The organism is Sphingomonas sp. 7/4-4 (genome assembly GCF_027941955.1).
Lineage (GTDB): Bacteria > Pseudomonadota > Alphaproteobacteria > Sphingomonadales > Sphingomonadaceae > Sphingomonas.
Window position 1 is genome coordinate 3,832,415 of record NZ_CP115960.1, and the last position, 56,270, is coordinate 3,888,684.

Annotated in this window: 51 protein-coding genes, 1 tRNA gene and 10 pseudogenes (2 of these 62 running past the window's edge); 38 read left to right on the forward strand and 24 right to left on the reverse strand. The window is 66.1% G+C overall.

Annotated elements, in window-relative coordinates; genetic code table 11:
- Positions 1-615: the 5' portion of a winged helix-turn-helix transcriptional regulator gene (locus PIB19_RS19655; protein WP_271241037.1), read on the reverse strand. 108 nt of this gene lie to the left of the window's left edge; 615 of the gene's 723 nt are visible here — the first part of the coding sequence; its start codon is at positions 613-615; the stop codon falls past the left edge of the window.
- Between PIB19_RS19655 and PIB19_RS19660 the strand changes: the two genes are divergently transcribed.
- Genes PIB19_RS19660 through PIB19_RS19705 form a run of 10 tightly spaced genes read left to right on the forward strand, consistent with a single transcriptional unit; the run spans position 578 to position 6,219 of the window.
- Entirely contained in the window at positions 578-1,375 is a 798-nt protein-coding gene (locus PIB19_RS19660; RefSeq protein ID WP_271238694.1) for a DUF899 family protein, read from the forward strand. The two genes, PIB19_RS19655 and PIB19_RS19660, sit on opposite strands and share 38 nt — an antisense overlap.
- A 14-nt stretch (positions 1,376-1,389) precedes the next feature.
- Complete coding sequence (locus tag PIB19_RS19665; RefSeq protein WP_271238695.1) at positions 1,390-1,830, forward strand: VOC family protein; 441 nt, start codon at positions 1,390-1,392, stop codon at positions 1,828-1,830.
- Positions 1,831-1,844: 14 nt separating this feature from the next.
- Positions 1,845-2,075: a DUF4287 domain-containing protein gene (locus PIB19_RS19670; protein WP_271238696.1), complete on the forward strand. Its 231-nt coding sequence runs from the start codon at positions 1,845-1,847 to the stop codon at positions 2,073-2,075.
- Between the two features lie 28 nt (positions 2,076-2,103).
- Positions 2,104-2,511 (forward strand): DoxX family protein, encoded by a 408-nt coding sequence (locus PIB19_RS19675; RefSeq protein ID WP_271238697.1) that lies wholly within the window; start codon positions 2,104-2,106, stop codon positions 2,509-2,511.
- A gap of 23 nt (positions 2,512-2,534) precedes the next feature.
- Positions 2,535-3,017: a VOC family protein gene (locus PIB19_RS19680; protein ID WP_056611055.1), complete on the forward strand. Its 483-nt coding sequence runs from the start codon at positions 2,535-2,537 to the stop codon at positions 3,015-3,017.
- Between the two features lie 10 nt (positions 3,018-3,027).
- Positions 3,028-3,690, forward strand: coding sequence for a glutathione S-transferase family protein (locus tag PIB19_RS19685; protein ID WP_271238699.1), 663 nt, complete (start codon positions 3,028-3,030; stop codon positions 3,688-3,690).
- Between the two features lie 26 nt (positions 3,691-3,716).
- Positions 3,717-4,073: a DUF1428 domain-containing protein gene (locus PIB19_RS19690; RefSeq protein WP_271238700.1), complete on the forward strand. Its 357-nt coding sequence runs from the start codon at positions 3,717-3,719 to the stop codon at positions 4,071-4,073.
- Positions 4,074-4,127: 54 nt separating this feature from the next.
- Entirely contained in the window at positions 4,128-4,901 is a 774-nt protein-coding gene (locus PIB19_RS19695) for a VOC family protein (RefSeq protein WP_271238701.1), read from the forward strand.
- A complete protein-coding gene (locus tag PIB19_RS19700; protein WP_271238702.1) occupies positions 4,901-5,548 on the forward strand; it encodes a glutathione S-transferase family protein in 648 nt (215 codons plus the stop codon). Before PIB19_RS19695 ends, PIB19_RS19700 begins: the two co-directional genes overlap by 1 nt.
- 11 nt (positions 5,549-5,559) lie before the next feature.
- Positions 5,560-6,219: a dihydrofolate reductase family protein gene (locus PIB19_RS19705; protein WP_271238703.1), complete on the forward strand. Its 660-nt coding sequence runs from the start codon at positions 5,560-5,562 to the stop codon at positions 6,217-6,219.
- Here PIB19_RS19705 and PIB19_RS19710 read toward each other — a convergent pair.
- On the reverse strand, positions 6,216-6,779 hold the full coding sequence (locus tag PIB19_RS19710; RefSeq protein ID WP_271241038.1) for a J domain-containing protein: 564 nt from the start codon (positions 6,777-6,779) through the stop codon (positions 6,216-6,218). The two genes, PIB19_RS19705 and PIB19_RS19710, sit on opposite strands and share 4 nt — an antisense overlap.
- A gap of 90 nt (positions 6,780-6,869) precedes the next feature.
- Between PIB19_RS19710 and PIB19_RS19715 the strand changes: the two genes are divergently transcribed.
- The 5 genes from PIB19_RS19715 (at position 6,870) to PIB19_RS19735 (ending at position 9,992) form a co-directional block, all read left to right on the forward strand.
- Complete coding sequence (locus PIB19_RS19715; protein ID WP_271238704.1) at positions 6,870-7,154, forward strand: BolA family protein; 285 nt, start codon at positions 6,870-6,872, stop codon at positions 7,152-7,154.
- A 2-nt stretch (positions 7,155-7,156) separates the two neighbouring features.
- On the forward strand, positions 7,157-7,858 hold the full coding sequence (locus PIB19_RS19720; RefSeq protein WP_271238705.1) for a glutathione S-transferase: 702 nt from the start codon (positions 7,157-7,159) through the stop codon (positions 7,856-7,858).
- Positions 7,859-7,935: 77 nt separating this feature from the next.
- Complete coding sequence (locus PIB19_RS19725) at positions 7,936-8,835, forward strand: pirin family protein (RefSeq protein ID WP_271238706.1); 900 nt, start codon at positions 7,936-7,938, stop codon at positions 8,833-8,835.
- Between the two features lie 13 nt (positions 8,836-8,848).
- Positions 8,849-8,995 carry a hypothetical protein gene (locus PIB19_RS19730; RefSeq protein WP_271238707.1) on the forward strand — a complete coding sequence of 49 codons (147 nt, stop codon included), beginning with the start codon at positions 8,849-8,851 and terminating at the stop codon, positions 8,993-8,995.
- A 112-nt stretch (positions 8,996-9,107) separates the two neighbouring features.
- Complete coding sequence (locus PIB19_RS19735) at positions 9,108-9,992, forward strand: alpha/beta fold hydrolase (RefSeq protein WP_271238708.1); 885 nt, start codon at positions 9,108-9,110, stop codon at positions 9,990-9,992.
- Between the two features lie 36 nt (positions 9,993-10,028).
- On the opposite strand, the gene PIB19_RS19740 is transcribed toward PIB19_RS19735, so the two are convergent.
- On the reverse strand, positions 10,029-10,406 hold the full coding sequence (locus PIB19_RS19740) for a DUF6157 family protein (protein ID WP_271238709.1): 378 nt from the start codon (positions 10,404-10,406) through the stop codon (positions 10,029-10,031).
- A 1-nt stretch (position 10,407) separates the two neighbouring features.
- Positions 10,408-11,618 (reverse strand): annotated as a pseudogene (locus PIB19_RS23825) (DUF2332 domain-containing protein).
- On the opposite strand from PIB19_RS23825, the gene hisG reads away from it, so the two are divergent.
- The 6 genes and pseudogenes from hisG (at position 11,539) to PIB19_RS19775 (ending at position 18,998) form a co-directional block, all read left to right on the forward strand.
- A complete protein-coding gene (gene hisG, locus PIB19_RS19750) occupies positions 11,539-12,189 on the forward strand; it encodes an ATP phosphoribosyltransferase (protein ID WP_271238710.1) in 651 nt (216 codons plus the stop codon). The pseudogene PIB19_RS23825 and the gene hisG overlap by 80 nt on opposite strands.
- A 128-nt stretch (positions 12,190-12,317) precedes the next feature.
- A pseudogene (gene hisD, locus PIB19_RS19755) lies at positions 12,318-13,604 on the forward strand (histidinol dehydrogenase).
- A gap of 108 nt (positions 13,605-13,712) precedes the next feature.
- Entirely contained in the window at positions 13,713-14,174 is a 462-nt protein-coding gene (nusB, locus tag PIB19_RS19760; protein WP_271238711.1) for a transcription antitermination factor NusB, read from the forward strand.
- A 31-nt stretch (positions 14,175-14,205) separates the two neighbouring features.
- Positions 14,206-15,054 (forward strand): thiamine-phosphate kinase, encoded by an 849-nt coding sequence (gene thiL, locus PIB19_RS19765; RefSeq protein ID WP_271238712.1) that lies wholly within the window; start codon positions 14,206-14,208, stop codon positions 15,052-15,054.
- Between the two features lie 102 nt (positions 15,055-15,156).
- Positions 15,157-17,361, forward strand: a complete 2,205-nt coding sequence (locus PIB19_RS19770) for a sodium-translocating pyrophosphatase (protein WP_271238713.1) — start codon at positions 15,157-15,159, stop codon at positions 17,359-17,361.
- Positions 17,362-17,642: 281 nt separating this feature from the next.
- A complete protein-coding gene (locus tag PIB19_RS19775; protein ID WP_271238714.1) occupies positions 17,643-18,998 on the forward strand; it encodes a hypothetical protein in 1,356 nt (451 codons plus the stop codon).
- A 9-nt stretch (positions 18,999-19,007) separates the two neighbouring features.
- Here PIB19_RS19775 and PIB19_RS19780 read toward each other — a convergent pair whose 3' ends face one another.
- The 4 genes from PIB19_RS19780 to PIB19_RS19795 all read right to left on the reverse strand — a co-directional run bounded on the left by PIB19_RS19780 (position 19,008) and on the right by PIB19_RS19795 (position 23,320).
- Positions 19,008-20,150 (reverse strand): acyl-CoA dehydrogenase family protein, encoded by a 1,143-nt coding sequence (locus PIB19_RS19780; protein WP_271238715.1) that lies wholly within the window; start codon positions 20,148-20,150, stop codon positions 19,008-19,010.
- A complete protein-coding gene (locus PIB19_RS19785) occupies positions 20,147-20,926 on the reverse strand; it encodes an SDR family NAD(P)-dependent oxidoreductase (RefSeq protein WP_271238716.1) in 780 nt (259 codons plus the stop codon). The genes PIB19_RS19780 and PIB19_RS19785 overlap by 4 nt, the downstream gene beginning before the upstream one ends.
- Before the next feature lie 33 nt (positions 20,927-20,959).
- A complete protein-coding gene (locus tag PIB19_RS19790) occupies positions 20,960-22,030 on the reverse strand; it encodes a CaiB/BaiF CoA transferase family protein (protein WP_336297199.1) in 1,071 nt (356 codons plus the stop codon).
- A gap of 138 nt (positions 22,031-22,168) precedes the next feature.
- A complete protein-coding gene (locus PIB19_RS19795; protein WP_271238717.1) occupies positions 22,169-23,320 on the reverse strand; it encodes an acetyl-CoA C-acetyltransferase in 1,152 nt (383 codons plus the stop codon).
- Positions 23,321-23,534: 214 nt separating this feature from the next.
- On the opposite strand from PIB19_RS19795, the gene infA reads away from it, so the two are divergent.
- The 5 genes and pseudogenes from infA to PIB19_RS19820 all read left to right on the forward strand — a co-directional run bounded on the left by infA (position 23,535) and on the right by PIB19_RS19820 (position 25,600).
- A complete protein-coding gene (infA, locus tag PIB19_RS19800) occupies positions 23,535-23,753 on the forward strand; it encodes a translation initiation factor IF-1 (protein ID WP_003049127.1) in 219 nt (72 codons plus the stop codon).
- Positions 23,754-23,764: 11 nt separating this feature from the next.
- Positions 23,765-24,367, forward strand: a complete 603-nt coding sequence (locus PIB19_RS19805; protein WP_271238718.1) for a Maf family protein — start codon at positions 23,765-23,767, stop codon at positions 24,365-24,367.
- Positions 24,360-25,306 (forward strand): annotated as a pseudogene (locus tag PIB19_RS23830) (ribonuclease E/G). The gene PIB19_RS19805 and the pseudogene PIB19_RS23830 overlap by 8 nt, the downstream one beginning before the upstream one ends.
- A gap of 3 nt (positions 25,307-25,309) precedes the next feature.
- Positions 25,310-25,495 (forward strand): DNA gyrase inhibitor YacG, encoded by a 186-nt coding sequence (locus PIB19_RS19815; RefSeq protein ID WP_056611123.1) that lies wholly within the window; start codon positions 25,310-25,312, stop codon positions 25,493-25,495.
- Positions 25,496-25,524: 29 nt separating this feature from the next.
- Positions 25,525-25,600: transfer RNA gene (locus PIB19_RS19820), tRNA-Phe, on the forward strand.
- A gap of 143 nt (positions 25,601-25,743) precedes the next feature.
- On the opposite strand, the pseudogene PIB19_RS23835 reads toward PIB19_RS19820, so the two are convergent.
- From PIB19_RS23835 to PIB19_RS19845, 6 genes and pseudogenes are all read right to left on the reverse strand, one after another.
- Positions 25,744-26,559 (reverse strand): annotated as a pseudogene (locus PIB19_RS23835) (DMT family transporter); the annotation flags it as partial.
- Positions 26,560-26,869: 310 nt separating this feature from the next.
- Positions 26,870-27,664, reverse strand: a complete 795-nt coding sequence (locus PIB19_RS19830; RefSeq protein ID WP_271238720.1) for a rhamnogalacturonan acetylesterase — start codon at positions 27,662-27,664, stop codon at positions 26,870-26,872.
- Entirely contained in the window at positions 27,664-29,253 is a 1,590-nt protein-coding gene (locus tag PIB19_RS19835) for a family 43 glycosylhydrolase (RefSeq protein ID WP_271238721.1), read from the reverse strand. The genes PIB19_RS19830 and PIB19_RS19835 overlap by 1 nt, the downstream gene beginning before the upstream one ends.
- Positions 29,254-29,349: 96 nt before the next feature.
- The gene (locus PIB19_RS19840; protein ID WP_271238722.1) at positions 29,350-32,646 is read right to left on the reverse strand and encodes a TonB-dependent receptor domain-containing protein; all 3,297 of its coding nucleotides are present in this window, start codon (positions 32,644-32,646) and stop codon (positions 29,350-29,352) included.
- Positions 32,647-32,995: 349 nt separating this feature from the next.
- Complete coding sequence (locus PIB19_RS23840; RefSeq protein ID WP_443018758.1) at positions 32,996-33,268, reverse strand: helix-turn-helix transcriptional regulator; 273 nt, start codon at positions 33,266-33,268, stop codon at positions 32,996-32,998.
- Positions 33,175-33,687, reverse strand: a complete 513-nt coding sequence (locus tag PIB19_RS19845) for a helix-turn-helix transcriptional regulator (protein WP_271238723.1) — start codon at positions 33,685-33,687, stop codon at positions 33,175-33,177. Before PIB19_RS19845 ends, PIB19_RS23840 begins: the two co-directional genes overlap by 94 nt.
- 88 nt (positions 33,688-33,775) lie before the next feature.
- On the opposite strand from PIB19_RS19845, the gene PIB19_RS19850 reads away from it, so the two are divergent.
- Positions 33,776-34,180: a GFA family protein gene (locus PIB19_RS19850; RefSeq protein ID WP_271238724.1), complete on the forward strand. Its 405-nt coding sequence runs from the start codon at positions 33,776-33,778 to the stop codon at positions 34,178-34,180.
- On the opposite strand, the gene PIB19_RS19855 is transcribed toward PIB19_RS19850, so the two are convergent.
- Together PIB19_RS19855 and PIB19_RS23845 are read right to left on the reverse strand one after the other, a co-directional pair.
- Positions 34,177-35,055, reverse strand: a complete 879-nt coding sequence (locus tag PIB19_RS19855) for an NAD(P)H-hydrate dehydratase (RefSeq protein ID WP_271238725.1) — start codon at positions 35,053-35,055, stop codon at positions 34,177-34,179. The genes PIB19_RS19850 and PIB19_RS19855 overlap by 4 nt on opposite strands.
- A pseudogene (locus PIB19_RS23845) lies at positions 35,052-35,820 on the reverse strand (histidine phosphatase family protein). The gene PIB19_RS19855 and the pseudogene PIB19_RS23845 overlap by 4 nt, the downstream one beginning before the upstream one ends.
- A gap of 208 nt (positions 35,821-36,028) precedes the next feature.
- Between PIB19_RS23845 and PIB19_RS19865 the strand changes: the two are divergent.
- Positions 36,029-36,415, forward strand: coding sequence for a YciI family protein (locus PIB19_RS19865; RefSeq protein WP_271238726.1), 387 nt, complete (start codon positions 36,029-36,031; stop codon positions 36,413-36,415).
- Between the two features lie 58 nt (positions 36,416-36,473).
- Here the strand turns inward: PIB19_RS19865 and PIB19_RS19870 are convergent, their stop codons facing one another.
- The 4 genes from PIB19_RS19870 to PIB19_RS19885 all read right to left on the reverse strand — a co-directional run bounded on the left by PIB19_RS19870 (position 36,474) and on the right by PIB19_RS19885 (position 40,465).
- A complete protein-coding gene (locus tag PIB19_RS19870) occupies positions 36,474-38,321 on the reverse strand; it encodes a TonB-dependent receptor (protein WP_271238727.1) in 1,848 nt (615 codons plus the stop codon).
- Entirely contained in the window at positions 38,261-38,698 is a 438-nt protein-coding gene (locus tag PIB19_RS19875; RefSeq protein ID WP_271238728.1) for a hypothetical protein, read from the reverse strand. The genes PIB19_RS19870 and PIB19_RS19875 overlap by 61 nt, the downstream gene beginning before the upstream one ends.
- Positions 38,650-39,285 carry a TonB-dependent receptor plug domain-containing protein gene (locus tag PIB19_RS19880; protein ID WP_271238729.1) on the reverse strand — a complete coding sequence of 212 codons (636 nt, stop codon included), beginning with the start codon at positions 39,283-39,285 and terminating at the stop codon, positions 38,650-38,652. The genes PIB19_RS19875 and PIB19_RS19880 overlap by 49 nt, the downstream gene beginning before the upstream one ends.
- 241 nt (positions 39,286-39,526) lie before the next feature.
- Positions 39,527-40,465 carry a Gfo/Idh/MocA family protein gene (locus PIB19_RS19885; protein WP_271238730.1) on the reverse strand — a complete coding sequence of 313 codons (939 nt, stop codon included), beginning with the start codon at positions 40,463-40,465 and terminating at the stop codon, positions 39,527-39,529.
- 135 nt (positions 40,466-40,600) lie between these two features.
- Between PIB19_RS19885 and PIB19_RS19890 the strand changes: the two are divergent.
- The 5 genes and pseudogenes from PIB19_RS19890 (at position 40,601) to PIB19_RS19905 (ending at position 45,668) form a co-directional block, all read left to right on the forward strand.
- Positions 40,601-42,405: pseudogene (locus PIB19_RS19890) on the forward strand (IlvD/Edd family dehydratase).
- A gap of 35 nt (positions 42,406-42,440) precedes the next feature.
- Positions 42,441-43,592, forward strand: coding sequence for an aldose epimerase family protein (locus PIB19_RS19895; protein ID WP_271238731.1), 1,152 nt, complete (start codon positions 42,441-42,443; stop codon positions 43,590-43,592).
- 19 nt (positions 43,593-43,611) lie between these two features.
- Positions 43,612-44,628: an endo-1,4-beta-xylanase gene (locus PIB19_RS19900; protein ID WP_336297200.1), complete on the forward strand. Its 1,017-nt coding sequence runs from the start codon at positions 43,612-43,614 to the stop codon at positions 44,626-44,628.
- Positions 44,549-44,755, forward strand: a complete 207-nt coding sequence (locus PIB19_RS23270; protein ID WP_336297201.1) for a hypothetical protein — start codon at positions 44,549-44,551, stop codon at positions 44,753-44,755. Before PIB19_RS19900 ends, PIB19_RS23270 begins: the two co-directional genes overlap by 80 nt.
- A pseudogene (locus PIB19_RS19905) lies at positions 44,755-45,668 on the forward strand (family 43 glycosylhydrolase). Before PIB19_RS23270 ends, PIB19_RS19905 begins: the two are co-directional and overlap by 1 nt.
- A 187-nt stretch (positions 45,669-45,855) precedes the next feature.
- Here PIB19_RS19905 and PIB19_RS19910 read toward each other — a convergent pair.
- The 4 genes and pseudogenes from PIB19_RS19910 to PIB19_RS19925 form a co-directional block, all read right to left on the reverse strand.
- Positions 45,856-47,715 (reverse strand): methyl-accepting chemotaxis protein, encoded by a 1,860-nt coding sequence (locus PIB19_RS19910; RefSeq protein ID WP_271238732.1) that lies wholly within the window; start codon positions 47,713-47,715, stop codon positions 45,856-45,858.
- 416 nt (positions 47,716-48,131) lie between these two features.
- Positions 48,132-48,299 (reverse strand): glycoside hydrolase family 95-like protein, encoded by a 168-nt coding sequence (locus tag PIB19_RS23850; protein ID WP_443018759.1) that lies wholly within the window; start codon positions 48,297-48,299, stop codon positions 48,132-48,134.
- A pseudogene (locus PIB19_RS19915) lies at positions 48,288-50,416 on the reverse strand (glycoside hydrolase family 95 protein); the annotation flags it as partial. The gene PIB19_RS23850 and the pseudogene PIB19_RS19915, both read right to left, overlap by 12 nt.
- 380 nt (positions 50,417-50,796) lie before the next feature.
- Positions 50,797-51,540, reverse strand: a complete 744-nt coding sequence (locus PIB19_RS19925) for a FadR/GntR family transcriptional regulator (protein ID WP_271238734.1) — start codon at positions 51,538-51,540, stop codon at positions 50,797-50,799.
- 198 nt (positions 51,541-51,738) lie between these two features.
- Between PIB19_RS19925 and PIB19_RS19930 the strand changes: the two genes are divergently transcribed.
- The 5 genes and pseudogenes from PIB19_RS19930 to PIB19_RS23280 all read left to right on the forward strand — a co-directional run.
- The gene (locus tag PIB19_RS19930) at positions 51,739-53,373 is read left to right on the forward strand and encodes a sodium:solute symporter family transporter (RefSeq protein ID WP_271238735.1); all 1,635 of its coding nucleotides are present in this window, start codon (positions 51,739-51,741) and stop codon (positions 53,371-53,373) included.
- Positions 53,374-53,542: 169 nt separating this feature from the next.
- Positions 53,543-54,235, forward strand: a complete 693-nt coding sequence (locus PIB19_RS19935) for a 2-dehydro-3-deoxygalactonokinase (protein ID WP_336297203.1) — start codon at positions 53,543-53,545, stop codon at positions 54,233-54,235.
- Positions 54,232-54,860, forward strand: a pseudogene (locus tag PIB19_RS19940) (2-dehydro-3-deoxy-6-phosphogalactonate aldolase). The gene PIB19_RS19935 and the pseudogene PIB19_RS19940 overlap by 4 nt, the downstream one beginning before the upstream one ends.
- A 117-nt stretch (positions 54,861-54,977) precedes the next feature.
- Positions 54,978-55,412, forward strand: a pseudogene (locus PIB19_RS23275) (tryptophan 7-halogenase); the annotation flags it as partial.
- A 77-nt stretch (positions 55,413-55,489) separates the two neighbouring features.
- On the forward strand, positions 55,490-56,270 hold the 5' portion of the coding sequence (locus PIB19_RS23280; protein ID WP_336297204.1) for a tryptophan halogenase family protein. It continues 128 nt past the right edge of the window; the window shows 781 of its 909 coding nt (coding positions 1-781); the start codon lies at positions 55,490-55,492; its stop codon lies beyond the right edge, outside the window.

The window sequence follows — 56,270 nt, forward strand, 5'->3', positions numbered from 1 at the left end:
GTCGCGGCCGTAGAATGTCGCCGCCAGATTCGTCGGTTCGCCGGCGAAGATCACTTGGGCTCCTTCGGGATCGCGCCGCTCGATTTCGAGCATGCCGTTCACGATCTGCGCGCGGAAGGGTTCGCCGCCGATGCGGAAGCCGAGATCGGGCGTGAAATCGGGATCGGCCTCCCCGTCCATCATCGTTCGCAGCGAGAGCATGAAGGCGCCGTTGCTGAGCGGCAAAGTCACGTCGTGCGCGGGCGATCCCGCCGCCCAGCGGCTGAGCGCGAAGATCGGCTCCTCCAGCGCGCGGCCCCATTTGGTGAGCTCATAGACCTGGGCGTTGGTGGGCGAGGGCAGGGTGCGGCGGCGCAGGATCCCGGCCTTCTCCATGCCTTCCAGTCGCTGGGTCAGGATGTTGGCGCTCAATCCCTCCAGCGCGCCGCGTATCTCGCCGAAGCGCCTTGGGCCCAACAGCAGTTCGCGGGCAATCAGCAGGGTCCAACGCTCGCCCACCAGATCCATCGCCAAAGCGGTTCCACAGGCGTCGAGATACCAGCGGCGCGCCTTGCCGAGATCGGTAGTAGTTATTTTTGTGACTCCATGGTTGCTTTTTATAACTGAGTCGCGCATCAAGATCAAGGAAGTGATTCGCGACACCCTAGAAGCGGAGGTTTGCATGACGGTCGAAACGATCCTGCCCCCGGCCGAGGTACTGGCGGCGCGCTGCGAGGCGCGCTGGCCTGGCGAAAGCGCCGAATATCGCGCCGCGCGCACGGCGCTGCTGGCCGAGGAAATCGAACTGCGCCGCCAGATCGAGCGCGTCGCCGAACAGCGCCGCGCGCTTCCCGCCGGCCCGGAAGTCACGCGGGAATACAGTTTCGAAGGCGCCGAGGGCCCGGTGACGCTGGAAGCGCTGTTCGGCGACAAGGATACGCTGGTCGTCTACGCGTGGATGTTCGGGCCGCAGCGCGAACGGCCTTGCCCGATGTGCACGTCGTTGCTCTCGGCCTGGGAAGGCGAAGCGCTCGACATCCAGCAGCGCGTCGCCTTCGCGGTGACGGCGCGCTCGCCGCTCGACAAGCTTCGCGCCTTTGCCGAGGAGCGCGGCTGGCGGCATTTGCCGCTCTATTCGGACGCCGAACAGACGTTCAGCCGCGATTTTTACGCGCTCGCCCCCGACGGCGGCGACATTCCGCAGCTCCTCGTCTTCTCTCGCCGCGACGGCGCGATCCGGTTGTTCTGGGCAGGAGAGATGGACGACAGCACCGCAGACCCGGGGCAGGACCCGCGCGGTGCGCCCGATTTGATGCCGCTTTGGACGATTCTCGACTCCACCCCCGAAGGACGCGGTGCAGACTGGTACCCGTCGCTCACTTACCCGACGAAATGAAAAGGAGAAGAACGATGCCCCAGATGATCTTCGTGAATTTGCCCGTGAAGGACGTGGCCAAGTCGACCGCCTTTTACGAGGCGATCGGTTGCACCAAGGATCTTCGCTTCAGCAACGAAGCGGCGAGCGCGATGCAGCTTTCCGACGAGATCGTGTTCATGATCCTGTCGCAAGATTTCTTCAAAACCTTCACGCCGAAGCAGATCGCCGACGCGCATGCCACGACCGAAGTGCTGATCGCGCTGTCGCGCGACAGCCGCGAGGCAGTGGACACGATCGTCGAGGCGGCGGCGGCGGCCGGCGGCAAGGCCGATATCCGGGAGAAGCAGGACATGGGCTTCATGTACGGGCGCAGCTTCGAGGATCCCGACGGCCACATCTTCGAGCCGATGTTCATGGACATGGAGGCCGCAATGGCCGCCTTCCCCGAAGGCCCGGCTCACGAACCCGCCTGACAGGGAGAAGTCCGATGTCGTTCCAGGCCTATCTGACCAATATCGAAGCGAAGACCGGCAAGGGCCCCGCCGACTTCCGTGCCTATGCGGCGGCGAAGGACTGGCTGGACGGCGGGACGCTGCGGCCCGACGTGAAGGCCGGAACGATCGTGGCGGACCTCAAGCAGCAGTTCGCGCTCGGCCATGGCCACGCGATGGCGATCGTCGCCCTGCTCAAGGGCAAGAAGAAGGAAGGCGACGCCTGAGCGCGTCGTCGAGATTGGAGCAACCGCCATGTCGACCGAATTTTCCCCGTCCGGCCGCCGCCAGCATATCGCTGGCTGGGTGCTGAGCGGCCTCGTCATCTTGTTTCTCGCGATGGATGCCGGCGGCAAACTGTTCGCACCGGCGGTGATGATCGCCAACAGCCCGCCGCTCGGGATATCACCGGACGTGACCGTCTATCGCGAGCTGGGCGTGATTCTTGCGATCTGCACCCTGCTCTATGCGATCCCGCGCACCGCCCTGCTCGGCGCGATCCTGCTCACCGGCTATCTGGGCGGCGCGATCGCGATGCAGTTCCGCGTCGCCAGCCCATTGCTCAGCCATACGCTGTTCGGCGTCTATCTCGGGCTCTTCGCCTGGGGCGGCCTGTGGCTGCGCGATGCCCGACTTCGGACGCTGATTCCGCTGATGCACTGACAAACAAATCTGGGAGAGAGATGATGGACAAGCTGACCACCTGCATCTGGTACAATTATACCGCCGAGGAAGCGGCGAACTTCTACGCGTCGCTGCTTCCCGACAGCCGTGTCACCCGCGTCCAGCGCACGCCCGCCGACACGCCCTCGCAAAAGGCGGGTGAAGTGATCGTCGTCGAGTTCGAAGTGCTGGGCCAGAAATTCGTCGGCCTCAACGGCGGCCCGATGTTCCCACAGACCGAGGCGGTGAGCTTCATGATCCTCACCGACAGCCAGGAGGAGACCGACCGGCTGTGGAACGCGATCGTGGGCAATGAGGGCGCGGAAAGCGCGTGCGGCTGGTGCAAGGACAAATGGGGCGTCAATTGGCAGATCACGCCCAAGCGGATGATGGAGCTGATCTGGGACAATCCCGATCCTGCCTCCGCGAAACGCGCGATGGATGCGATGATGCAGATGCGCAAGATCGACATTGCGACGATCGAGCGCGCCGCGGCTGCGGCCTGAGGAGAGCGACATGACCGGCCAACCGACCATCAGCGCCTTTTGCTGGGTACCCGATTTCGCTCGCGGCGTCGTCCGCGACCTCCGCGTTCGCTGGGCGCTGGAGGAAGCGGGGAAGGGCTATTCGGTGCGCAAACTCGATCCCCGCGGCGAGCGCCCGGCGGACTATTTCATCGAGCAGCCCTTCGGCCAGGTGCCGAGCTACCGGGACGAGCAGGTCAGTCTGTTCGAGTCCGGTGCGATCGTGCTCCATATCGGCCAGTCGAGCGAGGCGTTGCTGCCGGCCGATCCGGGCGAGCGCGCCCGCGCCACGGCATGGGTGATCGCGGCGCTCAACAGCATCGAGCCCTATCTCCAGCAGCTGGCCACGATCGACCTGTTCAGCGCCGGCGAGGATTGGGCGAAGGCGCGGCGGCCCGACGTGGTCAAGATGATCCAGGGCCGGTTCCAGCGGCTCGCCGATCATCTGGGGAATCGCGAGTGGCTCGAGGAGCGCTTCACTGCGGGCGACCTGATGATGGTCACCGTGCTGCGCATCGTGCGCGGCACCGGACTGGTCGAGCAATTCCCGACGCTCGCTGCCTATCAGGCGCGGGGCGAAGCGCGTCCCGCGTTCCAGCGCGCATTGGCGGCGCAGTTCGCCGATTTCGAAGAACCGGAACCCGTGGCCGCCTGAGCGGCGCGGATAAAAGAGGAGAGAAGATGTCCTATCTAGACGGATTTGTCCTGCCCGTACCCGAGGGCAAGAAGGAAGCTTATCGCGAGATGGCGGCAAAGGCCTCGAAGGTCTTCCAGGAGCATGGCGCCACCCGCGTGATGGAAGCCTGGGGCAACGACCTGCCGCGTGGGACGACCACCGATTTCTTCATGGCGGTGAAGGCCGAGGAGGGCGAAAATGTCGTCTTCTCGTGGATCATCTGGCCTTCGAAAGAGGCCCGCGACGCCGGCTGGGAAAAGGTGATGGCCGACGAGCGGATGAAGCCGGACATGGAGAACATGCCCTTCGACGGCAAGCGCATGTTCTGGGGCGGCTTCGAGCCGATCGTCGACGAAGGCTGAACCCCGATCCTCCCCGAGGCGAGCTCGGGGAGGATCTGACAACGGAGATTCATCATGACCAATCCGCATGGAACGCCGATCTGGTACGAGCTGATCACCGGCGATCCCGATGCTGCCGGCGCTTTCTACCGGAAGGTGATCGGCTGGCAGGACGGCGGCTGCCCCGGTGGCACTGCCGACGGAACCGGCGACTATCACGTGTATCTCGCACCGGACGGGCAGGGCGTGGCGGGCATGATGAAGACTCCTGGGGGTGCGCCGCCGGAGCCGCGTTGGTTCAGCTATATCGGTGTGAACGATGTCGACGCCGCCGCCGAGAAGATCGTCGCGGCGGGCGGCAGCATCCACATGCCGCCGACCACGCTGGAAGGCGTCGGCCGGATGGCGATGGTCGCCGATCCGCAGGGCGTGGTCTTCTACGTCATGAAGGGCTCCAGCCCTGAAGGCAGCACCGCGTTCAAGCGCATGGCGCCAGGTCACGGCGAATGGAACGAGCTCCAGACCAGCGACGATCAGGCCGCGCTCGCATTTTACGGCGACCAGTTCGGCTGGACGAAGGACGGCGCGATGCCGATGGGCGAGATGGGCGATTACAGCTTCCTCGGCCATGACGGCGGCATGATCGGCGCAGTGATGAAGGCGCCTCCCGGCGAGACGCCGGGCTGGAACTATTTCTTCCGCGTCGGCGACATCGACGAGGCGAAGCAGCGCATCGAGGAAGCCGGCGGCAGCATCGTCCAGGAGCCGATGGAAGTGCCGGGCGGCGACTTCGTGATCTATGCGAAGGACCCGCAGGGCGCGAAGTTCGGCGTAGTGGGATCGCGCTGATGCTCGAGCTCTACGCACATCCCTTCTCGTCTTATTGCTGGAAGGTACTGATCCCGCTCTACGAGAACGGCACGCCATTCGAGTATCGGATGATCGAAGATCCGGCGAACGCGGCCGAACTTGCCCGGCTGTGGCCGCCGGGCAAGTTTCCGCTGCTCGTCGACGATGGCCGTCCGGTGATGGAATCGAGCGTCATCATCGAGCACCTCCAGCGTTTCCATCCCGGCGCGGTCGCCTTCCTTCCCGAGGGCGACGCGGCGCTCGAAGTGCGAATGCTCGATCGCATCTTCGACAATCACTTGATGAACCAGATGAATCGGGTGGTTGCGGACGCATTGCGCGGCCCGGAGCGGCACGACCCGATCGAGGTCGTGCAGGCGAAGGCGGCGTTGCAGAAGAGCTACGCCTGGCTGGAGACCTGGCTCGAGGGGCGCGAATGGGCGGCTGCAGGCGCCTTCTCGCTCGCCGACTGCGCCGCCGCACCGGCGCTGTTCTACGCCGACTGGGTCGATCCGATTCCCGAGAAGCTGGTCAATCTGCGGGCCTATCGCGCCCGTCTGCTCGCCCGGCCCTCGGTCGTACGTGCGGTTGACGAGGCCCGCCCCTATCGCGCCTATTTCCCGCTGGGTGCCCCCGACAGAGACTAGGAGAGATGTCGATGCGTAGAATCATCGGTGGTGTGTTCCAGTCGCTCGACGGCGTGATGCAGGCGCCGGGTGGGCCGAGCGAAGACTGGACCGGCGGGTTCGCGCTCGGCGGCTGGTCTGCGACTTATTGGGACGAGGCGATGGGCAATGCGATGGGCGCAATGTTCGGAGGGCCCTTCGACCTGCTGCTCGGGCGCAAGACCTGGGAGATCTTCGCGGCGCATTGGCCCTATGTCGGTCCCGACGACCCGATCGGGCCGGCGTTCGACAAGGCCAACAAATATGTCCTGACTCGCGGCACCGAACCGCTCGAATGGCAGAACAGCCACCGCGTCGGCAGCATCGATGCCGTCGCGGAGATCAAGGCGGGCGAGGGGCCGGACATTCTGATCCAGGGCAGCAGCACGCTCTATCCGGGCCTGTTCGCCGCCGGCCTCGTCGACCGGCTGTTCGTGATGACCTTTCCGGTAGTGCTGGGCGGCGGCAAGCGGCTGTTCGGCGATGGCACGCCGCCCTTTGCGCTCAAGCTGATCGAGCATCAGACGAGCACGACCGGCGTGACGATGGCGACGTACGAGCCGGCTGGGGAAGTGCCGATCGGCAGTTTCCAGCTGTCCGAACCGAGCGCGCGCGAACAGGCGCGGCAGGAACGGATGAAGCGCGAGGGCTAGGCGAAAGCCGGCGCGCTCCTGAGGTGCTGGTACGCGGCGATGACTTCCTGCAGTTGCGCTTCATGGCCGCGGTCGCCGCCGTTGCGATCGGGGTGGAAGCGCCGCACCAGCTCCGAATAGCGCTTCCTGAGCGCCATCCGGTCAGCGTCGATCTCGAGCGCGAGCGTGCGCATCGCCTCGCGGTCCTTGCCCGACAGCGGCTTGCCGTCCTTGCGTTCGGCGCGGTCCTTCATCCGCTCGCGGAAGCGCGCGCTGATCGCGTCGAGCGGATCGGAGAAATCGGCCCAGCGCGGCGGGCGGTCGGCACCGCCGGTGGCATTGAACGCGCGAGTCTCGCGCTCCCAGCCCGCGAACGGGCGCTGCGCGTCGTGGATCTCGTCGGGGCTCATCCCCTTGAAGAAATTATAGCCCGAATTGAATGCGCGGACATGCTCGAGGCACAGCCAGCGGAACGGCGGCGGGCCGTCGCCCACACGGCCGGTGCCTTCGAGCGGCGGCGCGCGGAACTCGCCCGGCTCGGGGCAGCCCGGCTCGGCGCACAGCCGTCCCTGCGCCTCCACGCGACCGTGGAAACGGGCATTGGGTCGATCCTTTCGCGGCTGGCCGTCAGGCACGCTACCTCCCTTGAACAAACGGACTATATAGGCGCGATGACCGACCCTGCCAGCGGCCGACTCGCCGACATCATCGCATCTCGCCTCACTGCCGCGCTCGCCCCGACGCAGCTCGAGGTGATCAACGACAGCCACCATCATGCCGGCCATCTCGGCGACGACGGCACCGGCGAATCGCACTGGACCGTGGTGGTCGAGAGCGGAGCCTTTGTGGGCCAGTCGCGCGTTCAGCGGCAGCGACTGGTCAACAACGCGCTCGCCGATCTGCTCGCCGGCCGCATCCACGCGCTGGCGATAAAGGCTCGCGCTCCGGGAGAATAAGCATGACGACGTACAAGCTCTGGTACTGGGCGGAGATCCAGGGGCGGGGCGAGTTCGTCCGGTTGGCGATGGAGGCGGGCGACATCGCTTATGTCGATGTGGCCCGCGAGCGCGGCAGCGACGCGCTGATCGAGGACATGAAGGCCCGGGAACACCGCCCACCCTTCGCGCCGCCCTATCTCGATACCGGCACGCAGGTGATCGCACAGGTCGCCAACATCCTGCTCTATCTGGGCGACAAGCACGGCATCGCGCCTTCGGATGAAGCCGGGCGGCGCTGGCTCCACGAGGTCCAGCTCACCATCACCGATTTCATCGCCGAAGTGCACCAGGTCCATCATCCCGTGGGCACCGGGCTCTATTACGAGGACCAGCGGGCCGAGGCCGCGCGCTTCGCCGAGGAGTTCCGCGAGAAGCGGATGCCCAAGTTCCTCGGCTGGTTCGAACGCTCGGTCGAGGGCGAATGGCTGACCGGCGATCGCTGGAGCTACGGCGACACGTCGATCTTCCAGCTGATCGAGGGACTGCATTACATGTTCCCGAAGCGGATGAAGGCGATCGAGGGCGATTATCCGAAGCTGATCGCGATCCGCGACCGGGTCGCCCAGCTCCCCGGCATTCACGACTATTGCGCCAGCGACCGGCGGATCGGCTTCAACACGCAGGGCATCTTCCGGCATTATCCCGAGCTGGATGCCGCCTGATCGGAAAATCTGCCTTTCCAAACTGTGGCTGTCCCGCCCCCGCCGACTGGCTATTCCGATGATCGAACGGAGGCAGCATGACCGAAGACCTGATCATCCAGACGATCGAGCCCGTCACCCATGATCTGGGCGGCTTCAAGGTGCACCGCACCTTGCCGTCGCGGCCGCGGACGATGGTGGGCCCCTTCATCTTCTTCGACCAGATGGGGCCCGCGCGGCTCGACATCGGCACCGGCATCGACGTGCGGCCGCACCCGCACATCAATCTCGCGACGGTGACCTATCTCTATGCCGGCGCGATCGACCATCGCGACTCGATCGGCACCTTCGCGACGATCGAGCCCGGTGCGGTCAATCTGATGACCGCGGGCAGCGGCATCGTCCATTCGGAGCGCTCGCCCTCAGCGGAACGCGCGATCGGGCCGGAGCTTTCCGGCATCCAGACGTGGCTCGCGCTGCCCGAAGCCGATGAGGAAATGGACGCCGCGTTCGAGCATGTCGCCGCCGCCGACCTGCCGATCGTCCAGTCCGGCGGGGCCACCGCCCGCATCATCATGGGCGAACTCTGGGGCGCCGCGGCACCGACCACCACCTATGCGGGGACGATCTACGCCGACATCGCGCTCGCCCCGGGCGCGAGCATTCCCGTCGATCCCGGTGCCGACGAGCGTGCGGTCTATGTGTCGATGGGCGAAGCGAGCCTCGACGGGCTCCGGCTCGAGCCGATGACGCTCTACGTCCTGCGCCCCGGCATTGCGGCGACCCTGCGCTCGGAGCAGGGCGGCCGGGTGATACTCTGCGGCGGCGAAGCCTTCGCGACACCGCGCCACGTCTGGTGGAACTTCGTCTCGTCGAGCCGCGACCGGATCAACCAGGCCAAGCAGGACTGGACGGCGGGCAATTTCCCCAAGGTCCCCGGCGACGACAAGGAATGGATCCCGATCCCCGAAGTGCCCAAGACGGTGAGCTATCCCTAGAACCCGGCTCAGCGTGTGCCGGCGCAAGGCGGGTTACGCTTCCGAGGCCGACGCGCTGGCGGCGATCCAGCGTTCGGGGCTCGAACTCCGCCTGTATCGCTGCGATCGGTGCGACCGGTTCCACTTGACCAGCCGCACCAAGGGCAAGCGGCTGCCCTAATCGCTCCCCTTCCGCTTGCGGGAGGGGTCGGGGAGGGCATGAAATGGAACGGGAGGCCAGCCCCTCCCTAACCCCTCCCGCAAGCGGAAGGGGAACAGAGCAGGAGGGGAATATGGAGGAACTCCAGCGGATCGCACTTCCCACCGGCGTGGAGCTCGACGTCGCCATCGCCGGCGATCCGGCCAATCCGCCGATCTTCCTGCTCCACGGCTTTCCGGAATCGCACCGGACCTGGCGGCACCAGATTCCGGAACTCGCGAAGGACCATTATGTCGTCGCGCCCGATCAGCGCGGCTTCGCGCGCTCGTCCAAGCCCGAAGGCGTGGAGAATTATACCCCGGACAAGCCGGTCGGCGACCTGCTCGCGCTGGCGGACCATCTCGGAGTCGATCGGTTCACGCTCGCCGGGCATGACTGGGGCGGGGCGATCGCGTGGATGGCGGCGCTGCAGAACCCGCAGCGCATCGCGCGGCTGATCATCGTCAACGCGCCGCATCCCAAGGTCTTCCAGAAGTCGCTGTTCGACGATCCCGCACAGCGAAAGGGAAGCCAGTATATCACGCGCTTCCGCGACACGCGGATCGATCAGGGATTGATCGGTGCCGGGCTCGAACGCTTCTTCGCTTCGACTTTCGCGCAGCACATCGTCGGCGGGATCGCGGGCGAGGACAAGGCGGCGTACATGGACGAATGGGGCCAGCCCGGCGCGATGACCGCGATGCTCAACTGGTACCGCGCGAGCAGCATCGTAGTGCCGAAGCCCGATGAGGATGCGGAACGCCCGGCCTGGCTCGGCGCGCCCTTCCCGCCGATCACCCAGCCGACTTTGGTGATCTGGGGCATGCAGGACAAGGCGTTGCTGCCGGTGCAGCTCGAGCTGGACGAATTCGTGCCGGACCTGACCATTGCCCGCATCGAGGATGGTGGGCATTTCGTGCCTTGGGAAAAGCCCGAGGCAGTGACCGCGGCGATTCGGGAGTGGCTTGCCGGGCACTGACTCATTCGTCATCCCGGCTTTCGCCGGGATGACGAATCAGCGCTTGCTGCGCATGCCCGGAGTCTTCTTGACCGAAGGGTCGACGAGGAGGCGGGCATAGGCGTCGCTCTGCGGATCAACCAGCGCGATCCGGCCCTCGGTGTCGTGGTGGATACCCCAGCCGAACTGCTTGACCAAAGGCGAGGCGCGCAGACATGCCTGAGGCCTGGCGAAGAACTCCTCGCGGCTTTTGTCGCCGTCGCGCGCGCGGTGCGTCTCGTAGAGCAGGTCGTCGCTGGTCATCGCATAGGGCGTGGCGAGCAGGGCGTGCTGGATCGTGGCGATGGTGCCGGGTTTTTCGGGGATCGTGCCGTTGGGCACCGGACAATCCGTCGACACGGTGATCAGCGTGTCGCGATAATTGGTGCTGTGCATCCTAATAGGCTCGCATGACATAGGGACGCGTCTCATACGGCGGTTCGAGCGCCTCGACCCAGGCGCCGTGGGCATGGGTCAGCGCGACCAGCTGCATCGGCGTGTCGCCGGGCCAGCCGCGGACGCGGACTTCGTGGCGGTGGAGATCGCGATTGGGCTCCATCATCACCCAGCCGAGCGGCCGCTCGGGCGTGGCGCGCGCCCCCGCGGCGAGCATCGCGGCGGCGATGCGCTGCTGAGTGCTATCGGGGAGATATTGCCAGACGACCGAGTGCATCAGCACGCGCGTCACGCCTTCCGCCTGCGGCTCGGCCAGGCGGGCTTCGACCCAGTCGGCGGCGTCGCCCTGCACCAGATCGACGCCTTCGGCACGGACCATCGCGATGGTCTTTTCCAGCCGTGCCTGCCGCTCGGTGTTCTCGACCCAGCAATAGGCCTGCAGCCGCTCGGCATTGCGATCATCCGACAGATCGAGCGGCTGGATATCGACGCCGCGGGCGGAGAGGATCTCGACCGGCGCATCCGGCGGCGGCGGGCCGCGCCACTCGGGCCTGATCTCGACCGGGAGTCTGCCGGGCCGGCGCGGACCCCGTCCAGATCGAAGCGGTAGCGGCCGATCAGCAGGTTGAGGCCGGCGCTCGATCCGATCTCGAGCACTTCGAATTTCGGACCGTAGCGCGCCGCGAGATGGAGGATGCCGGTCATCAGCCCGGCGGATCGGCCGGCTTCGTTGGTCTGGGGCGGGCCGTCGAGCCACGGGAGGAGTTCGGCGTCGTGGGCGACGAACACCGCGTTGAGGATGGTGCCGATCTGCGTCTCGTCGGTGATCGCGCCGGTGAAGACGGGCGCGATTTCGGGCACGCCGCGGCGGTATAGCGCATGCAACCCGCCGATCAGCCGCAGCACCAGCGCGTCGGCGACGGGCTCGCCCGGCCAGTCGAGCACGCGGCGGCCGGTTTCGCTGTCGCGAGTGAGGCTCTGCCCGAGGACGGTCGATACGCGCGCAGTGATTGGCGCGGCCATCGCGGTGCAATAGCCGGCCTGGATGGCGAAACTGTCGCGGTTGGTCTGTTCGTCGGCCATGCGGCGCGTGTTGCGCCCGGGGCACCCCCAAGTAAAGCCCCGGCCACTCATGCAAGAACCGCTCATCCTTGCCGTCCCCAAAGGGCGCATCCTCGACGAGGCGCTGCCGCTGCTCGCGGCAGTCGGCATCGTGCCGGAACCCGCCTTTGCCGATCCGGACAGCCGGGCGCTGCGCTTCAAGACCAACAGCCCTGCGATCGACCTGATCCGCGTCCGCGCGTTCGATGTCGCCACCTTCGTCGCGCATGGCGCGGCACAGCTCGGCATCGTCGGGTCGGACGTGCTCGCCGAGTTCGACTATTCGGAGCTCTACGCGCCGGTCGATCTCGGCATCGGCCATTGCCGCATCTCGGTCGCCGAGCCCGCCGACATGGCGAAGAAGGACGATCCGCGCGGCTGGAGCCATGTGCGCATCGCGACGAAGTATCCGCACATCACCCGCGCGCATTTCGAGGCACGCGGCGTGCAGGCGGAGTGCGTCAAGCTGAACGGCGCGATGGAACTGGCGCCGGTGCTCGGGCTGGCGCCGCGGATCGTGGACCTCGTCTCTTCGGGCAAGACGCTCAAGGAGAACGGCCTCGTCGAAGTCGAAGTGATCGCGCAAGTCACCAGCCGGCTGATCGTCAACCGTGCGGCGTTCAAGATGCGCGCGGGGGAAGTGGTGCCGCTGGTCGATGCGTTCCGGAGGGCGGTCGGATGAGACAAGCGAACCTTAGAGCCCCTCCCCTTCAGGGGAGGGGTTGGGGTGGGGCAGTGCCCCAAGCGAAAGTCTCGATGAGACGGCGAGGCCCCACCCCAGCCCCTCCCCTGAAGGGAGGGGAGCAAAAGATGATCCGGCTCGACGCTTCTTCCCCGGACTTCGCCGCGAAGTTCACTACCCTCGTCAATGCCCGCCGCGAGGCGGACGAGGATGTCGCGCGCAACGTCACGCACATCATCAAGCGGGTGCGCGACGAGGGCGACGCGGCCCTCAAGGACCTGACCCGGCTGTTCGACAAGCACGATCTCGACCAGACCGGCTGGAAGATCGACCGCGCCGATTGCCTTGCGGCATGGGAGGGGCTGACTCCCGAACTGCGCGACGCGCTCGAGCTCGCGGCGGAACGGATCGCCGTCTATCATGCGAAGCAGAAGCCGCAGGACAGCGACGGGATCGACGAACTCGGCATCCGGCTCGGCGCGCGCTGGCGGGCAGTGGATTCGGCGGGGGTGTACGTCCCCGGCGGGCGGGCGGCCTATCCCAGCTCGGTGCTGATGAATGCGATCCCCGCCAAGGCCGCGGGCGTGCGGCGGCTGGTGATGGTCACGCCGACGCCGAATGGCGAGGTCAATCCGCTGGTGCTCGCCGCGGCGCATATCGCGGGCGTGGACGAATTGTGGCGCGTCGGCGGGGCGCAGGCAGTGGCGGCGCTGGCCTATGGCACCGAGAAGATCGCGCCGGTCGACGTGGTGACCGGGCCGGGCAACGCCTGGGTCGCGGAGGCCAAGCGCCAGCTCTACGGCGTGGTGGGCATCGACATGGTCGCGGGGCCGAGCGAGATCGTCGTCGTCGCCGACGGCAAGAACGATCCCGAATGGATTGCGGCGGACCTGCTCAGCCAGGCCGAGCACGACCCGACCAGCCAGTCGATCCTGTTCACCGACGATGCCGGGTTCGGCGACCGGGTGGCGGCGGCGGTCGATGCGCAGATCGAGACCTTGTCGACCGCGGCGACGGCGCGGGCGAGCTGGGATGCCAATGGCGCGATCATCCTGGTGCCGAACCTCGTCGAGGCGATTCCCTGTGCGACCGGCTGGCGCCCGAGCATCTCGAACTGGCGTGCGACGAAGCCGAGGCCTTGTTCGACATGGTCCACCATGCCGGGTCGGTGTTCCTCGGCCGGCATACGCCCGAGGCGGTCGGCGATTATGTCGCCGGACCGAACCACGTGCTGCCCACGGGGCGGCGCGCGCTTTGCTTCGGGGCTCTCGGTGCTCGATTTCATGAAGCGGACCAGCTTCCTGGCCTTGGACGAAGCCGGGCTTGCTGCTATCGGGCCGGCCGCGGTCGCGCTGGCGAATGCCGAAGGGCTGCCCGCGCACGCGAAATCGGTCGCCATTCGACTGAACAATTAATCGCCGTTCGCCCTGAGCTTGTCGAAGGGCCGTTCTTCTTTCATGGCGGAAGGAAGAACAGGGCTTCGACAAGCTCAGCCCGAACGGATTTGGTGTATAGAGAAGAACATGCCCAGCCCCAAAGCCAAGACCCGATCCAAGGCCCGCGCCGCCGCGCGGCTGGCCGCCGTGCAGGCGCTGTACCAGCAGGAGATGGAGGGCACACGGCTCACCGTGCTGCTCACCGAATTCCACCAGCACCGGCTCGGGGCGACGATCGAGGATGTCGAATATGCCGACGCCGATGTCGCGTTCTTCGACGATATCGTGAAGGGCGTCGACGCGCGGCGCGAGGAGATCGACCGGCTGATCGCGGATAAGCTCGCCGCCGACTGGTCGCTCGACCGGCTCGACAAGCCGATGCGGCAGATTTTGCGCGCTGGCACCTATGAGCTGATGGCGCGCGCCGATGTGCCGGTCGGGGCGGTGATCAGCGAGTATCTCGATGTGACCGATGCATTCTACGACCGGCGCGAGAAGGGGTTCGTCAACGGGATCCTCGACGCGGTGGCGAAGGAAGTGCGGGGTTGAGGCCGATCCTCCCCTTCGGGAGGATTTGCGCGTGAACGAAGCCCAGTTCATCGCCGCGCTGCGCACCCTGCCGCTGCATCCCGGCGCGCAGGATCTGCGCGACGATGCGGCGGTGATCGAGATCGGCGGCGAGGCGCTCGTCGTCACGCACGACGCGATTGCCGAGGGCGTGCATTACCGCGCCGGCACCGATCCGGCCGACATTGCGTGGAAGCTGGTGGCGGTGAACCTTTCCGATCTCGCGGCCAAGGCCGCCGAGCCGATCGGGGTGCTGATCGGGGCGACCTTGGTCGAGGGTGCCGAGCGGTTCGTGGCGGGGCTGCGCGACGTGCTCGATGCTTACGGCGTGAAGCTGCTCGGCGGGGACACCATCGCGCATGCCGGGCCAGCGACGTTCGGTTGCACGGCGATCGGGCGGGCGACGGCGCGGCCGGTGCCGGCGCGGGCCGGGGCGCAGGCGGGAGATGTACTCTACCTCACCGGCGCGATCGGCGCGGCGATGCTCGGGTTCGAGGCCGGCGACGGCGCGGCTTATCTGCGCCCGCGCCCACGGCTGGCCGAGGGGCTGGCGCTGGGGCGGCACGTGCATGCGATGATGGATGTGTCCGACGGGCTGCTGCTCGATGCGCGGCGGATGGCCGAGGCGAGCGGATGCACGGCTGCGATCGATCTCGACGCGATCCCGTTTGCGCAAGGCGTGCGCGACCGGCTGGCGGCGGCGAGTTGGGGCGACGATTACGAGCTCCTGTTCGCCGCGCCCGACGGAATCGTCCTGCCGGTGTCCGCCACGCGGATCGGCACGATGCTTCGGAAATCCGCGCAACCCCTTCTCCTCGACGGAAAATCCCCGCCCGAACGGCTCGGCTACGAACACCGCTGAGGCGGGTTGCGCCCGCTCGGGGTGCCCGATACCTTCCCGGCTCCGCAAAGACCGGTGGCAAGGCCGGCGGCGGTTCCAGTTCTAGGGGAAGGACTTCGCCTGATGACGATTGTTTATCTCGCCATCGCCTGCGGTTTGCTGGCGGTGGCCTATGGCTTTCTGACGAGTCAGCAAGTGCTCAGGGCATCGCCCGGCAATGAGAAGATGCAGGATATCGCCGCCGCCATCCAGGAAGGCGCCAAGGCCTATCTCGGCCGGCAATATATGACGATCGCGATCGTCGGCGTGATCGTCGCGGTCGTGCTGTTCTTCACGCTCGGCGGGCTCTCCACGGTCAGCTTCCTGATCGGCGCGGTGCTTTCGGGCGTTGCCGGATATGTCGGCATGAACATCTCGGTGCGCGCGAACGTCCGCACCGCGGAGGCTGCACGCACCTCGCTGCAGGGCGGGCTCACGCTCGCCTTCCGCTCGGGCGCGATCACCGGCATGCTCGTCGCGGGCCTCGGCCTGCTCTCGATCGCCGGCATCTTCTGGTATCTGGTGGAGCAGTCGCATCTGGCGCCCAACAGCCGCGAAGTCATCGCCGCACTCACCGCGCTCGCCTTCGGCGCCTCCCTGATCTCGATCTTCGCGCGTCTCGGCGGCGGCATCTTCACCAAGGCCGCGGATGTCGGCGCCGATCTGGTGGGCAAGGTCGAGGCCGGAATCCCCGAGGACGATCCCCGCAACCCCGCCGTGATCGCGGACAATGTCGGCGACAATGTCGGCGACTGCGCGGGCATGGCCGCCGACCTGTTCGAGACCTATGTCGTCACGCTCGGCCTCACCATGGTCTCCCTCGCGCTGATGATGCGAAATGTCAGCACGGAGATGCTCACCAAGCTGATGGCGCTGCCGCTGATCGTGGGCGGCGTATGCATCATCACCTCGATCATCGGCACCTATATGGTCCGCCTCGGCAAGGGCCAGTCGATCATGGGCGCGCTGTACAAGGGCTTCTGGACCACCGTGATCCTGTCGGTCCCGGCAATCTATCTCGTCACCCAATATGTCGTCGGCGACATGAACGCGATGATCGGCGGCCTCGATCCGGCCGCACTGATCGGCGACGACGCGCTTCTCGCCGAGGGCGCAACCGGGCTTGCCGGTCCGCAATTCACCGGCATGAGCCTGTTCTACTGCATGATGATCGGGCTGGTCGTCACCGGCCTGCTGGTGTGGATCACCGAATATTACACCGGCACCAATTATCGCCCGGTCAAGTCGATCGCCAAGGCATCGGTCACCGGCCACGGCACGAACGTCATCCAGGGCCTCGCGATCAGCCTCGAATCGACGGCGCTGCCCACGCTCGTGATCGTCGTGGCGGTGATCGCGACCTTCCAGATCGCCGGCATCATCGGCGTCGCCTTCGCCGCAACCTCGCTGCTGGCGCTCGCCGGCATGGTGGTCGCGCTCGATGCCTATGGTCCCGTCACCGACAATGCCGGCGGTATCGCGGAGATGGCCGGTCTGCCCGACGATGTGCGCCACAGGACCGACGCGCTCGACGCGGTGGGCAACACCACCAAGGCAGTGACCAAGGGCTATGCGATCGGCTCGGCGGCGCTCGCGGCGCTGGTTCTGTTCGGCGCCTACACCACCGATCTCACGCACTATGCGAAGGAGCTCGGCCTCGCCGTCGATCCGATCACGCACAAGGCGATGGTCGATTTCTCGCTGAGCAATCCATTCGTCATCGTCGGATTGCTGCTCGGCGCGCTGCTGCCTTATCTGTTCGGTGCGTTCGGCATGACCGCGGTCGGCCGCGCGGCGGGATCGGTGGTGCAGGACGTGCGCGATCAGTTCCGCGACAATCCGGGCATCATGGAAGGGACCAGCCGTCCCAATTACGGCCGCACGGTCGACATCGTCACCAAGGCGGCGATCAAGGAAATGATCGTGCCCTCGCTGCTGCCGGTGCTGAGCCCGATCGCGGTGTATTTCCTCATCGCCGCAGTCGCCGGCAAGGAACAGGGCTTCGCGGCGCTGGGCGCGATGCTGCTCGGCGTGATCGTCTCCGGCCTGTTCGTCGCCATCTCGATGACCTCGGGCGGCGGGGCGTGGGACAATGCCAAGAAGTATATCGAGGACGGCAATCACGGCGGCAAGGGATCCGAGGCCCACAAGGCCGCGGTGACCGGCGACACCGTCGGCGATCCGTACAAGGATACGGCGGGTCCGGCGGTCAATCCGATGATCAAGATCACCAACATCGTGGCGCTGCTGCTGCTCGCCGCGCTGGCGGGGAGTCATGTCGCGGGCTGAGGTTGCTCCTCGGCGCCGACAGGCGTAAACAGGGTTTGCCGCGGCGCGCGACCGTTTCGACGGAAGCGGCTGCGGCAAATGCCTTGATCGGGCTGCGTGCCCGGTCCTTGGCAGCAGTCTCGCGACACATTGAGACATGCACTGGGCTGTACCATGTTGGGCAAGGGTAGTACCTTTCCAGGTCCCGTCCTTGTGGCTCCATGGTAACCTAGTCCGCCGGCTTCGAGCCGGCGGACGTGCATTGGGCTTTGGCCGGCGCTGTTCTTGCGATAGCGTGCGGCATGTTTGTCCGGGCTTGTTTTCCTTTCTTCGATACGCGATTCGCGCGTGAGGATGCCGCGGTTGATCTTCGCCCGGCACCGCGCTGGCTTTATGGCGAGCCGCCGCCGCCGGCCGATTATGTCGGGCGATTGGGCAAGGTGGCGAAATGGATTCCACCGCGGCCCTATGCGCGCTGCTCCGCCGCCGACCTGATCAAGATCGAGCGCGGCGACGAGGATCAGTTCGCGCTGCGCGTGGACGGGATCGAGATCGTCGCCGACCAGCACGGCCATGCCCGGCTCGCGGTGACGCTGGACGCGCAGGCCGCGGCCGGTGGGCAGGCGCAGCTGGGCGAGCTGATCGAGATGGTCTCCACCGCCGACGTCAGCGTCCGCCACCCCGATCGCCGGGGCGTATACGATACGCTGGGCGCGGCAGCGGAGGTGCTGTGCGACCTTTACGCGCGCGAATCCGCCCGCACCGCACCCGAGCCGCGCGGCGGGTATCAGCCCGACTGGGTCCATCCCGGACGCCCCTTCCTCGTGCTCGTCAACACGCGTCGCGAACCGGTCGCGCTGCCGCTGACGCTCGACATGCCCGCGCCCGATCCCGGCTTTGGCGGACGTATCCATTTCTTTCCGTGGCGCGCACCCGACGGCGATACCGCGCTGCCGGTCTGGTATATCGACGCACCGCGTGGGGGTGACGCCTGGCGCCAGCCCGCCGAGGCGCTCGAGGATCTGACTGCGCATTACGAGGAATTGTTCCTCTGCGCGATGCTGGAGGAGCAGGCGGGCGACGATCCCGCTTATGCCGGCTTCCTCGAGCGGCATCGCAAACGGCTGGCCGGATCGCTGCGCCGCGAGCGTCGCCACGGCGTCGATCTGCAGGCGGCGCTGCGGCTGCTTTCGGACTATGACCGCTCCGTGCTCAAACCGCGCGAATCCGACACTCTCGAAGCGACCTTGATTGCGCGGATCAACGCGCAGGTCGGCGATTCCATCCTGAGGAGAAACATCGTGGTCAACATCACCGGCGACAACAATCTCGTGAACCTCGGCGTGATGAGCAACAACACCATCACCATGACCAACAAGGCGATCGACGAGGCCACGGCCCCGGACGCGCTCAAGACCCAGCTCAAGGCGCTCCGCGATCCGCTGATCGAAGCGGCCAAGGAATTGCCCGAGGAGGACGCCAAGGCCCTGCTGAAGGATTACGAGACCTTCACGGATGCGGCGCTGCGGAAGAATCCGCCAAAGGAAGTGGTCAAGGCGCAGGGCAAGAACCTGATCGATACGGTCAAAGGCTTCGCCGCCTTCGCCACGCCGGTGGCGACGATCGTCGGCGCGATCCTCAAGATCGTCGCCGGCTGAATCCACGGGTCAGAGGCTGCGCGCGATCAGTACCTTCATGATCTCGTTCGACCCGCCATAGATGCGCTGCACGCGGGCGTTCCGCCACATCCGCGCGATCGGATAGTCGTTGATATAGCCATAGCCGCCATGGAGCTGGAGGCACTCGTCGACCACCTGGCCTTCGCTGTCGGTGACCCAAAGCTTGGCGATCGCGGCAGTGGTGAGGTCGAGCGTGCCGGCGAGCTGGCGCGTGATGCAGTCGTTGACGAACACACGCGCCACTTCCGCCTTGGCCTTGCATTCGGCGAGCTTGAACTGGGTGTTCTGGAAGTCGAACACGCGCTGTCCGAACGCCTGACGTTGCTTGACGTATTCGGTCGTCACCTCGACGGCCTTCTCCATCGTGATCACGCTGGAGACCGCGATGACGAGGCGTTCGCGCGGCAGCTCGGCCATCAGCTGGCGGAAACCCTGACCCTCGGTCGTGCCGAGCAGATTGTCGGCGGGCACCCAGACATCGTCGAAGAACAGCTCGGAGGTGTCCTGCGCATCGAGTCCGATCTTGTCGAGCGCCTTGCCGCGGCGGAAGCCTTCGGCCTGATCGGTCTCGACGACGAGTAGCGAGACGCCCTTGCCGCCAGCCGCCGGATCGGTCTTGGCGACGACGATGACGAAATCGGCGATCTGGCCGTTCGAGATGAAGGTCTTGGCGCCGTTGATCCGATAGCCGTTGCCGTCCTTCAGCGCCGTGGTGCGGATCGCCTGCAGGTCGGAGCCTGCGCCGGGCTCGCTCATCGCGATCGCCGCGACGCTCTCGCCCGAGCAGAGCTTCGGCAGCCAGCGGCGTTTCTGCTCCTCGGTGCCGTGGGCGAGGACATAGGGCAGGATGATGACGTTGTGCAGCGACAGCGCGAAACCCTCGACGCCGTGGCGGCCGACCTGTTCGACGAGCGTGACGTCATGACGGAAGTCGCCGCCGGCGCCGCCATATTCGGCCGGGATCGAGACGCCGAGCAACCCGGCTTCGCCTGCCTGCCGCCAGAAGGCGCGCTCGACCTGTCCGGCGTCGCGCCATTTGGCGATGCGCTCGGGAGGGGCTTCGCGCTCGAAGAAACGCGCGGCGCCGTCGGCGAGGGCGACCAGTTCGGGGTCTTCGCGCCAGTTGCTCACCGCGGCGCCATGCGGATCGCGCCGTCGAGCCGCACGTCCTCGCCGTTGAAATAGGGGTTGCGCAGCATCTCGAGCGCGAGGCTGGCATAGTCTTCCGGCCGCCCGAGGCGCTTGGGGAAGGGCACCGAGGCGGCCAGCGCTTCCTTCACTTGCGGCGGCGCGGCGTTCATCAGCGGCGTGTCGAAGATGCCGGGGAGGATCGTGTTGACGCGGATGCCCTCGCCCGAAAGGTCGCGCGCGATCGGCAGGGTCATGCCGACGATCCCGCCCTTCGACGCCGAATAGGCCGCCTGGCCGATCTGGCCGTCCTCGGCGGCGACGCTGGCGGTGTTGACGATCGCGCCGCGCTCGCCGTCTTGGTCGGGGTCGAGTGTGAGCATGCCGGCGGCCGACTTCACGATGCAGCGGAAGCTGCCGACGAGGTTGACCTGGATCACCCAGTCGAACGCCGCGGCGGGGAATTGGCGGATCTCGCCGGTCGCCTTGTCGCGCCCGACGGTCTTGAAGGCATTGCCCACGCCGGCGCAATTGACGAGGATCCGCTCCTGGCCGTGCGCGTCGCGAGCCTTGGCGAAACCGGCATCGACTTCGTCGTCCGAGCGGACGTCGACCTTGCAGAAGATTCCGCCGATCTCGGCCGCGAGCAGTTCGCCCTTTTCGGCATTCATGTCGAACAACGCGACCTTCGCACCCGCCGCGGCGAGTGCCCGCGCGGTTGCCGCGCCGAGGCCCGAGGCGCCGCCCGTCACCACTGCTGCAATGTTCTCGAACTTCATGCCATTCTCCTCAGCCGATCGTCACCGCGGCTTTCAGGGCCGCGATCCGGGGTTCGTCATATCCGAGCTCGGCCAGCACCCGATCGGTCCATTCGCCGGGTTGTGAAACCTTCGGCGGCGATGCGGGTGTGGCGGCGAAGCGCGGCGCGGGGTGGGGGCGCCGCCCGCGAAGGTGCCGCGCTCAACGTTGTGCGGGTGGGCTGCCGCCTCGTCGAAAGTGAGGACCGGCGACACGCACGCCTCGGGCGCGAAATGCGCGACCCATTCGTCGCGCGTGCGGGTGGCGAAGATCGCCGCGAAGCGTTCGGTCCGCGCGGGCCAGGCGGCGGCGTCCATCTGGCCGGCACCGTCCTCGCCGAGGCCTGCCACCAGCGCGGCATAGAATTGCGGCTCGATCGCGCCGACTGCGACATAGCGGCCATCGGCGCAGGCATAGGTCCGGTAGAAAGGCGCGGCGCCGCTCAGCAGGTTCGCGCCCGGGCCGTCCTGCCACATGCCCGCGGCCTTGAACCCCCAGCTCATGCTGGCGAGCAATGCGGCGCCCTCGGTCATCGCCGCGTCGACGACTTGTCCGGGCGCGCCCATCTTCACGCCGAGCAATGCGCTGACCATCCCGAAGGCGAGCAGCATCCCGCCGCCGCCGAAATCGCCGACATAATTGACCGGGGCGACCGGCGGCCCGCCCGGTGTGCCGATCCCGTCGAGCAGCCCGGCGACGGCGATATAGTTGATGTCGTGGCCGGGGGCTTGGGCGAGCGGGCCGTCCTGTCCCCAGCCGGTCATCCGGCCATAGACGAGGCGCGGATTATCGCCGAGCAGCACTTCCGGCCCGAGGCCCAGCCGTTCCATCACGCCCGGGCGAAATCCTTCGATGATGCCGTCGGTGCCGCGGCACAGCGCGCGGGCGATCTCCACGCCTTCGGGTGCCTTGAGCTCGACGCCGATGGCCTTGCGGTTTCGGGCCAGCGCGTGCGGGCCGAAGGCGGCGCCGGGGCGCTCGATCCGGATCACCTCGGCACCGTGATCGGCAAGCATCATCGCGGCGAACGGGCCGGGGCCGATGCCGCCGAACTCGATGATGCGGATGCCGGAGAGGGTGCCCATCAAAATCCTCCCCCGGAGGGGAGGGGGACCGCGAAGCGGTGGAGGGGTAGTTGCCCCAAGCGATATCGCCCGTGGAGACTACCCCTCCACCAAGCTGCGCTTGGTTCCCCTCCCCTCCGGGGAGGATTGTGTGAACCCTCACAGCGCCTCGACGATCGTCACGTTGGCGATGCCGCCGCCCTCGCACATCGTCTGGAGGCCGTAGCGCAGGCCGCGCTTGCGCAGCGCGTGGACGAGCGTCGTCATCAGCTTGGTGCCCGAAGCGCCCAGAGGGTGGCCGAGCGCGATCGCGCCGCCGTTTACGTTGAGCTTGTCGGGATCGGCGCCGACATGCCCGAGCCACGCCAGCGGCACCGGCGCGAACGCTTCGTTGACTTCGTACAGGTCGATATCGTCGATCCGCATCCCCGCGCGCCTGAGCGCCCGGTCGGTCGCGAACAGCGGCTCCTCCAGCATGATCACCGGATCGCCCGCCGTGACGGTGAGGTTGTGGATGCGCGCCAGCGGCGTCAGCCCATGCGCCTTGAGCGCGGTCTCGCTCACCACCATCACCCCCGATGCGCCGTCGCAGATCTGGCTCGCATTGCCCGCGGTGATCACGCCGCCTTCGACCAAAGTCTTGAGGCTGCCCAGCCCCTCCCTGCTCGCATCGAAGCGGATGCCTTCGTCCTGTGCGTGCCGGGCGGGGCCGTCGGCGGTCTCGATATCGAGCGCAAGGATCTCGTCGGCGAAGTCGCCGCGTTCGACCGCGGCGGCGGCGCGGCGGTGGCTCTCAAGCGACCAGGCGTCGAGTGCTTCGCGGCTGTGCCCGTATTTCTTCGCGATCATCTCGGCGCCGGTGAACTGGCTGAACCCGCGCACGCCGAAGCGTTCCAGCTGGCGATCGCTATAGGGCTTCGCGCCGGCGACCGACGTTCCCATCGGTACGCGGCTCATATGCTCGACGCCGGCGGCGATCACCACGTCCTGCGTGCCCGACATCACGGCTTGCGCGGCGAACTGGATCGCCTGTTGCGAGCTGCCGCACTGGCGGTCGATCGTGACGGCGGGGATGCTCGCGGGAAGCCCCGAGGCGAGCACTGCGTTGCGGCCGACGTGGAGTGCCTGCTCGCCCGCCTGGCCGACACAGCCCATGATGACGTCGTCGATCGCGGCGGGATCCACGCCGCTCCGCGCCGCGACCTCGGCGAGCATTGCTCCGGCGAGATCGACCGGGTGCCAACCCATCAGCCGGCCGCCCCGCCGCCCGCCGGCGGTGCGCGCCGCCGCGACGATATATGCCTCCGCCATCACCCTCTCCTCGCGGCACTGCCGGCCGTCACTTACATCAGTGTAAGTGGCGCGCGACGGCCAAGGCAAGCGCTTGTTCGGCGCTGGACTTTGCGGGCCGGGCACCCCATCTTGGCACATTGGACGTCGCGATCTGCCGTCCACCTTCCCTTTTCATGCGCGGCAGAGTAAAGGCACCGCCACTTTTGCTCGCATTCACTCGAGAGGCATATTTTTGGCCAAAGAAGAACTCCTTGAAATGCGCGGTCAGGTCGTTGAGCTTCTGCCCAACGCCATGTTCCGCGTTCGGCTCGAGAATGATCACGAGATCCTCGGCCACACCGCCGGCAAGATGCGCAAGAATCGCATCCGCGTGCTGGTCGGCGACGAAGTTCTCGTCGAACTCACGCCCTACGACCTGACCAAGGGCCGTATCACCTACCGCTTCAAGTGAGCGTCGGGCCGATGCGGCTCGTCCTCGCTTCCACTTCGCCCCGCCGGCTGGATCTGCTCAAGCGGATCGGCGCCGAGCCTGCGCGCATCGCCGCCCCCGACGTCGACGAGGACGTCCATGCCGGCGAGCTGCCGCGTGCCTATGTGCTCCGCGTCGCTTTGGCCAAGGCGCAGGCGGTCGAGCGCGGCGCGGACGAGATCGTCCTCGCCGGCGATACCACCATCGCCGTCGGCCGCCGCATCCTCGCCAAGCCCGCGGACGAAGCCGATCTGCGCCGGATGCTGGCGCTGCTCTCGGGCCGGCGGCACCATTGCCTGTCGGCGGTGTGCCTGATCGGGCTGGACGGGAAAGCCCGGACACGGATCTCGGACACGATCGTCACCTTCAAACGGCTGAGCGACGCCGAGATCGACTGGTACGTCGCGAGCGGCGAAGGCATGGGCAAGGCGGGCGGCTATGCGATCCAGGGCAAGGCCGAGGCCTTTGTCCGCTTCCTCTCGGGCAGCCATTCGGGCGTGGTCGGGTTGCCGGTGTTCGAGACCCGCGCACTGCTCGAGGCTGCTGGCCACCCGCTGCATCAGCAGCGGGACCACGAAGGGCGCGCGCTTGGCTGAGTGGCTCTACGAGGCCGGCATCGGCGAGAACCGCGCCGCGCTCGTCTCGCGCGGGGTCATCTGGAAGGCGCGGATCGAACTCGAAGGCAGCGCACCGCGACACGGGGCGGTGCTGAACGCGCGGCTGGTCGACAAGAGCACCGGCAAGGTCGCGTTCGAAGGCGGCGAGGCACTGTGCGATCCGCTGCCGCAGGGAATCACCCAGGGCGGCACGCTGAGGGTGCGGATCGTGCGCGAGGCGATTCCCGAGCCCGGCCGTGCCAAGCTTCCCAAGGCAGTGCCGGCGGGCGTGGACGCGGTGCCGGGCGAAGGGCCGGACCTGCTGGCGCGGATCTCCGCGACCGAGGTGCCGGTACGAATGCTGCGCGCGCATGAGAGCGACCTGCTGGAGGAAGCGGGTTGGTCCGAAGTGCTCGAAGAGGCAGTGACCGGCGAGATCGGGTTCCCCGGCGGCGCGCTGCGGCTGTCGCCCACGCCGGCGATGACCTTGTTCGACGTCGACGGCGGCGGACCGCTCGAACCGCTGGCGGTGGCGGCCGCGCATGCGGTGGCACGGGCGATCGAACGGCACGGGATCGCCGGGTCGATCGGCGTGGATTTCCCGACCCTGGCGAACAAGGCGGCGCGGCAGGCAGTGGCGGAGGCGATCGACGCGGCACTGCCACAGCCGTTCGAACGCACCACCGTCAACGGTTTCGGTTTCCTGCAGATCGTGCGGCGGCGGACCCGTCCCTCGCTTCCGGAGCTGTTGCGTGCCGATCCGGTGGGAGCACAGGCACGCGCGGAGCTGCGCCGTATCGAGCGGCTTCCCCGCCGCCGCCGGCTACCCATATGGTGGACAGGCGAATCGCCAACCGGCTGGCGCAGCGGCCCGAATGGACCGCCGAGCTGGCGCGGCGCATCGGCGGCGCGACGGCGTTCGTCGCCCCCAAGGAGTAGACATTGGCCAAGCGTGACGGCTGCCCGATTTGCGGCAAACCAACCGAACCCGGATTCAAGCCCTTTTGCAGCCGCGGCTGCAAGGATCGCGACCTGCTGCAATGGCTGGGCGAAGGCTATCGTGTTCCTGGCGAGCCTGTCGATCCGGGACAACAAAGCGGGCTGGACAGCGCGCGGGACGCCGACTAAGAGGCCCGCTCCCGGCCACGCCGGGCCCTGCCCGGGTAGCTCAGTTGGTAGAGCATGCGACTGAAAATCGCAGTGTCGGCGGTTCGACTCCGTCCCCGGGCACCACTTTCCTCGCGCTGAAACCTAAGCCTCGCCGGGAGTCCCGCCTGCGTGTCGGCGCGCCTGTTCTGGCGCGACTGGACGAACGCACTGACGAGGATTCCGCCGAGGATCAGCGCCATGCCGGCGAAATGATGCGCGTGCAGTTGTTCGCCCAGCGTGAGCGCCGCGAGCAGCGCGCCGAACAGCGGCATCAGCGTAATCGCCTGGCCCGCGCTTGCCGGGCCCAGCGTCGCGACGGCGGCGTTGAACAGCGCAAAAGCGACGACCGAGGGCAGCAACGCCACGTAGAGCACCGCGGCGAACACGCGCGGCGTCCAGTGCATCACGGCGATCTCGTGCCATTCGGTGGCGGCCAGTGGGAGCATCGCGAGCACGCCGATCGCGAAGGTGACCGCGAGGAAGCTCGGGGCATGAAGCTTCGGGCGGAGGCGCAGCAGCGAGGTGTAAAAGGCCCAGGCGACCACGCCGCACAGGATCAGCGCGTCGCCACGATTGAAAGCGACCTGCGACAGCGCGCCGAGCTTGCCCTGGAAGATAATCACGACGACGCCGAACGTAGACAGCGCGACACCGATGATCGCACCGATCCCTGCGCGCGCGCCGAAGATGAGGAAGTCGACGAGCAGTACCAGAGCGGGGATCGCCGCCTGCACCAGCAGGCCATTGGTCGCCGTGGTGTAGCGCAGCCCGGAATAAAGGAAGCCGTTGAATGCGGCGACGCCGAGCAGGCCCAGGAGGAGGATCACCGGCCAGCTCCGTGCGATCGCTGCACGATCCTGGGCGATGTGGCGGGCGGCGAAGGGGGCGATCACCAGCAAAGCGCCCGTCCAGCGCAGCAATGCGAGAAACAGCGGCGGTATGTCTTCGCGTACCGCGCGGCCGACGATCGAATTGCCCGCCCAGAGCAGCATCACCAATGCGAGCATGCAATACGCGGCGGTCTGGGGACGCAGGCGGATCATGCCCGCCCTCTAGGGGAGGTGGCACCCGTTCGCCAGACGGAAGGGGCGGGACGACCGCTGACGCCCCAATTGCAGACATTTGCAAACATGCTTGCAATGTAGGATTTCGCCTGACAGCCTCATCTAGCTCTTTGACATCGTAACGCCCCTCTCATCCTGCTCGTGCGAAAGCAGGATAAGCGCTGCCTGGTCCACACCATCCTGGATTGCCTGCGCAGGAACACGGCCGGCCAGAACCACGCAATCAGTGTGACCCTAGTGTGACCTTTCGCGGCTAACCACCCGTTCTCCGTCGTGAGGCACCGGGCGGCTAGCGCACCAGCAGCGGACGCATCCCGGGAACAACGGCCGCGAGCTCGCGCGTGACCATCGCGGCGAAATAGTTCGCGCCCTCGATTCCCAGGTGCGTGCGATCGAACGAGAGCTTGGGCTGGGCCATCGGTTGGACCTCGACTTCGGTCGCGGTTGCCGGCACGGGCGCGACCGGCGCGGAGCCGGGCCGGAGCTGCGCGAAGCGGTCCGCCGCGGCCTCGCCCATCGCCTGCACCGCGGCACTGCTCTCGGCATTGAGGTCGAGCAACGGAACCTTCTTCTCGGCCGCGACCTTGCGGATCGCGGCAGCCCAGGGATCGAGGTCGTTCTGGAGCCTGCCGTCCTTGAACATGCGGCGGGTGAGCGGCGTCAGCAGCACCGGCTTCGCGCCCGCGGCGCGGACCTCGTCGACATAGCGCGCCATATTGAGAGGGAATTCCGTGGCAAGATCGGTCGAGCGGCCGGGCTTGCCGGGCTGGTCGTTATGGCCGAACTGGATCAGCACCCAGACGTTCTTGTAGCCCGGCGTGCGCATCTCGGCGAGCGCGAGGTCCCACGAGCCTTCGGCGCGATAGCTGCCCGAACTGCGCCCGCCGCGCGCGAGGTTCACGCACGCGGCAAAGGACGTCACGTGATAGGCGCAGAAGCTCGGCCCCCAGCCCCCGATCACCGCAGTGGTCGAATCGCCGACGAGGATGATCTTCGAGGCGGCGATCGGACGCGGCGCTTCCGGCGCGGTCTGCGCAACGGCCGGGGCGGCGAGCAGCATCGCGGCGAAGGCGAGGCTGCGCATCACAGCGCGCGGAACCGGAAGTCGCGGAAGCGCGCCTCGCCTTCGCCGGCGGAATAGAGGCCCGGGCGCAGCATCAGGAAGCCGCCGCGGACATTGTGATGGTAGCCCGAGACTTCCATGCCGCGATCGAAGCGCTTCCAGGTCTGGCCGCCGTCTCCCGAGGTGTGGAAGGAGACGATGTGGCGATTGTTGGTGACGCGCATCTTCATGCGGCGCCCGTGCGGATTGGCCGGGCGCCCGCGCTCGATGCCATATTGGTGCGTGACGAAGCGCTTCTCGTCGAAGCCGAGGCCGGCATAGAGCTTCTCGTCATAGAAGAGCAGCAGGCCCGCGACGCCGCCGGGGGCGATCTCGATATCGCATTCGAACTGATAGGCCTGGTCTCCGGCGATGAGGAGCAAGGGCGAGGAGCTGCTCGGCGCAGTGCCGCTGGCCTTGAGCACGAGCGCGCCATTCTCGACGCGCTGGCGGTTGCTCTCGTCGGGCGCGGGCTTGAAGAAATTCCAGTGGCTGCCGAGCTGCAGCGGCTTGCTGAAATCGTCCGAGAGCGGCTGGCCATGGGGCAGCGCGGTGCCGCTTTTGGGCTTGCGGATCGGCTGCGACAGATCGCCGCCCTTCATCCTGAACCAGCCGTCCTTCGTCCATTCGACCGGATCGAGCAGGGTCTGGCGGCCGAGCGTCCAATAGCCGTTCTCGAAGCCGTGATAGACCGACCACCAGCTGCCGTCGGGCGCCTCGACAAGGCTGGCATGGCCGCGCGACCACCATTTCTCGTCCACGCTGGTGGTGCGCACCAGCGGATTGGCGGGGCATTGCTCCCACGGCCCATGGATCGAGCGCGCGCGTGCGGCGATGACCATGTGGCCGGTGGGCGGACCGGCGGTGCCGCCCACCGCGGTGATCATGTAGAAATACTCGCCGTGACGGTGGATCTTGGGACCCTCGGGGGAAAAGCCCTCGACATCCCAATCGTCGGGATAGCGCCACGGATCATAGACATGCTCGACTGAGCCGACGGTCGAGAGGCCGTCGGCGGACAGGCGGATGCGGTCGCCGCCCGACAGGAACAGCCAGCGCGAGCCGTCCTCGCCGACGGCGTGGCACGGGTCGATATGGTTGGGCATCTTGAGGTCGATCGGATCGCTCCACGGCCCGTCGATATGATCGGCCCAGATCACGAAGATCGAGTTCGGCTTCGCCTTTACGGGAATGTAGAGGAAATAGCGGCCGTCATGCTTCTCGAGGCTGACCGCCCAGACCGAGCCGATGTTCTTCGTCAGCGCGGCCTTGCGCGGCTGCCAGTTCACTAGATCGCGCGAATGCCAGATCGTGAGCCCCGGATAGGAATCGAAGCTGGAGAAGGTCATGTAATAATCCGTGCCGTCCTTGAGGATGGCGGGATCGGCGCGATCGCCCGAGATCAGCGGATTGAGGAAATTGCCGTTGCCCAGATCGGCGACGCGCTGATTGTCGAAGCCGCGCTTCCAGTCGGGTGCGGGCTTGCGCGCGGGCGCCGCACCGGCAGGTAGCGCCAGCGCGCCGCCTCCGAGCAAGGCGGTGCCGATCGATTCGCGACGCGTGAGCTTCATCGGTCTATCCTCGAAAACTGGAGGCGGTGAGAGTGAGCCGTGCAATATCGGTCGGAAGGGTGGCGGCAATGCCGATATGCATCGCCGCCTTGCCCCTTAGAAGATCAGCCGCAGGCCGCCGGTGACGATGCGACCGGTGCTGGCATAGGTCTGGGTGACCGGATTTGCGCCGTACATCGTGCGATATTGCGGGTCGTTGGTCAGGTTGCGCGCCTCGAGCGTGAGCTTGGCGAAGTTCGTGACGTTTACGGCGAACGCAAGGTCGATGTTGAGCGTGTTCTCGTTATAGCCGAAATCGGCCACGACCGGCGAGTTGCACGCGGCGCCGGCATTGGTGGTGGTGCCGACCGAGCAGGTGCCGCTCGCGAGCGGGAAGCGGTTGACGTAGCGCGTGCGATACGCCCCCGACACGCGCGCCGACCAGACGCTGTTCTCGTAATAAAGCGTGGCGTTGAAGGCGTCGGGCGAGGTGTTGAGGAACGGCCCTTCGGCGAAGCTGTTCTGCGCGGTCGAGCCTCCGGTCTGGGTCGTATTGAGCACCGTACCGGTGAGATAGCTCAGGTTCGAATCGATGTGCGTATAGTTGGCAGTGATGCCGAACTTGTCGAACGGCGCGGGCAGGAAATAGAAGTCGGTCTGCAGATTGACTTCCACGCCCTTGATATCGCCGCCCGGCGCGTCGGCGAACTGGCGGATCGCCCAGATGCCGCCGGCACGCGTGTAGGACTGGAGCGTCGGGCTCGTGATCGACGCGAGCACCTGTTGGTAGAGCGCCGGTTCGAACACCGACGACAAAGGCGCCTCCAGCGCGATCTGCTGCGGGAAGCTGCCGATGCTCTTCTTGAAGAAATTGACCGCGATCAGCCCGTTATGGGAGAAATATTTCTCGAAGCTGAGATCGAGATTGGTCGCGCGGAAAGGGTTGAGATAGGGATTGCCGATGGTGACCGCCGGCGCCGCGCCGGTCGCGTTCAGGCCGGTGGCGAACGAAGTGGTGCCCGGCGTCAGCGCAGAAAGCTGCGGACGCGACATAACCTCCGCCGCGGCGAAGCGGATCAGGAAATTGTCGGCGACTTCCCAATTGGCATTCATCGAGGGCAGCCAGTCCCAATATTCGTTGTGCGCGGTGACGGGTACGCCCGCTACGCCGTCGCTGCCGCCGACATTGCCCGAGCCGGAGACGCGCGTGTTGGCGATGCGCATGCCGACATTGCCGCGCAACGGCCGGCCGAACAGATCGACCTTGTAATCGACCTGGAAGAAACCCGAGACGTCCTGCTCGGTGACTGCGGCGCGCTGGCGCCCGTCGACGATCGCGCGGAAATCGCCCCATTTGTTGACGCAGTTGCAGTCGATGCCGAACTGGTTGACGAACTTGTTCAGGTCCGGCGCAAAATAGCTGGTCGGCGTTCCTGCGGTAACGTTCAGCCCCTGGCCGAAACCGACGGTCTGGCCGAGATCGGTGACGTTGAGATGCGCCTCGGCGAGGGTCGGGTTGATCGCCTCCATTCCCTGGTTGCGACGGCCCTGATCGCCGGAATAGTCGAACTTCTTGGCGGTCATGCCGAACTTGAGCGCCATCTCCGGCAGCGCTTCATACGTGAAGTTGACACGAGCGACCCGGAATTCGTTGTCGACGGTGTTGGTGAAATAGCGGATCGTCGACAGGCCCTTGACCAGCGACCAGCTCTGCGGGTTGGCGACGTCGAAGCCGGGATTGAACCCCGGCATCTTGCCGCCGTCGCGATCGTCGAACGTGTAGCCGTCACGATCGATCGCATTGAACTCGGCGAGCAGCCCGTAAGCGCGGAATTCGGACTTCGACCAGCCGGCGGTCGCATCGACATAGAGGCCGTCGGTCAGATCCTGGTGTATGTTCGCGGTGAGCTGCTTGAACTCGGTGGTGCCGAACTGCGCGTCGGCAAAGCTGCGCCAGTCGACATCGTCGAGGACGAGATAATCGGCCTGGTTCGCGCCGTTGACGTGCGCCGCGCGGATCTTGGTGTTCGGACGGCCGATCAGTTCGTTGTAGAAGCCGGTGCCGTTCGCCGTTGCCACATAGCCGGGCGAAGCGGGATTGTTGTAGTAATCGAACGGATTGAGGTTGTTCGGATTGAGGCTGTTGAAATAGCCGGGCAGCGGCGTTGCGCCGAGGCCCGTCCCGGCGGCCTCGCCGTTGCAGTCGATGACCGCGCTCGGCACGCAATTGGGATAGAGCGCGACGCGATCGGCGAAGTAATTGGCGTTGCCGACCGGCCGCAGCCCCGCCGAGCCCGTCTGCGCGGCGCGCGCATTGGTGCCGTTGCGGTTCAGGCCGATGGTGGTGATGCCGCTCGAATTGCTGTTCTGATCATATTTCGAATAGACGCCGTCGATCGTGATCTCGGTGCCGGGTGCCGGATGCCATTGCGCCGTTGCGGTGAAGCCGAGCCGCTCGTAATCCAGAAACTGACGGCCGATCGAAGGCAAGGTCGGGATGATCGTGGTCGGCGTGATCAGGGCATAGGCCGCAGGATCCGAACCGAAGGTGGCGCCGGTGCCGCCCGGACGCGCAAAGCCGTAGGTGATCGGCGTCACGCCGTTCAGCTGCGAATTGCGATAGGCATATTCGAACGCGCCGATGCCGCGGCGGTACGAATCGATCTGCTGCTCCTGCTTCTGGTATGCGCCCGAGACGAGGATGCCGAAATTGTCTGTGATCTTGACCGACGCGAGCCCGGTGAAGCGCGGATTCCAGCTCTTGCCGTTCTCGCGATACTCGCCCTCGGCGCCGATGGCGAAGCGATTGCCCTTGTAGGACAGCGGCCGTCCGGTGGTGAGATCAATGATCGCGCCGAGTGAGCCTTCGTCATTTTCGGCGGCGGTCGACTTGGTAATCTTGATTCCGCCGAACAGCTCGGAGGCGAAGGTATTGAAGTCGAAGCCGCGCGAGCGGTTGGCGCCGGCGTCCGACTGATTGCCGCCCGCGACGTTCTGCGCATCCGCGCCGTTGAGCCGCACCATCTGGAAGTCGCCGCCGAGGCCGCGCACAGTGATCGTGCGGCCCTCGCCATTGTCGCGGTCGATTGAAACGCCGGGCAGGCGCTGGATCGATTCGGCGAGGTTGGCGTCGGGGAAATCGGCGATGTCCTCGGCGGTAATCGCGTCGACGATCTGGTTCGAGGCGCGCTTGATGTTCAGTGCGTTCTGCAGCGAGGCGCGAAAGCCGGTGACGACGATCTCGTCACTCTGGGACGGGGCATCGACCTGGTTCTGAGCGGCGGCGGTCTGCACTTCGGCTGCGGGCGCGGCGTCCTGTGCGAGGGCAGCGCTGCCCCAGGCCGCGGCCAGCGCGAGCGCGGCAAAGGACGCGCCGGTGCGCAGTATCGTGGCGGTGGCGTTCTTCTTGGTCATCTTTTCCTCCCGTTGGCGGGCGCCGCCATCCCAAGCGGTCGTCCCCATCATATGTCGTCGAGGAGGGGCGGCGTTTGCCGCGATTGCCGGGGTATGCGGGCGATCGAACCGTCGCTGCAGGACCCGCGGGCGTTTGCCTCTCCTCGTTTCGCGCGGCCTTTGCGACCGTCGCTCCGGAATCGTCATAGACACCGGTAGCATAAAGGTAGCGCGAACCCCTTGCTCGGGCAACCGCAAGCGCGCTGATTAAATCGATTGAAAATCAATGATATGGCAATATTGATACCGGTATCAATTGAAGATGGAAACCATATTCGCGCCATTCCGCCCGAATCGAATCGATGAGAAATCAGTTTGTCCGGGGAAGGCCCAAGGTCGCGTGCCATCGTCTCCGCAGCACTCCCGGATCCATCGGTATGCGATCGTCGAGGATCGTGACCCCCGCGATCCGATCCAACCGGAAGCTACGGAAATCGTTTCGCAATTCGCACCACGCGATGAGCACCCGGACCGCGTGGAGATAGCCGATCACCAGCGGCCAGACCGTCCGTTCGGTGCGCTTGTCAGACGGATCGACATAGGAAATATGGATCTTGCACGCGGCGCGGATGGCGCCCCGCAGCTGGGCTGCGTCGACGCGATCCTCGACCGTTTCCCACGCCGGCGGCGTTCGTGCCGAGGGTCTTCGAGAAAGGCGCGCATATCGTCGGGCAACACCGCCGCGACCTTGGCGAGCACGTCGCGTGCGGCACGCGCCAGCGCGGGATCGGCATGGCCGGCAACCCATTGCACGCCCAGAGCCACCGCATCGATCTCGTCCGCGGTAAGCATCAGCGGGGGCAGATCGAAGCCGCCTTCGAGAACATAGCCGATCCCCGCCTCGCCGCGGATCGGCACGCGTTGCCCGATCAACGCGGCGATGTCGCGATAGACCGAGCGTTTCGAGGTCTCGAGCTCGGCGGCGATCGCGTCAGCGGTCACCGGCCGGCCGGTGCGGCGGAGGATCTGGACGATCTGGAAGAGGCGGTCGGCCTTGCGCATAAAAAGGACCTTACTGCCATGCTGCTGACACCATGCTGGCAGTAGCATGGCAGTAAGTCTAGCTTTCGAAAGCAAAGGGAGTCGAACGATGCAGAAGACCTATCATGGCAGCTGCCATTGCGGCGCGGTGCGCTTCGAGGCCGAGATCGATCTCGAAGCAGGCACGGGCAAATGCAATTGCTCGATCTGCACCAAGAGGCGCAATTGGGGCGCGCTGCTCAAGCCCGAAGCGTTCCGGCTGCTGAGTGGCGAAGAGGTGTTGAGCGACTATTCGTTCGGGACGGGGCAGGGGAGCCACCGCTTCTGCAGCAAATGCGGCTGCGCGCCGTTCAGCCAGGGCGACGTGCCCGAGATCGGCGGTGCGTTCGTGTCGGTGCAATTGGGATCGCTCGACGATGCGACCGACGAGGAACTGGCGGCCGCGCCGATCAATTATGGTGACGGGCGCAACAACGCGTGGTGGCAGCCGCCCGCAGTGACGAGCTATCTCTAGCCGATGGCCGCGAGCAGGCGGGGGATCTCTCCGACCAGCTCGCGGCCGAGAAAGCCGAGCGGACCCACGCGCTCGGCCAGCCGGCGCCCCGCTTCGCCGTGCAGCCACACCCCCCAGGCGGCGGCGATGCGGGGCGCCGCACCGCGCGCCAGCAGGCCGCCGATGATGCCGGCAAGGACGTCGCCCGAACCGCCGGTCGCCAGCCCCGGTCCGCCGCCGGGATAACGGAGCACATCCTCGCCGGGGCAAGCGATCCAGGTCTCCGGGCCCTTGAGCAGCACCACGGCATCGAAGTGCCGGGCGGCTTCGTGCACGAGACCGGCCGGATCCTCCTTCGCCCGCGCGGGATCGCAGCGCATCAGCTTCGCCATCTCGCCGGGATGGGGCGTGAGCACGATATGGCCGCGATGCGCCCGGATCTGCGCCGCGAGATCGGCGGCGGCGGCGATCGGAGCAGCATCGATCACCAGCGAGAGACCGGCGCGGGGCTCGGCGATCACCGCCTTCAGGATCGCCGCGGCGGGCGCCTTCGCGCCCATGCCTGGGCCCAGCACGAGCGCATCGCAGCGCTCGAGATAGCCGCGCAGCGCTTCGCCTGCATCGTCGCCGAGCTCGCCCGCTTCATTGGCGGAAAGCGGGAAGATCGCGGCTTCGGGAACGAACATGCCGAGATGCAGTGCGACTCGTTCGACGGTGGCGAGCTGGAGCTTGCCCGCGCCGGCGCGGAGCGCGGCCTCGCCGGTCAGGCGAAGCGCACCGGGGACGGTCTCCGAGCCGCCGGCGACGAGTACGCGGCCGCGGCTGTTCTTGTTGGTATCGGCGGCGGGCGCGGGAAGTGGGTGGGCGGCGAGCCAGGCAGCGTCGAGCGGCGTCATCCGCGTGCGGCGACCATCGCGTCCGGCGCGGAGGTGGTCTCCGCGACGGGATCCTCGTCGACCGGCGCGGTGACGTTGTAGCGGACGAGAACCAGCCCGCCGTCCTTTCCGATTCCGGGATCGTGCGCATATTCGGTGATCGAGCAATTGGCGACGTCGCTCGCCTTGTCGATTGCGAGAATCTCGGCCTCGCTCAGGTTCTCGATGATGTAGCGAAGGCAGAGCACCACCACCTGGTGCGCGACGATCATCACGTCGCGTCCGGCATGATGCAGCGAGACCGTGTCCATCAGCGAGCGGAGACGGAAGATCACGTCGCACCAGCTCGCCGCCGGGCGGCCGGTGATAGAATTTGCCAAGCAGGCGGCGGAACTCGGCCTGTTCGGGCTGCACCGCGCGGATGCCGGCGGTGGTGAGGCCGTCGAGGATGCCGAACTCCTTCTCGCGCAGGCGTTCGTCGACGCAGATGGCTTCATTCGGGTTTGCGCCCCCGGCGTCGCGGAAGCGCCGTGCGGTTTCGCGGGCGCGGAGATAGGGGCTGGCGAGGATCACGTCGGGGCAGCCATGGCCCTCGCCGCGTACGAACCAGCGGCCGAGTGCCTCTGCCTGGCGTTCGCCCAGTTCGGACAAGGGCACATCGACATCGCGGATGTCGATGGCGATACGGTGCTCGCCCGACGCGTGGGCGAGGTCGCGCGCGACGTTGCCGGCGCTCTGGCCGTGCCGGACGAGCCACAGCCGCGTGGGCCAGCGCGTGATGGTCATGCGGAGGGTTTCCGGGGTCGCATGGCGAGAGAAATGCGGGGAGGCCGATGCCTGTTCCCTTGTCCCGCGGCGCGTCCCTCGGTCGCGGACCTTCGGGGCGGCTATTCGGCGACCGTCAAAAAATTTGCAGGGCGCTGTCGATTCCCCAAAACCTCGTTCGTCGTTCCGATGCCGGGTCGATGAAGCCGGCTCAGACAGGAGACAGACAATGCGTGTGATGGTGTTCGTGAAGGCTACCGAGGACAGCGAAAAGGGCCTTTTCCCGACGGCCGAGACGGCCGCGATGTTCGAGGCGATGGGCAAGTTCAACGAGGAGCTGGTCAATGCCGGCATCATGCTCGCGGGCGACGGCCTCAAGCCATCCTCGCAGGGCAAGCGCATCGCGTTCGACGGCCCCGGCCGCACCGTGATCGACGGCCCTTTTGCCGAAACCCGCGAGCTGGTCGCCGGCTATTGGCTCTGGGAAGTCAAGGACATGGACGAGGCCGTCGCCTGGGTGAAGCGCTGCCCGAATCCGATGATGGGACCGAGCGAAATCGAAATCCGGCCGCTCTACGAGATGGCCGATTTCGAGAGCCTGACGCCGCGCCGGTAAAGAAGAAGGCCGGAGGACTCGCGTCCTCCGGCCTCCGGTTTGCTTCGCGACGGCTCCGTCAGAAGCGGAAGCGCACGCCCAGCGAGTAGCTGCGCTCGAGATACAGGATCTGTCGCGCATAGACGTCGCCGGTGTCGTATGCGCGCTCGCGCTGCAGCGGGTTGCCGAGCAGGTTCACGATGTCGAACGCGATCGTGATGTTCGGGACCGGCGTGACCGAGGTCGAGAAGTCGAGTTGGCTGCGGCCCTTTTCCTTGATGGCGTGCGCGATCGGATCGAACGTCTCGAGGGTGTAGTTCGTCACGAACTTCGACCGGTAGTTGTAGGCGAGACGCGCCGAGAACTGTGGCTTCTCGTATAGCGCAACGAGATTGTACGTCCATTTCGAGACGCCCGGGAACTCCTGCTGCTCGTTGTTGAGCGTCGCGGCGAAATTGGGCTGCAGGTCACCCTTGGCGTCGATATAGGTGCCGTTGGCCTGAAGGCCGAAGCCCTTCATCCATTCCGGCAGCCCGTCGATGTCGAGGAAGCTGGTGAAGGTGACTTCCGCGCCCTGCAGCCGGGTCTGGCCGAGGTTCACCGGCCGGTCGATGCGCAGGCCGGGAGCCGAGCGATCCGCCACCGTCGCCAGGAAGCCCGCGGCATCGTGGCGGAAGACCGCCGCCGTGAGCGAGCCCGTGCGCGAGAAATAATATTCGAGGCTCACATCGTAATTGTCCGAAGTGAGCGGCTTCAGGTCTGGATTGCCGGCCGAACCACCGCGGCGCAGACGCTCGACGCAGTCCGGGGTTGTCGGAGTGAGCAGGCAGGGATCGCCCGGTGCGAGGATCGGCGGCTGGAACAAAGTCGTGTTGGGGCGAAGATCGAAGAAGTTCGGCCGGGTGCGCGTCTGGGTGTAGGCAAGGCGCAGCTGCAGCTGGTCGGTCAGGCCGATGCGTGCGCTCGCATTGGGCAGATAGTCGGTATATTCGCTCTCGGCGGTGACCGCCGGGTTGGTGACCGGAACCCCCGGCGCCTCGACGCGCGAGAAGCCGTCGATCTTCAGCTTGGTCTTGACGGCGCGCAGCCCGACGACGCCGTCCACTACGACGCCGCCCAGATCGAAGCCGTATTTCAGCTGCGCATAGCCGGCATAGGACTTTTCATTGGCGCGGAAATTCTCGGACGGATTGAACGGCGGAATGCCTGCGGGCACGCCGTAAAAGCTGCGCAACGCGGGGAGATTGTCGCGAATGCTGTCGCGCGTGATCGCGGCGTAAAAGACGTTCGGCTGTACGGTGTTGTAGGTGAAGCCCGGCAGGCTGGCGACGACTTCGGCGCCCGGAAGCGCAGTCATCGGGATGCCTGCGCCTTCGTTGTTGACGTAGAGGTTGCCGAAATCGCGGCCGGCCTTGCGGTTGGCGTAGCGCAGGCCGACTTCGAGGCGCTTCAGGAAGCCGAGGTCGAGATCGTAGGAAAGGTCGGTGCGCGCCTGCCAGTCCTTGCCGTTCACCACCAGTTTCTCCTGGTAGAGACCGCGGCTGATGAAGTTGGCGGGATCGCCGATGTTGAAGTTGAGGAAGGTCTGCGTCGGCCCGCCGTCATGTGCGGCATCGAACTGAACGTTGCGCACCGGCGAGTTCGCCATTGCATAGTCGATGTTGACGAGGTCTGCAGTGTACTGGCTGTCGGTATAGGCGATATCGGCCGAGATCCGCAGCCGGTCGCGCGTCCAGATCACGCCGCCGCCACCCTGATAGGTGTCGGTCTTGCCGTTGAACGAGCCGGTATAGCCGTCGGGCCGCACCGCGCCCGAGACGGTCATGCTCGAAATCTGGTTGGTGCCGGGGATCGTCGAGATGTTCGTCAGCGTGAGACCGGTCGAAACGCCGGGCACCGTGGCGCCGCCGAAGATCGGGATGAACATCCAGCGATTGTAATCCTTCGAGCGGAAGCCCTGGAAAAGGCCGTCGGCGTAGATTTCGAGCTCGGGGTGGGCTTCCATTGGAAGGCGGCATTCGCCGAAGGGCGCCAGCGGTTGCCGTAACCGAGGAAATTGCCCTGCGCATCGGGGAAGCGCAGTCCCGCCGGAGCGCCTGGCGCATAGTTGGAGATCGAGCCGTCGCCGTTGACCTGATTTGTCTTGGCAATCACCAGCGACTGCTCGCGCGTCGAATCGAGGAACTGGATGCCGACATAGGAGACGTTGAGCAAAAGCCCCATCTCGCCGATGCCGGTATTCCAGCGATCGCTGATCAGCAGATTGCCGTTGGGGGCCTCGCGCTGCGCCTGCTCCGAATGCACGTAGTTGAGCGAGCCCGAAAGCTCGAAGCCGTTGAAGTCGAACGGCTTGCGTCCGCGCACGTTGACCGCGCCGGCGATGCCGCCTTCGATCTGGGGGCGAGACCCGATTTGTACACTTCCAGCGCCGCGACGGTGCCGGCGGGAAAGTCCTGGATCTGAACGTAACGGCCCTCGGCGGTGAAGATCTCGCGGCCATTATAGGTGGTGGTCAGATTGGGCAGGCCGCGCACTGTGACGCCTGCCGATTCACCGCCGCCGCGGGTCACCGCCACGCCGGCGACGCGCTGGAGCGCGGAGGAAGCGAAGGTGTCGGGCAGCTTGCCGATATCCTCGGCGACGATCGCGTCGACGATGCCTTCGGATTCGCGCTTGATCCGCTGCGAGGTCTCGAGGCTGCGACGAAGGCCGGTGACGACGATCGCGTCCTCCTCGGCTTGCTGCGTCGAGGTGCCGGCTGCAGTGGCATCTTGCGCCCCAACCGCCGCATCTTGCGCTGCCGCCGTCGAATCGGTCTGGGCAAAGGCGGGCGCAGCCTCGGCGAGAATGAAGAACGAAGTCGAAGCTAGAATCATGGATTTCAGGCGCATCGCGCATACCTCCCCTGGCGAATTTCGAGCAGGACTCTTGGCGAGCCTCTCTGTTCAGCCCGAGGCTATGCAACCGGTTCCGGCCACTGCCAAGTGATTTATCATATCAATAAGATGGGACGCGCAAAAAGCGCGGACAGCGTGGCGTAAAGGACACAGTATGGGAGCCTGGGTGCGCCGATCCCGGATCATGGCGCACGTCATGCGGCCGGCCCCGGTTAGTGGGACCGGCCTTTGGACTCTAGAAAGCGAACGGCTCGGTCACGCGGCGCTCGGCCATCATGAAGGCGTCGGCGACGATCTGGAGCGGGCGGATATCAACATCGCTCTCGCCGCGCGCGACCAGCTCGGCGAAGCGCGCATAGAGCCGCGGATATTCGCGGTCCGGCGCCTTCTGCTCTTCGCCGCCGGGAAGCTGCAGGATGCTGCCGCCCATTCCGAGCCGCAGCATGCCGACGTCGGTGTCGATCTCGATGTCCCAGGTCTGGGGGCCGGTCTGAAGGAAGTCGAACATGATATCGACCCGCGCATCGCCGCTGCGCATCTCGAGCGCGGCGGCGAGCGGCGAGGCGCGGCCTTCGGGCACTTCCATCCACGCCGATTTGAGCAGCATCGGATCGGGCAGGATCTTGGTCGCGATCGACAATGCGTTGATGCCCGGATCGAACACGCCGAAGCCGCCCGCGGCGAGGATCCATTCCTGCCCGGGGTGCCAGCGGCGAATGTCTTCCTTCCAGGTGATCCGCACTGCGAGGATTTGCTTGCCGTGGAGCCATGCCTTGGCCGGCTCCACGCCCGCGGCCTCGCGCGAATGCCAGGTCGTGAACAGCACGACACCTTTGGCGCTGGCGCGCTCGGCGAGCGCTGCGATCTCGGTGAGCGTCGCCGCCGGTGGCTTTTCGAGCATCACATGCAGCCCGGCGTCGATCGCAGTCACTGCCTGTTCGTAACGCCCGTCGGGCGGCGTGCAGAGCGAGACCGCATCGAGATCGTGCCCGCCCGCGATCATCGTGGCGATATCGGGATAGCCGGTGACGCCGTCGAGCGTAGCATGCCGGCTGGCGGTCGCCACCAGTTCGAAGCGGCCATCCGCCGCGAGAGCGGGAAGATGCTGGTCGCGGGCGATCTTGCCGATCCCCACCAATCCCAGCCGAATTGGACGCACTTCACTCACCGACATCCTCATAATTTCCTTTTATAAGATATATATGCTCTTCCTATTGCCGTACTCTGCCGGTATCAAGCCTGCACGACGCTGCCGGCCCGAACAAAGAAGGCGCCGGAGCGCAAGGCATATTACGCACCGGAGAGGTGAATGAGCGACGCGAAATCTGGTTTGAATGGCGGACGTCCGCCGCTGCGGTCGCGTGCCTGGTTCGATAACCCGTCCAATCCGGACATGACGGCGCTCTATGTCGAGCGCTATCTCAATTTCGGCATCAGCCTCGAAGAGATCCAGTCGGGCAGGCCGATCATCGGAATCGCCCAGACCGGCAGCGATCTCGCGCCGTGCAATCGCCACCATCTCGAGCTTGCCAAGCGCGTGCGCGAGGGGATTCGCGACGCGGGGGGCATCGCGCTCGAATTCGGCACCCATCCGATTCAGGAAACCGGCAAGCGCCCGACCGCGGGGCTGGATCGCAACCTGCAATATCTCAGCCTCGTCGAATCGATCTACGGCTATCCGATGGACGGCGTCGTCCTGACGATCGGCTGCGACAAGACCACGCCCGCCTGCCTGATGGCCGCCGCCACCGTGAACATCCCCTCGATCGCCTTGTCGGTCGGCCCGATGCTCAACGGCTGGTTCAAGGGCGAACGCACCGGATCGGGCACGATCGTATGGAAGGCGCGCGAAATGCTCGCCGCGGGTGAAATCGACTATCAGGGCTTCATCAAGCTCGTCGCCTCGTCGGCGCCGTCGACCGGCTGGTGCAACACCATGGGCACCGCGACGACGATGAATTCCTTGTGCGAAGCGCTCGGCATGTCGCTGCCCGGCTCGGCGGCGATCCCCGCGCCCTATCGCGACCGGCAGGAAAATGCCTATCGCACCGGGCTGCAGATCGTCGAGATGGTGCATGCCGACCGGAAACCTTCGGACGTGCTGACGCGCACTGCCTTCATGAACGCGATCCGCGTCAACTCGGCGATCGGCGGCTCGACCAACGCGCCGATCCACCTCAATGCGATCGCCCGCCACATCGGCGTCGAACTGAGCCTCGCCGACTGGGAAGAGCATGGCGCGGACGTGCCCCTGGTCGTCAACCTCCAGCCGGCAGGCAAATATCTGGGCGAGGATTTCTACCGCGCCGGCGGCGTGCCCGCAGTGATGGGGCAGCTGCTCCGCGCCGGCCTGATCGACGGCAGCGCACTGACCGTCAACGGCAAGACCGTCGCCGACAATGTCGGCACTGCCGAAACTGAGGATGCGGATGTCATTTTCCCGCTCGATGCGCCGATGATGCGTGCCGCGGGGCTCACTGTATTGTCGGGCAATCTGTTCGACAGCGCCGTGATGAAATTGAGCGTGATCTCCGACGAGTTCCGCGCGCGCTATCTCTCCAATCCCGACGATCCCGAGGCGTTCGAGGGCAAGGCCTTCGTGTTCGACGGGCCCGAGGATTATCATCACCGTATCGACGATCCGTCGCTGGGCATCGACGACAATTCGATCCTGATCATGCGCGGCGCGGGGCCGGTCGGCTATCCGGGCGGCGCCGAAGTGGTGAACATGCGTCCCCCGTCGCATTGATCCGCGCCGGGGTGCATGCGCTGCCGTGCCTCGGCGACGGGCGCCAGTCGGGCACCAGCGGAAGCCCGTCGATCCTCAACGCGGCGCCCGAGGCCGCGGTCGGCGGCGGGCTCGCCTTGGTCCGGACCGGCGATCGCATCCGCATCGACCTCAGGAAGCTCCGCGTCGACGTGCTGGTCGACGATGCCGAACTCGCGCGGCGCCGCGAAGCTTTGGCCATCGACTACGTTCCCGAGAGCCAGACTCCCTGGCAGGAGATCCACCGCAATCTGGTCGGACAATTCGATACTGGCGCGGTGCTCGAAAACGCGGTCAAATACCAGCGCATCGCCCAGACGAAGGGCATTCCGCGCGACAGCCACTGATCCGGACCGACAAGAACAAAATGGAGGGAGAGAGAATGAAGACGATCGCTGCTCTGGGACTATTGGCCGCCCTGGCAATCGCCGCGCCCGCCGCCGACGCCGCCACGGCGAAGCGCGGCACCTTCGGCAAACTGCCCGACGGCCGCACGGTCGATTCGGTGCTGCTCACCAACAATCGCGGCCTCTCGGCCAACATCATCGCTTATGGCGCGTCGATCCAGTCGCTGGTGATGCTCGATCGCGCCGGCAAGAAGGCCGATATCGCGCTCGGCCACGAGAACATGGACGGCTATCTCAAGTTCCCCAACTTCATCGGCGCCACGGTCGGCCGCTTCGCCAATCGCATCGATGCGGGGCGCTTCACGCTGAACGGCCGCCAATATCAGACCCCGCTCAACGACAGCACCAATTCGCTCCACGGCGGTTCGATCGGCTTCGACAAGGTACTGTGGCAGGTCGTCTCGGTGAAGAACGGCCCAACTGCGTCGGTGACCCTGCGCTATGTCAGCCCCGACGGTGATCAGGGTTATCCCGGCACGATGACGGTCGATACCACCTATGCGCTGGACGAGCAGAACAACCTGACGATCGAATATACCGCGACCACCGACAAGGAGACGATCGTCAACATCTCCAACCACGCATACTGGAACCTGTCGGGCGAAGGCTCCTCCAACGGCGCGATGGGGCACGTCGTCACCATCCCGGCGGATTCGATCACACCGGTCGACGAGACGCTGATCCCCACCGGCGAGTTCCGCCCGGTCGCCGGCACCGTGTTCGATTTCCGCAAGCCGCGCGCGATCGGCGATCGCGTCCGCGACGCCAGCGACAAGCAGATGGTCTATGGCCGCGGCTATGATCACAATTGGGTGATCGGCCACAAGGTCACCACGACCCAGCATCTGATGTCGCGCGTCTCGGATCCGGTCTCGGGCCGCAGCTTCGAACTCTGGTCGAACCAGCCGGGGCTGCAATTCTATTCGGGCAATTTCCTCAACGGCACCTTCTCGGGCAAGGCGAAGAAGATCTATCGCGAGGGCGACGCAATTGTGATGGAGCCGCAGATCTTCCCCGACGCGATCAACCAGAAGGGCTTCCCCGAGGCGCGTCTCCAGCCAGGCCAGACCTATCGCAACGTCATGACCTACAAGTTCAGCAGCGGTGCGGCCGCCGGCCGGCGCTGATCTTTCAGGAGAGACCAGAATGATCCGTCGCAGCTTCCTTTTCGCGGCCTCGGCGCTCGTCCTCGCCACAGGGATCGCCCCGGCGCAGGCGCGCGATGCCTGGACCAAAACCCAGGCCAACGCCTGGTACGACAAACAGCCCTGGATGGTCGGCGCCAACTACAACCCGCGCACCGCGATCAATCAGTTCGAGATGTGGCAGGCCGATACCTTCGATCCGAAGACGATCGATCAGGAGCTCGGCTGGGCGAACGCGATCGGCATGAACGTCATGCGCGTCTATCTCCACAACATGCCGTGGGAAGAGGACCCCGAGGGCCTCAAGCGCCGCATGGACCAGTTCCTCGCGATCGCGGACAAGCACAAGGTCCGCATCATGTTCGTGCTGTTCGACAGCTGCTGGGATCCCGATCCCGTCTCGGGCCGCCAGCGTCCGCCGATCCCCGGCGTCCACAATTCGGGCTGGATGCAGGCACCCGGCGCCGCGCGCCTCGCCGACAAGAGCCAATATGACAAGCTGCTCGCCTATGTCACCGACGTGGTCGGCCATTTCAGGAACGACAAGCGCATCGTCGCGTGGGACGTGTGGAACGAGGCCAACAATGAGGGCGGCGGCAATTACAAGCCGACTCCGCGCAAGAAGGAGCTCGTCGCCGGGCTGCTCGGTCGGGTGTTCGACGCGGCCTATGCTGTCGATCCCACCCAACCGCTCACCAGCGGCGTCTGGATCGGCGAGAATTGGGACAAGCGAGAGACTCGACGCCGTCGAGAGGATCCAGATCGATCGTTCGGAAGTGATGAGCTTCCACGATTACAACTGGCCCGAGCAGTGGGAACGCCGCGCGAAGCAGATGCAGAGCTATGGCCGCCCGGTTTTGTGCACCGAATATATGGCGCGCGGCAACGGCTCGACCTTCGACGGCTCGCTGCCGCTCGGCAAGAAATACAATATCGCGATGATCAACTGGGGCTTCGTCGACGGCAAGTCGCAGACGCGTCTGCCGTGGGACAGCTGGAAGAAGCCCTACACCTATGACGAGCCGACGATCTGGTTTCACGAGGTCTTCCGTGCCGACGGCAGGCCCTATCGCCAGGCCGAGGTCGATCTGATCAAGCGCCTGACCGCGGCGCCGAAGGGCGTGGTGCCCGCTTCGGGCAAGTAATGCGCGGCTTGCTGTTCGCGGCGCTGCTGGCGGGCCTCTCGCCGGCAGCGTCCGCGCAGGAAGTGAAGTCGGTCCTGGCCGGCGCCGATCCCGATATCGAGTTCGCGGAAGGCCGTTACTGGATCTACCCGACCGGCGGCGACGGCCTCTCAGCCTGGTCCTCCGCCGACAAGCTCGAGTGGACGCGCGGCGAGCCGCTCCTCCGCCTCAAGGATATCCGCTGGGTCGAAGACGACCGCGCCCCACGCCATTTCCTCTGGGCGCCCGACATGGTCCAGGCCAATGGCGGCTGGTATTTCTATTATTCGGTCGGCCCCCAGAACCCGACCCCAAGCCGCATCGGCGTCGCGGTGTGCAAGGGGCCGGCGGGCCCTGCACCGACAGCGGCAAGCCGCTGATTACCGGCGGCAGTGGCTTCGAGGCGATCGATCCCGCCGTCTTCATCGATCCCAAGAGCAAGACGCCGTATCTCTACGCGGGCGGCAGCGCCGGCGCGACATTGCGTGTCTGGGCGCTCAAGCCCGACATGGTCAGCCTGGACCATGAAGTGAAGGTCGATACGCCGCCCAATTTCACCGAGGGCGCCTTCATGCATTATCGCAAGGGCATCTATTATCTGTCCTATTCGGCGGGGAAGTGGGACACCTCCTCCTATCAGGTCCATTATGCCGTATCGCTCTCGCCGACCGGCCCGTGGCGCTATGGCGGCCCCTTGCTCGTCGGCGACAAGCGCTATCGCGGTCCCGGCCACCACGCCTTCTTCGAGGATCCGAAGGACGGCAAATGGTACATCGCCTATCATCGCTGGGAAGGGCAGTTCGGCGACGGCCCTTATCAGGGCAGCCGCCGCGTCGCGATCCAGCCGATCACCTATCGCGAGGATGGCGCGATCGAAACGATCCGGATGAAGTAGTTTAATCCTCCCCCGCCAGGGGGTGTCGCCGAAGGCGACGGAGGGGAGGAAGCACTAACCTCGCGGTGTGCTTCCTCCCCTCCGTCATGCTGCGCATGCCACCTCCCCCTGGCGGGGGAGGATTGAAGACGAAAAGGGCGCCGCAGCTTTTGTCGCGACGCCCCAATTCTGTTCGAGAGGACAGGCTTTAGAACGAAGCCCAGTCGTCCGATCCGCCGCCATTGGCCATAGCGGCGACGGGCAGCGGCTTGACCGGCGAGACGTAGCCGTTCGCCTTGGCCGTCCTCGCGGGCCTCGCCGGCACCTGCGTCCGCACCGCGGCGACGCGGGCGCCGTTGCCGACGTTGAACTTCGACGCCTGTTCGCTGAGCGCAGCGACTTCGCCCGACAGATTGCGTGCCGCGGCCGAGGTCTCTTCGACCATCGCGGCATTCTGCTGGGTCGACTGGTCCATCGTCCCGATGGCGACGCTGATCTGGGTGATCGCCGTCGACTGCGCCTGGTTGTCGGTCGCCATCTGGTTGAGCAGGCTGTGCACTTCGGCAACGTCGCCCGAGATGTCGGCGAGCGCGCCGTCGACCTTCTGGACCATCTCGACTGCCGCGACGATGTCGGTCTGGGTCGCGGTCAGCTGGTCGCGGGCGCGGCCGGCTTCCTCTTCGGCGCGCATCGCGAGCGCCGAGACGAGATCTGCGACCACCGCGAAGCCGCGGCCTGCTTCGCCGGCCCGGCCTGCTTCCACCGCGGCGTTCATCGCGAGCACGCGGGTCTGGAAGGCAATCTTGTCGAGGCCCTCGATCACGCTGTCGATGCCCTTGGCGCTGTCGGCCACGCGGGTCATCGCTTGCACGGCCTCGTCGGCGATCCCGCGGCCGCCGCTCACGGTGGCGATCGCGCCGTCGGCACGCTCGACCGTGCGGCTGGCGGATGCGGCAGTCGCCTTGAGGCGGCCGTCCATCTGGGTCACCGCCGCCGACGTCTCCTCGAGGCTCGCGGCATTGGCCTCGGTGCGCCGCGCGAGATCCTCCGATGCCTGGGCGATCTCGCCCGAGCCGGTGCGGATCGTCGCGGCGCTTTCCATCACCGTGCCGATCAGGTCGCGGAGCTCGGCCACGGCGCCGTTGAAATTGACCTTCACCGATTCATAGGCCGGCGAGAATGCCTCGCTGATCTCGCTGGTCAGGTCGCCTTGCGCGAGCTTGCCGAGATTGGCCTCGAGCGTCTCGACCACGCGCTGCTGCTCGGCATCGGCGATTCGCTTGGCCGCGTCGGATTTCTCCTTCTCGATCGCCGCCTCGCGGAACACCAGAACCGCCTTCGCCATCGCACCGATCTCGTCGCCGCGATCCGTGCCCGGAACGTCGACGGCGTTGTCGCCGCCGGCGAGCTTGTTCATCACGCCGGTCATCTGCGCGACCGGCGCCGCGATGCCGCGTGAGAGCAGCCAGCCGAACAGCACCGACACCGCAAGCGCGAACGCGCCGCCGATCCAGATCGCCCAGGTCGACGAAGCGACCGCCGCCTCCTCGGTGGCGATCCGCTTCACGACGCGCTCTTCCTGGACCTTGCCGATCTCCTTGATCAGCGGACGGATATCGCCGAGCATCTTGACGCCCGAAAGCTCGCCGGCCTGGCCGCGCGTCGCGGGATTGCGCGCGAGTTCGATGACGTGATCGAGCTTGCCGCGCAGCGTCTGCACATTGGCGACCAGCTGGTCGATACGGGCGTGCTGCTCGGGCGAAGTCGAGTATTTCTTGAACTCCGCGACCGTCTCGCCGAATTTCTCGCCATTCTCCTGATAGGTTTTGAAGAACTCTTCCTTGCCGAGGATGGCGAAGCCGCGCGCGGCGTTCTGCTGCTCGAGCACGTCGGTCAGCAGTTTCTGGCTTTTCTCGAGCGCGCGCAGCGACTGCTCCTTTTCGGCGGCAGCAGTGACGAGCGACGAGAGGTTCGAGAAGACGAGACCGCCTACACCGACGAAGATCACGATCAGCACGGCAAAGGCGCCGCCGAGCTTGCGGGAAATGGAGAGGTTCTGCAGCGACATCATCGGCTCCGTACAACAGCTTCCGGCGGAGCCCTCGCCAATGGCGAGCGCCTGCGAACACGCTCGCTTTCGCGGGTCCGGCACGCCGGGTCATCAATGCCATCATAGGAGGAGGGGCAGGGGACTCGCGCTGCCAACCCCATATTATTCCTCGGGAAAAACCGCGGCGGGCATTTGTTGCCAGCTTGTTTCTGCCTTATCGCAATGACTTATAGCGCACTCTGACTATCTTTTGCGACACGCAGCCAACCTACGTTCAGCCGAACAGGGAGCGGCCGGCGCGCGGACTCCGATACTTGCCGTCGCTGTCGAGGCGAATCTCCTGAGCTCCCGATGGCGCAGCCGGAGCGAGGCGCCGGGCTTTCCGACCAGGGCGAAGGATCGAAGCTCGCTTTTGCTCCACGCCAGATCGACGGTCACGCCCCGCGGGCCCTGACGCCCTTCACGCGGCCGGTGGGCCAGCTGGTGGGCAGGGCCGGCAGCAACAGGATTTCCCCGCCCCAGGATTGGACGATCATTTCCAGGATCCCCGCCGCGCCGCCGAAATTGCCGTCGATCTGGAAGGGAGGGTGGGCGTCGAACATGTTGGGATAGGTGCGCTGCGGTCCCTGCAGCGCCTTCAATATGCGGTGCGCATGGTCGCCATCTCCCATGCGTGCCCACAGGCACAGGCGCCAGGCGGTGCCCCAGCCCGTCGCCATGTCGCCTCGCTGCCGGAGCGTCGTCTTCGCGGCCTCGATCATCGCGGGCGTGTCGCGGACATTCAACTGGCTGGCGGGGTAAACGGCATAGAGATGGGAGACGTGGCGATGATGCACGTCCGGTGCCTCCGCATCCCAGTCTTCGAGCCATTCCTGCAGCTGCCCCGCTTTGCCGATCCGGTCCGGCGCGATGCGCGCGCGCGTCTGGGCAATTCGCTTCAGGAGCGGATCGTCGGCCTGCAACAGCTTGCCGGCCTGAACGCAATTGTCGAACAGGTCGCGGATGATCTGACGGTCCATTGCCGGCCCCGCGCAAAGCGACGAGCCGAACGGGTGCTGATTCTCCGGCGAGACCGAGGGTGAGGTGATCAGGCCTCGGCCCTTTGGGTCCTCGACCAAAGTATCGAGGAAGAACTCCGATGCCCCCTTGAGCAGCGGATACAGCCGGCGGAGCACGCGCTCGTCCCGGGTATAATCATAATGGTCCCACAAGCTGTTGCAGAGCCAGGCTCCGCCGCAGGGCCACAATCCCCAGAGCGGTCCGTCGATGGGAGCGGAGGCGCGCCACAGATCGGTGTTGTGATGCGTCACCCAGCCGCGGGCATCGTACATCGTCCTGGCGGTCTTCGCGCCGGTCACTGCAAGATCCTCGACCATGCGAAGCAGTGGTTCGACGCACACGCTCAGGCCGGCCGGGTCGGCGGGCCAGTAATTCATCTCGGTATTGATGTTGATCGTGTACTTGCTGCCCCAGGGCGGATTGGTGCCTTCGTTCCATATCCCCTGCAGGTTGGCGGGCTGGGTTCCGGAGCGCGACGACGAGATCAGCAGATAGCGGGCGTACTGGAAATAGAGCGCGCTTAGCGCCGGATCGTCCGCGGTTTCGAAGGCGGCGATGCGGGCATCGGTCGGCCTCGACGCGGCGGGGCTGCGGCCCAGATCGAGCGAAACCGATTTGAACAAGGTCTGATAGTCGCGGATATGGTCGCGCCGGATCAGGTCATAGGGCTTTGCCGCAGCCGCTTCCGTTTGCCGCCGTACCCGGGCGACCGGGTCTCCGCTGACATCCCGGTAATTGACGAAGCTGGTGGCTCCGGCGATCAGCAGCGTGACGTGGCTCGCCCCGCGTACCTTGATGCCGGCACTTCCGATCGTCACCTGACCATCCGAGAGCGCCTTGATCCGCATCGCAAAGGTTAGTCCGGACGGAACGCCGTCATTTCCTTCGTTTCTTCCGGTAGCCAGGAATGCGTCGGCGCCGTCAGCCGCCAAGGTCAGGCCCGGTCGAGTCTCACCCGGCGGCTCGACGGCGAGCCAGTCGACGGGCTGCGCCGTGGCCAGATCCGTCGCAGAGCCCCTGTAATCGGGCGAGGCATATTCGACCTTGCGCGCGCCCCGATAGGCCAGATCGAAACCGAAGCGCCCCTCTTGGGCTTCGATGCGCAGGACGATCACCTGATCCGGCGCCGAGACGAAAACCTCACGCGCGAAGACGGCCGAGGCGATCTTATAGTCGGTCCGCGCAATCGCGGTCTCGAGATCGAGGCCACGTTCATACGCCAGGGGCTTCTGCGCCCCGTCGAACGTGAGCAGGATGTCCCCCAAGCTGCCGTACGGCATCTGCCGTAGCGGTTTCGCCATCATCCTGGCCGAAGCCAGGTCCGTCGCTTCCTTGTAGCGGCCCTGGGCGATCAATCGCCGCACTTCGGGCAGCGCGGCGAGGGCCTCGGGATTGTCCGGGTATAAGGCGCTCCCGCCCACAGGGTGTCCTCGTTCAGTTGCAGGCGCTCCTGCGCCACCCGGCCGAACACCATCGCTCCCAATCGCCCGTTGCCGACGGGCAGGGCCTCGTTCCAGCGCGCGGCGGGTTGCCGATACCATAATGAGAGATCGCTTCTGCTCGGCGCGGTTCTGGCCGACGCCGATGCCGGCAGCAGCCAAAACGCCGCCCCGCTCGCCAACACCGAACGCCGCGAAACCGATCCGTCTCCGCTTTCCACTTATTCCTCTCCTTTTTGTCGTCGTTGGCGACTTTGGATCTTGCCGATCAGGACGCGGCATTCCCGCGAGAGAGGATGCGGGTTATCATTAGTGAGGTCAATTTTATATATGAATGCCAGTTTTCGCAGATTCATCCCGTTTGGAACCCGCCACCGTTCCCGGACATTCGTGTAGCGAACGCGATCGTAGCGGCGTCTAATGACCGCTGCTTTTTCCCTCTCCCCTTGTGGGAGAGGGAAGGGGCCCGCTCGCAAAGCGAGTGGGAAGGGTGAGGGGGACTGAGTCTCACTCCCCCTCACCCTTCCGCCGACTTCGTCGGCTCCCTCCCTCTCCCACAAGGGAGAGGAGTTTTAGTCAGCTTTCAACCAATAGCAGGCGCTCAGTCCTCGGCCGGCCCCGCTTCGACATTCTCGATCAGGTCGAGCACGTCGCTGATCAGTGCCCGCATCGCGGTGCGCGCGGCATCGGGATCGCGCGCTTCGATGGCGTCGCGCACCGCGGCGTGATCGGCGACATTGGCGGTGCGGCCCTTCATCCGGTTGGTGAAGCGGATCGAGGTGCGCAGCGCAGTGCCCACCACGTCGCGGAACTGCGCGTAGAAGGGATTGCCCGATGCGCGCAGGATCGCGACGTGAAAGGCGATATCGGCTTCGAGCGTGTCCTCGAGGCCCTGTTCGGCGGCTTCCATGCGCTCGAGTCCGTTCGAGATCCGGGCAAGGTCCTCCGGCGTGGCGACGCGCGCGGCAAGCGATGCGGCCTCGGGCTCGATCGCGACGCGGAGCTGGTTGAACTGGCGCAGCAGGTCGACCGAGAATTGCCGCTCGAGCAGCCAGTGCAGCACATCGGTATCGAACAGGTTCCAGTTGGTCGCGGGCTGCACCACCGTGCCCTGGCGCGGGCGGGCGCTCAGAAGTCCCTTGGCGGTCAGCATCTTGACGGCCTCGCGCGTCACCGATCGGCTGACGCCGTGCTGCTTGGCGAGCTCGGCCTCGGTGGGAAAGGCCTCGCGCTCATAACGGCCGGTGACGATCGCGCGCCCCAGGCTGTCGAGCATGCCATAGGTCAGGTTCCGCCCGAGCTGAGGGCCTGCATTCTCCGCGTCGAGCCTCGGATAATTCGGCATTCTGGTTGCCCCTTGATCGATCCTGACAACCTTGTCAGGATCCCTCTCCTCGTCATTGTTCCGCATACGTTAGCGCAGCGGTGGCGCTGGACAAGTCCAATAAATACGATAAATGAACCAAAGCCGCGCAAATAGCGGCGGCAAGGCGGGACTAGAGCGCGGCACGAGCCGCCGGACCGCGGGGCAGGGAGGAAGCGAATGACGAGTCTCTCGCAGATCGATCTCATCGTCGTGATCGTTTACGCCATAGGTATTTTCGGCCTAGCGCAATGGGTTAGTCGCGAAAAAGCCGGGCATGCCAAGGATACGTCGGATTATTTCCTCGCGTCCAAGTCGCTGCCGTGGTGGGCGATCGGTGCTTCGCTGATCGCCGCAAATATTTCTGCAGAACAAATCGTCGGCATGGCCGGTTCGGGCTATGCGCTCGGCCTCGCGATCGCTTCCTATGAGTGGATGGCGGCGCTGACGCTGCTGATCGTCGGCAAATTCTTCCTGCCGATCTTCCTCAGGAACGAGATCTACACGATGCCGCAGTTCCTCGAGCAGCGGTTCGGCCGCGTGCTCCCGGTGCTGATGGCGGTGTTCTGGCTCGCGCTCTACGTCTTCGTGAACCTCACTTCGATCATCTGGCTCGGCTCGATCGCGGTCAACAAGGTCGCGGGCGTCGATCAGACCGCGGCGCTGATTGCGCTCGGTGGCTTCGCCTTGCTCTACCAGCTCTATGGCGGCCTCAAGGCAGTTGCGCTCACCGATATCGTCCAGGTCACTTTGCTCGTGCTCGGCGGCTTGGTCGTGTCGTATCTCACGCTCAACCAGATCGGCGGCGATCAGGGCGTGCTCGCCGGCTTCTCGGTGCTCACCGAGCGCGCGCCGGCGCATTTCGACATGATCCTCGCGCAGGACAATCCCTTCTACAAGGATCTGCCGGGCATCGCGGTGCTGGTCGGCGGCATGTGGATCGCCAACCTGTCCTATTGGGGCTTCAACCAGTACATCATCCAGCGCGCGCTCGCCGCGAAGAACCTCGGCGAGGCGCAGAAGGGCGTGGTGTTCGCAGCCTATCTCAAGCTGCTGATGCCGGTAATCATCGTGCTGCCGGGCATCGCCGCAGTGGTGCTCGCGCCTGAGCTGGCCAAGCCGGATGAGGCTTATCCGACGATGATGAAGCTGCTGCCCCCGGGCCTGCTCGGCCTCGTCTTCGCGGCGCTGATTGCGGCGATCATCGCGTCGACGGCCTCCAAGATCAATTCGATCGCCACCATCTTCACGCTCGATCTCTATGCCAAGGCACGCGGCATGAAGACGCGTGGGGAGGACGGCATCGCGGTGGTCGAGGGGCAGGAGAAGCATCTCGTCCTCGTCGGCCGCGTCGTCGCAGCCATCGCCGTGGTGATCGCGATCATCGCCGCCAAGCCGCTGATCGGCCAGTCGGATCAGGCCTTCCAGTTCATCCAGGAATTCTCGGGCTTCTTCACGCCGGGCATCACGGTGATCTTCCTGCTCGGCCTGTTCTGGAAGCCGGCGACCGAAGCCGGGGCGATCGTCGCCGCGCTCACCTCGGTGCTGCTCTCGACCTTGCTCAAATATTCGGTGCCGGCGCCGTGGCTGCCCGATGCGCTCAACGCCTATCTGCTGCCTTTCATGAACCGGATGATGTTCGTGTTCGTGGTGAGCCTGTTCCTCGCGATGGTCGTCTCGCTGGTCGTCCGCGGCCGCGGCGATGCCAACCGGGTGACGATGGAGGGCGTGACCTTCCGCACCTCGGGCGCGTTCAACATCGCCGGCGTGGGCGTGATCCTCATCCTCATCGCATTGTACGCGACCTGGTGGTGAGTTTCGGCAGCCGCTTCCTCGCCGTCGACTGGGGCACGACCAATAGGCGCGTGTTCCTGATCCATGGCGGCGTTGTCGCGAAGACCGAACGTGACGACCGGGGGTTACCTCGGTCGAGGACTTCGAAGCCGAGGCGGCGGCGATCCGCGGCCGCTTCGGCGACCTGCCGATGCTGCTCGCGGGGATGGTCGGCTCGAACATCGGCTGGCGGCCGGCGCCCTATGTCGCCGCGCCCGCCGGCATGGCCGAGCTGGCGGCGGGTTTGCTCTGGATCGACGACCACACCGCGATCGTCCCCGGCATCTCGACGCTGGTGAACGGTCGCCCGGACGTGATGCGCGGCGAGGAAGTCCAGCTGCTCGGCGCAGTTGCCGCCGGCCTCGTCCCGGCGGACTCCCTGCTCGCCCAGCCGGGAACCCACTGCAAATGGGTCGAGATGCGGGACGGCAGGATCGCCGACTTCGTCACGGCGATGACCGGCGAGCTGTTCGCATTGCTCCGCAAACACGGCCTGCTCGCCGCGCAGCTCGGCAGCGAAGTCAGTCTCGGCGACGCCTTTCGCGAAGGCGTTGAGGATGGCAAGCGGCAGGACCTCGCGGCGTCACTCTTCGGCATCCGCGCCGCCAAGATGCTGGGGCAACGCGACGATGCCGACGCGGCCTCCTATGCCAGCGGCCTGCTGATCGGCACCGACGTCGCCGCCCGCCTCGCGAGCTCGGCGCACGACGCCGTCCACATCCTCGCCGATCCGATATTGGGCGGCCTCTATTCCGCGGCCATTCAAGCCCATGGCCGCAATGCCTATCTGATCGACAGCCACGCGGCGTTCGTCGCCGGCATCAACGAGATCGTGAAACAATGACCCAGGTCGCCGCCTTCGATTCCGCCTTCGCCCGCTGCCCCCTCATTGCCATCCTGCGCGGCGTGAAGCCGGACGAGGTCGAGGGCATCGGCGATGCGCTGGTCGATGCCGGTTTCACGCTGATCGAAGTCCCGATGAACTCCCCGATCCGCTCGACAGCATCGCCCGCCTCGCGCGCCGCTTCGAGGGGCGGGCGGTGATCGGCGCCGGCACCGTCCTTACCGAGGGGCAGGTCGAGCAGGTCCGCACCGTCGGTGGCACGATGATCATCTCGCCCAACGCCAATACTCGCGTGATCGCCGCCAGCGCCGAGGCCGGCATGGTCTCGCTCCCCGGCGTAGTGACCCCGACCGAAGCCTTCGCCGCGATCGAGGCCGGCGCCACCGCGCTAAAGCTCTTCCCCGCCGAGGGTTCCAGCCCCGCGACCCTCAAGGCGATGCGCGCCGTGCTCCCGAAGGACATGCGCCTGCTCCCCGTCGGCGGGATCGCGCCCGACACTATGGGTCCGTGGCGCGAGGCCGGCGCGGCGGGCTTCGGGCTCGGCTCGGCGCTCTATAAGCCCGGCCTCACCGCCGCCGAAGTCGGCGCGCGGGCCCGGGCCTTCGTCTCGGCACTGGCCAGCTGACCGATTGATCGCCTAGGCTCCTCCCGGAGAGGGGGCGCGGTGAACCAGCCGGCTAAGAAAGTGATCGTCATCGGCGGCGGCACCGCCGGCTGGATGGCCGCATCGGCGCTCGGCAAGATGCTGCCGCACGCGTGCAGCGTCGAGCTGATCGAATCCGCCGAGATCGGCATCGTCGGGGTCGGCGAGGCGACGCTCCCGCATCTGCGCGCCTTCATCCAGACGCTCGGGCTCGACGAGGCCGAGTTCATGACCGCCACCCACGCCACCTACAAGCTCGGCATCGAATTCCGCGATTTCGGCAAGCCGGGCGATTCCTATCTCCACCCGTTCGGCGATTTCGGCCGCCCGCTGAACGGCGTGCCCTTCCTGCAATATTGGCTGCGGATGCGCGCGCTGGGGCAGGGTGGCGAGATCTTCGAATATTCGATGGCCAATGTCATGGCGGCGGCAAAGCGCTTCGCTCCGCCCGAGAGCGACCCTGCCTCTCTGCTTTCGACCATCGGCTATGCCTATCAATTCGATGCGACGCGCTTCGGCCCCTATCTGCGCGGTTTCGCGGAGGGGCAGGGGGTGAAGCGTACCGAGGGCCGGATCGTCTCGGTCGAGCGCGACTCGAAACCGGCGACGTCGTGGCGGTGTTGCTCGAAAGCGGCGTGCGAGTGGAGGGCGACCTGTTCGTCGATTGCTCGGGCTTCCGCAGCCTGCTGCTCGGCGACGCGCTGGGCGAGGAATGGGAGGATTGGTCGCACTGGCTGCCCTGCGATCGCGCGATGGCCTTGCCCTGCGCCTCGCCGCCGGGCGAGATCGAGCCGCTCACCCGCGCCACCGCGATGGCGGCTGGGTGGCGCTGGCGCATTCCGCTCCAGCACCGAATCGGCAACGGCTATGTCTATTCGAGCGCGCATCTGTCCGATGACGAAGCGTCGGACGCGATCCTCGCCGCAGTCGAAGGCGAAGCGCTCGCCGATCCGCGCGTGCTCCGCTTCCGTGCCGGGCGCCGCAAGCGGAGCTGGTCGCACAATGTGGTCGCGGTCGGGCTCGCCTCGGGCTTTCTCGAGCCGCTCGAATCGACCAGCATCTATCTCGTCCAGGCAGCGATCACCCAATTGCTCGAGCTGTTCCCGATCCGCGGCATCGAAGCCGCCGACCGCGACGAGTTCAACCGGCTGATCGACTATGAATATGACCGGATCCGCGACTTCCTGATCCTCCATTACCACGCCAGCACGCGCGACGATCCGGAGTTCTGGCGCTACGTCCGCCATATGCCGATCCCCGACAGTCTGTCGGATAAGATCGAATTGTTCCGCCGCGCCGGGCGCATCCAGCGCTACGCCCATGGCCTGTTCTTCGAACCGAGCTGGATCGCGGTGCTGATCGGGCAGGGCGTGATCCCCGAGGGCTGGGACC

Bases quoted from the DNA above. Each gene is read 5' to 3' on its own strand.
- PIB19_RS19665 (WP_271238695.1), top strand. From the start codon at position 1,390: ATGCCCCAGATGATCTTCGTGAATTTGCCCGTGAAGGACGTGGCCAAG.
- PIB19_RS19670 (WP_271238696.1), top strand. From the start codon at position 1,845: ATGTCGTTCCAGGCCTATCTGACCAATATCGAAGCGAAGACCGGCAAG.
- PIB19_RS19675 (WP_271238697.1), top strand. From the start codon at position 2,104: ATGTCGACCGAATTTTCCCCGTCCGGCCGCCGCCAGCATATCGCTGGC.
- PIB19_RS19680 (WP_056611055.1), top strand. From the start codon at position 2,535: ATGGACAAGCTGACCACCTGCATCTGGTACAATTATACCGCCGAGGAA.
- PIB19_RS19685 (WP_271238699.1), top strand. From the start codon at position 3,028: ATGACCGGCCAACCGACCATCAGCGCCTTTTGCTGGGTACCCGATTTC.
- PIB19_RS19690 (WP_271238700.1), top strand. From the start codon at position 3,717: ATGTCCTATCTAGACGGATTTGTCCTGCCCGTACCCGAGGGCAAGAAG.
- PIB19_RS19695 (WP_271238701.1), top strand. From the start codon at position 4,128: ATGACCAATCCGCATGGAACGCCGATCTGGTACGAGCTGATCACCGGC.
- PIB19_RS19700 (WP_271238702.1), top strand. From the start codon at position 4,901: ATGCTCGAGCTCTACGCACATCCCTTCTCGTCTTATTGCTGGAAGGTA.
- PIB19_RS19705 (WP_271238703.1), top strand. From the start codon at position 5,560: ATGCGTAGAATCATCGGTGGTGTGTTCCAGTCGCTCGACGGCGTGATG.
- PIB19_RS19715 (WP_271238704.1), top strand. From the start codon at position 6,870: ATGACCGACCCTGCCAGCGGCCGACTCGCCGACATCATCGCATCTCGC.
- PIB19_RS19720 (WP_271238705.1), top strand. From the start codon at position 7,157: ATGACGACGTACAAGCTCTGGTACTGGGCGGAGATCCAGGGGCGGGGC.
- PIB19_RS19725 (WP_271238706.1), top strand. From the start codon at position 7,936: ATGACCGAAGACCTGATCATCCAGACGATCGAGCCCGTCACCCATGAT.
- PIB19_RS19735 (WP_271238708.1), top strand. From the start codon at position 9,108: ATGGAGGAACTCCAGCGGATCGCACTTCCCACCGGCGTGGAGCTCGAC.
- PIB19_RS19740 (WP_271238709.1), bottom strand. From the start codon at position 10,406: ATGCACAGCACCAATTATCGCGACACGCTGATCACCGTGTCGACGGAT.
- hisG (WP_271238710.1), top strand. From the start codon at position 11,539: ATGCAAGAACCGCTCATCCTTGCCGTCCCCAAAGGGCGCATCCTCGAC.
- nusB (WP_271238711.1), top strand. From the start codon at position 13,713: ATGCCCAGCCCCAAAGCCAAGACCCGATCCAAGGCCCGCGCCGCCGCG.
- PIB19_RS19770 (WP_271238713.1), top strand. From the start codon at position 15,157: ATGACGATTGTTTATCTCGCCATCGCCTGCGGTTTGCTGGCGGTGGCC.
- PIB19_RS19775 (WP_271238714.1), top strand. From the start codon at position 17,643: ATGTTTGTCCGGGCTTGTTTTCCTTTCTTCGATACGCGATTCGCGCGT.
- PIB19_RS19785 (WP_271238716.1), bottom strand. From the start codon at position 20,926: ATGAAGTTCGAGAACATTGCAGCAGTGGTGACGGGCGGCGCCTCGGGC.
- PIB19_RS19790 (WP_336297199.1), bottom strand. From the start codon at position 22,030: ATGGGCACCCTCTCCGGCATCCGCATCATCGAGTTCGGCGGCATCGGC.
- PIB19_RS19795 (WP_271238717.1), bottom strand. From the start codon at position 23,320: ATGGCGGAGGCATATATCGTCGCGGCGGCGCGCACCGCCGGCGGGCGG.
- PIB19_RS19805 (WP_271238718.1), top strand. From the start codon at position 23,765: ATGCGGCTCGTCCTCGCTTCCACTTCGCCCCGCCGGCTGGATCTGCTC.
- PIB19_RS19830 (WP_271238720.1), bottom strand. From the start codon at position 27,664: ATGCGCAGCCTCGCCTTCGCCGCGATGCTGCTCGCCGCCCCGGCCGTT.
- PIB19_RS19835 (WP_271238721.1), bottom strand. From the start codon at position 29,253: ATGAAGCTCACGCGTCGCGAATCGATCGGCACCGCCTTGCTCGGAGGC.
- PIB19_RS19840 (WP_271238722.1), bottom strand. From the start codon at position 32,646: ATGACCAAGAAGAACGCCACCGCCACGATACTGCGCACCGGCGCGTCC.
- PIB19_RS19845 (WP_271238723.1), bottom strand. From the start codon at position 33,687: ATGCGCAAGGCCGACCGCCTCTTCCAGATCGTCCAGATCCTCCGCCGC.
- PIB19_RS19850 (WP_271238724.1), top strand. From the start codon at position 33,776: ATGCAGAAGACCTATCATGGCAGCTGCCATTGCGGCGCGGTGCGCTTC.
- PIB19_RS19855 (WP_271238725.1), bottom strand. From the start codon at position 35,055: ATGACGCCGCTCGACGCTGCCTGGCTCGCCGCCCACCCACTTCCCGCG.
- PIB19_RS19865 (WP_271238726.1), top strand. From the start codon at position 36,029: ATGCGTGTGATGGTGTTCGTGAAGGCTACCGAGGACAGCGAAAAGGGC.
- PIB19_RS19870 (WP_271238727.1), bottom strand. From the start codon at position 38,321: ATGTTCATCCCGATCTTCGGCGGCGCCACGGTGCCCGGCGTTTCGACC.
- PIB19_RS19880 (WP_271238729.1), bottom strand. From the start codon at position 39,285: ATGCGCCTGAAATCCATGATTCTAGCTTCGACTTCGTTCTTCATTCTC.
- PIB19_RS19885 (WP_271238730.1), bottom strand. From the start codon at position 40,465: ATGTCGGTGAGTGAAGTGCGTCCAATTCGGCTGGGATTGGTGGGGATC.
- PIB19_RS19895 (WP_271238731.1), top strand. From the start codon at position 42,441: ATGAAGACGATCGCTGCTCTGGGACTATTGGCCGCCCTGGCAATCGCC.
- PIB19_RS19900 (WP_336297200.1), top strand. From the start codon at position 43,612: ATGATCCGTCGCAGCTTCCTTTTCGCGGCCTCGGCGCTCGTCCTCGCC.
- PIB19_RS23270 (WP_336297201.1), top strand. From the start codon at position 44,549: ATGATCAACTGGGGCTTCGTCGACGGCAAGTCGCAGACGCGTCTGCCG.
- PIB19_RS19910 (WP_271238732.1), bottom strand. From the start codon at position 47,715: ATGTCGCTGCAGAACCTCTCCATTTCCCGCAAGCTCGGCGGCGCCTTT.
- PIB19_RS23850 (WP_443018759.1), bottom strand. From the start codon at position 48,299: ATGTTCGACGCCCACCCTCCCTTCCAGATCGACGGCAATTTCGGCGGC.
- PIB19_RS19925 (WP_271238734.1), bottom strand. From the start codon at position 51,540: ATGCCGAATTATCCGAGGCTCGACGCGGAGAATGCAGGCCCTCAGCTC.
- PIB19_RS19930 (WP_271238735.1), top strand. From the start codon at position 51,739: ATGACGAGTCTCTCGCAGATCGATCTCATCGTCGTGATCGTTTACGCC.
- PIB19_RS19935 (WP_336297203.1), top strand. From the start codon at position 53,543: ATGCTGCTCGCGGGGATGGTCGGCTCGAACATCGGCTGGCGGCCGGCG.